Origin of the sequence: Pseudomonas sp., assembly GCF_049653025.1 — a bacterium.
Classification (GTDB): Bacteria; Pseudomonadota; Gammaproteobacteria; order Pseudomonadales; family Pseudomonadaceae; genus Aquipseudomonas.
In genome coordinates this window covers 1-55,947 of record NZ_JBASFM010000005.1, presented here as the reverse complement: position 1 = coordinate 55,947, position 55,947 = coordinate 1, and the positions used below count along the sequence as shown (strand labels likewise).

General features: G+C 63.3%; 48 protein-coding genes, 4 pseudogenes and 1 riboswitch (1 of these 53 only partly in view). Of the genes and pseudogenes, 29 read left to right on the top strand and 23 right to left on the bottom strand.

Features of this window, described 5'->3' with window-relative positions; genetic code table 11:
• The 7 genes from WBK23_RS02165 to gshB form a co-directional block, all read right to left on the bottom strand.
• A protein-coding gene (locus tag WBK23_RS02165; protein ID WP_424482344.1) for a dihydroorotase crosses the window boundary here: on the bottom strand, positions 1-1,233 show its 5' portion. 39 nt of this gene lie to the left of the window's left edge; 1,233 of the gene's 1,272 nt are visible here — the first part of the coding sequence; it begins with the start codon at positions 1,231-1,233; the stop codon falls past the left edge of the window.
• Positions 1,233-2,243 (bottom strand): aspartate carbamoyltransferase catalytic subunit, encoded by a 1,011-nt coding sequence (locus WBK23_RS02160; protein ID WP_424482343.1) that lies wholly within the window; start codon positions 2,241-2,243, stop codon positions 1,233-1,235. Before WBK23_RS02160 ends, WBK23_RS02165 begins: the two co-directional genes overlap by 1 nt.
• A 10-nt stretch (positions 2,244-2,253) precedes the next feature.
• Complete coding sequence (gene pyrR, locus WBK23_RS02155) at positions 2,254-2,760, bottom strand: bifunctional pyr operon transcriptional regulator/uracil phosphoribosyltransferase PyrR (RefSeq protein WP_424482342.1); 507 nt, start codon at positions 2,758-2,760, stop codon at positions 2,254-2,256.
• Between the two features lie 31 nt (positions 2,761-2,791).
• Positions 2,792-3,235 carry a Holliday junction resolvase RuvX gene (ruvX, locus tag WBK23_RS02150; RefSeq protein ID WP_170048555.1) on the bottom strand — a complete coding sequence of 148 codons (444 nt, stop codon included), beginning with the start codon at positions 3,233-3,235 and terminating at the stop codon, positions 2,792-2,794.
• Entirely contained in the window at positions 3,235-3,804 is a 570-nt protein-coding gene (locus WBK23_RS02145; RefSeq protein ID WP_424482341.1) for a YqgE/AlgH family protein, read from the bottom strand. The genes ruvX and WBK23_RS02145 overlap by 1 nt, the downstream gene beginning before the upstream one ends.
• A gap of 72 nt (positions 3,805-3,876) precedes the next feature.
• On the bottom strand, positions 3,877-4,773 hold the full coding sequence (locus WBK23_RS02140) for an energy transducer TonB (protein ID WP_424482340.1): 897 nt from the start codon (positions 4,771-4,773) through the stop codon (positions 3,877-3,879).
• 56 nt (positions 4,774-4,829) lie between these two features.
• Complete coding sequence (gene gshB / locus WBK23_RS02135; RefSeq protein WP_424482339.1) at positions 4,830-5,792, bottom strand: glutathione synthase; 963 nt, start codon at positions 5,790-5,792, stop codon at positions 4,830-4,832.
• 241 nt (positions 5,793-6,033) lie between these two features.
• On the opposite strand from gshB, the gene pilG reads away from it, so the two are divergent.
• The 8 genes from pilG to WBK23_RS02095 all read left to right on the top strand — a co-directional run bounded on the left by pilG (position 6,034) and on the right by WBK23_RS02095 (position 19,546).
• Positions 6,034-6,441: a twitching motility response regulator PilG gene (gene pilG, locus WBK23_RS02130; protein WP_108094981.1), complete on the top strand. Its 408-nt coding sequence runs from the start codon at positions 6,034-6,036 to the stop codon at positions 6,439-6,441.
• A 47-nt stretch (positions 6,442-6,488) separates the two neighbouring features.
• Positions 6,489-6,854, top strand: a complete 366-nt coding sequence (pilH, locus tag WBK23_RS02125; protein ID WP_108485952.1) for a twitching motility response regulator PilH — start codon at positions 6,489-6,491, stop codon at positions 6,852-6,854.
• A gap of 45 nt (positions 6,855-6,899) precedes the next feature.
• Positions 6,900-7,436, top strand: coding sequence for a chemotaxis protein CheW (locus WBK23_RS02120; protein ID WP_424482338.1), 537 nt, complete (start codon positions 6,900-6,902; stop codon positions 7,434-7,436).
• A gap of 84 nt (positions 7,437-7,520) precedes the next feature.
• Entirely contained in the window at positions 7,521-9,566 is a 2,046-nt protein-coding gene (locus WBK23_RS02115; RefSeq protein WP_424482337.1) for a methyl-accepting chemotaxis protein, read from the top strand.
• Positions 9,567-9,634: 68 nt separating this feature from the next.
• Positions 9,635-10,492, top strand: coding sequence for a protein-glutamate O-methyltransferase (locus WBK23_RS02110; RefSeq protein WP_424482497.1), 858 nt, complete (start codon positions 9,635-9,637; stop codon positions 10,490-10,492).
• Positions 10,493-10,669: 177 nt separating this feature from the next.
• On the top strand, positions 10,670-18,025 hold the full coding sequence (locus WBK23_RS02105; RefSeq protein ID WP_424482496.1) for an Hpt domain-containing protein: 7,356 nt from the start codon (positions 10,670-10,672) through the stop codon (positions 18,023-18,025).
• Positions 18,022-19,041 (top strand): chemotaxis protein CheB, encoded by a 1,020-nt coding sequence (locus WBK23_RS02100; RefSeq protein WP_424482336.1) that lies wholly within the window; start codon positions 18,022-18,024, stop codon positions 19,039-19,041. Before WBK23_RS02105 ends, WBK23_RS02100 begins: the two co-directional genes overlap by 4 nt.
• A gap of 31 nt (positions 19,042-19,072) precedes the next feature.
• Positions 19,073-19,546 (top strand): chemotaxis protein CheW, encoded by a 474-nt coding sequence (locus WBK23_RS02095; RefSeq protein WP_424482335.1) that lies wholly within the window; start codon positions 19,073-19,075, stop codon positions 19,544-19,546.
• A 57-nt stretch (positions 19,547-19,603) separates the two neighbouring features.
• Here the strand turns inward: WBK23_RS02095 and WBK23_RS02090 are convergent, their stop codons facing one another.
• Both WBK23_RS02090 and WBK23_RS02085 read right to left on the bottom strand, forming a co-directional pair.
• Positions 19,604-20,323 carry a 16S rRNA (uracil(1498)-N(3))-methyltransferase gene (locus tag WBK23_RS02090; protein ID WP_424482334.1) on the bottom strand — a complete coding sequence of 240 codons (720 nt, stop codon included), beginning with the start codon at positions 20,321-20,323 and terminating at the stop codon, positions 19,604-19,606.
• A gap of 83 nt (positions 20,324-20,406) precedes the next feature.
• Complete coding sequence (locus tag WBK23_RS02085) at positions 20,407-21,813, bottom strand: adenosylmethionine--8-amino-7-oxononanoate transaminase (RefSeq protein WP_424482333.1); 1,407 nt, start codon at positions 21,811-21,813, stop codon at positions 20,407-20,409.
• 305 nt (positions 21,814-22,118) lie between these two features.
• Here WBK23_RS02085 and WBK23_RS02080 point away from each other — a divergent pair, with 305 nt between their 5' ends.
• On the top strand, positions 22,119-22,664 hold the full coding sequence (locus tag WBK23_RS02080; protein WP_424482332.1) for a cytochrome b: 546 nt from the start codon (positions 22,119-22,121) through the stop codon (positions 22,662-22,664).
• 60 nt (positions 22,665-22,724) lie between these two features.
• The gene (locus WBK23_RS02075; RefSeq protein ID WP_424482331.1) at positions 22,725-23,303 is read left to right on the top strand and encodes a YceI family protein; all 579 of its coding nucleotides are present in this window, start codon (positions 22,725-22,727) and stop codon (positions 23,301-23,303) included.
• A gap of 102 nt (positions 23,304-23,405) precedes the next feature.
• Here the strand turns inward: WBK23_RS02075 and WBK23_RS02070 are convergent, their stop codons facing one another.
• The 4 genes from WBK23_RS02070 to ahcY form a co-directional block, all read right to left on the bottom strand.
• Positions 23,406-25,292, bottom strand: coding sequence for a DEAD/DEAH box helicase (locus WBK23_RS02070; protein ID WP_424482330.1), 1,887 nt, complete (start codon positions 25,290-25,292; stop codon positions 23,406-23,408).
• A 231-nt stretch (positions 25,293-25,523) separates the two neighbouring features.
• The gene (gene ppnN, locus WBK23_RS02065) at positions 25,524-26,897 is read right to left on the bottom strand and encodes a nucleotide 5'-monophosphate nucleosidase PpnN (protein WP_424482329.1); all 1,374 of its coding nucleotides are present in this window, start codon (positions 26,895-26,897) and stop codon (positions 25,524-25,526) included.
• A gap of 214 nt (positions 26,898-27,111) precedes the next feature.
• Positions 27,112-27,957 carry a methylenetetrahydrofolate reductase [NAD(P)H] gene (gene metF, locus WBK23_RS02060; protein WP_424482328.1) on the bottom strand — a complete coding sequence of 282 codons (846 nt, stop codon included), beginning with the start codon at positions 27,955-27,957 and terminating at the stop codon, positions 27,112-27,114.
• 86 nt (positions 27,958-28,043) lie between these two features.
• A complete protein-coding gene (ahcY, locus tag WBK23_RS02055) occupies positions 28,044-29,438 on the bottom strand; it encodes an adenosylhomocysteinase (protein WP_424482327.1) in 1,395 nt (464 codons plus the stop codon).
• Between the two features lie 22 nt (positions 29,439-29,460).
• A riboswitch (S-adenosyl-L-homocysteine riboswitch) is annotated at positions 29,461-29,611 on the bottom strand.
• Between the two features lie 191 nt (positions 29,612-29,802).
• Between ahcY and WBK23_RS02050 the strand changes: the two genes are divergently transcribed.
• Both WBK23_RS02050 and WBK23_RS02045 read left to right on the top strand, forming a co-directional pair.
• Entirely contained in the window at positions 29,803-30,189 is a 387-nt protein-coding gene (locus WBK23_RS02050; protein WP_424482326.1) for an MAPEG family protein, read from the top strand.
• Positions 30,190-30,280: 91 nt separating this feature from the next.
• Positions 30,281-30,730, top strand: a complete 450-nt coding sequence (locus WBK23_RS02045) for a c-type cytochrome (RefSeq protein WP_424482325.1) — start codon at positions 30,281-30,283, stop codon at positions 30,728-30,730.
• Positions 30,731-30,736: 6 nt separating this feature from the next.
• On the opposite strand, the gene ligB is transcribed toward WBK23_RS02045, so the two are convergent.
• A complete protein-coding gene (gene ligB, locus WBK23_RS02040; protein ID WP_424482324.1) occupies positions 30,737-32,410 on the bottom strand; it encodes an NAD-dependent DNA ligase LigB in 1,674 nt (557 codons plus the stop codon).
• A gap of 165 nt (positions 32,411-32,575) precedes the next feature.
• Here ligB and WBK23_RS02035 point away from each other — a divergent pair, with 165 nt between their 5' ends.
• Together WBK23_RS02035 and WBK23_RS02030 are read left to right on the top strand one after the other, a co-directional pair.
• Positions 32,576-33,409, top strand: a complete 834-nt coding sequence (locus WBK23_RS02035; protein ID WP_424482323.1) for a hypothetical protein — start codon at positions 32,576-32,578, stop codon at positions 33,407-33,409.
• A gap of 131 nt (positions 33,410-33,540) precedes the next feature.
• Positions 33,541-33,922, top strand: a pseudogene (locus tag WBK23_RS02030) (MAPEG family protein).
• 79 nt (positions 33,923-34,001) lie between these two features.
• Here WBK23_RS02030 and WBK23_RS02025 read toward each other — a convergent pair.
• Entirely contained in the window at positions 34,002-35,192 is a 1,191-nt protein-coding gene (locus WBK23_RS02025) for a murein transglycosylase A (RefSeq protein ID WP_424482322.1), read from the bottom strand.
• 128 nt (positions 35,193-35,320) lie between these two features.
• Between WBK23_RS02025 and WBK23_RS02020 the strand changes: the two are divergent.
• Positions 35,321-35,769 (top strand): annotated as a pseudogene (locus WBK23_RS02020) (c-type cytochrome).
• Positions 35,770-35,835: 66 nt separating this feature from the next.
• Here the strand turns inward: WBK23_RS02020 and WBK23_RS02015 are convergent.
• The 4 genes and pseudogenes from WBK23_RS02015 to WBK23_RS02000 all read right to left on the bottom strand — a co-directional run bounded on the left by WBK23_RS02015 (position 35,836) and on the right by WBK23_RS02000 (position 39,131).
• Positions 35,836-36,117, bottom strand: a pseudogene (locus WBK23_RS02015) (DUF1090 family protein).
• Between the two features lie 99 nt (positions 36,118-36,216).
• A pseudogene (locus WBK23_RS02010) lies at positions 36,217-36,765 on the bottom strand (NAD-dependent DNA ligase LigB); the annotation flags it as partial.
• Positions 36,766-36,912: 147 nt separating this feature from the next.
• On the bottom strand, positions 36,913-38,103 hold the full coding sequence (gene metK / locus WBK23_RS02005; protein WP_424482321.1) for a methionine adenosyltransferase: 1,191 nt from the start codon (positions 38,101-38,103) through the stop codon (positions 36,913-36,915).
• Positions 38,104-38,114: 11 nt separating this feature from the next.
• Entirely contained in the window at positions 38,115-39,131 is a 1,017-nt protein-coding gene (locus tag WBK23_RS02000; RefSeq protein WP_424482320.1) for an ArsR/SmtB family transcription factor, read from the bottom strand.
• A 198-nt stretch (positions 39,132-39,329) separates the two neighbouring features.
• Here WBK23_RS02000 and tkt point away from each other — a divergent pair, with 198 nt between their 5' ends.
• The 8 genes from tkt to WBK23_RS01960 all read left to right on the top strand — a co-directional run bounded on the left by tkt (position 39,330) and on the right by WBK23_RS01960 (position 46,790).
• Positions 39,330-41,327, top strand: coding sequence for a transketolase (tkt, locus tag WBK23_RS01995; RefSeq protein ID WP_424482319.1), 1,998 nt, complete (start codon positions 39,330-39,332; stop codon positions 41,325-41,327).
• Positions 41,328-41,393: 66 nt separating this feature from the next.
• A complete protein-coding gene (epd, locus tag WBK23_RS01990; RefSeq protein WP_424482318.1) occupies positions 41,394-42,449 on the top strand; it encodes an erythrose-4-phosphate dehydrogenase in 1,056 nt (351 codons plus the stop codon).
• 2 nt (positions 42,450-42,451) lie between these two features.
• Positions 42,452-43,615, top strand: coding sequence for a phosphoglycerate kinase (locus tag WBK23_RS01985; RefSeq protein ID WP_424482317.1), 1,164 nt, complete (start codon positions 42,452-42,454; stop codon positions 43,613-43,615).
• A 26-nt stretch (positions 43,616-43,641) separates the two neighbouring features.
• Positions 43,642-43,962, top strand: a complete 321-nt coding sequence (locus tag WBK23_RS01980) for an MliC family protein (protein WP_424482316.1) — start codon at positions 43,642-43,644, stop codon at positions 43,960-43,962.
• Between the two features lie 110 nt (positions 43,963-44,072).
• Positions 44,073-45,137 (top strand): class II fructose-bisphosphate aldolase, encoded by a 1,065-nt coding sequence (gene fba / locus WBK23_RS01975; RefSeq protein WP_424482315.1) that lies wholly within the window; start codon positions 44,073-44,075, stop codon positions 45,135-45,137.
• Positions 45,138-45,199: 62 nt separating this feature from the next.
• Positions 45,200-45,796: a hypothetical protein gene (locus WBK23_RS01970; protein ID WP_424482314.1), complete on the top strand. Its 597-nt coding sequence runs from the start codon at positions 45,200-45,202 to the stop codon at positions 45,794-45,796.
• Entirely contained in the window at positions 45,793-46,323 is a 531-nt protein-coding gene (locus WBK23_RS01965; protein ID WP_424482313.1) for a hypothetical protein, read from the top strand. Before WBK23_RS01970 ends, WBK23_RS01965 begins: the two co-directional genes overlap by 4 nt.
• A gap of 35 nt (positions 46,324-46,358) precedes the next feature.
• Positions 46,359-46,790 carry a hypothetical protein gene (locus WBK23_RS01960; RefSeq protein WP_424482312.1) on the top strand — a complete coding sequence of 144 codons (432 nt, stop codon included), beginning with the start codon at positions 46,359-46,361 and terminating at the stop codon, positions 46,788-46,790.
• Here the strand turns inward: WBK23_RS01960 and WBK23_RS01955 are convergent.
• On the bottom strand, positions 46,787-47,752 hold the full coding sequence (locus WBK23_RS01955; protein WP_424482311.1) for an alpha/beta hydrolase: 966 nt from the start codon (positions 47,750-47,752) through the stop codon (positions 46,787-46,789). The two genes, WBK23_RS01960 and WBK23_RS01955, sit on opposite strands and share 4 nt — an antisense overlap.
• Positions 47,753-47,929: 177 nt before the next feature.
• Between WBK23_RS01955 and WBK23_RS01950 the strand changes: the two genes are divergently transcribed.
• From WBK23_RS01950 to WBK23_RS01940, 3 genes are all read left to right on the top strand, one after another.
• The gene (locus WBK23_RS01950) at positions 47,930-48,385 is read left to right on the top strand and encodes a hypothetical protein (protein WP_424482310.1); all 456 of its coding nucleotides are present in this window, start codon (positions 47,930-47,932) and stop codon (positions 48,383-48,385) included.
• A gap of 31 nt (positions 48,386-48,416) precedes the next feature.
• A complete protein-coding gene (locus WBK23_RS01945) occupies positions 48,417-49,517 on the top strand; it encodes a PQQ-dependent sugar dehydrogenase (protein ID WP_424482309.1) in 1,101 nt (366 codons plus the stop codon).
• Positions 49,518-49,608: 91 nt separating this feature from the next.
• The gene (locus WBK23_RS01940) at positions 49,609-50,112 is read left to right on the top strand and encodes a YgjP-like metallopeptidase domain-containing protein (RefSeq protein WP_424482308.1); all 504 of its coding nucleotides are present in this window, start codon (positions 49,609-49,611) and stop codon (positions 50,110-50,112) included.
• Between the two features lie 7 nt (positions 50,113-50,119).
• Here WBK23_RS01940 and WBK23_RS01935 read toward each other — a convergent pair whose 3' ends face one another.
• Complete coding sequence (locus WBK23_RS01935) at positions 50,120-50,353, bottom strand: DUF2789 domain-containing protein (protein WP_424482307.1); 234 nt, start codon at positions 50,351-50,353, stop codon at positions 50,120-50,122.
• A 158-nt stretch (positions 50,354-50,511) separates the two neighbouring features.
• Here WBK23_RS01935 and WBK23_RS01930 point away from each other — a divergent pair, with 158 nt between their 5' ends.
• Entirely contained in the window at positions 50,512-51,267 is a 756-nt protein-coding gene (locus WBK23_RS01930; RefSeq protein ID WP_424482306.1) for a substrate-binding periplasmic protein, read from the top strand.
• On the opposite strand, the gene WBK23_RS01925 is transcribed toward WBK23_RS01930, so the two are convergent.
• Positions 51,264-51,746, bottom strand: a complete 483-nt coding sequence (locus WBK23_RS01925) for a GreA/GreB family elongation factor (RefSeq protein ID WP_424482305.1) — start codon at positions 51,744-51,746, stop codon at positions 51,264-51,266. The two genes, WBK23_RS01930 and WBK23_RS01925, sit on opposite strands and share 4 nt — an antisense overlap.
• A complete protein-coding gene (gene yccS, locus WBK23_RS01920; protein ID WP_424482304.1) occupies positions 51,743-53,914 on the bottom strand; it encodes a YccS family putative transporter in 2,172 nt (723 codons plus the stop codon). The genes WBK23_RS01925 and yccS overlap by 4 nt, the downstream gene beginning before the upstream one ends.
• 171 nt (positions 53,915-54,085) lie before the next feature.
• On the opposite strand from yccS, the gene WBK23_RS01915 reads away from it, so the two are divergent.
• Both WBK23_RS01915 and WBK23_RS01910 read left to right on the top strand, forming a co-directional pair.
• Complete coding sequence (locus tag WBK23_RS01915) at positions 54,086-54,865, top strand: substrate-binding periplasmic protein (RefSeq protein WP_424482303.1); 780 nt, start codon at positions 54,086-54,088, stop codon at positions 54,863-54,865.
• Between the two features lie 85 nt (positions 54,866-54,950).
• On the top strand, positions 54,951-55,811 hold the full coding sequence (locus WBK23_RS01910) for a type 1 glutamine amidotransferase domain-containing protein (protein ID WP_424482302.1): 861 nt from the start codon (positions 54,951-54,953) through the stop codon (positions 55,809-55,811).
• Positions 55,812-55,947: the final 136 nt, after the last annotated feature.

The window sequence follows — 55,947 nt, the reverse complement described above, 5'->3', positions numbered from 1 at the left end:
GCGCACGGCGCTGGGCAGGCAATGGCCGATAAACGGACAGTTGGCCCCCTTCGAGTACCAGCTTTCTCCGGCCAGGGTCGAGGTCTGTGGGTCGAACAGCAACAGGTCGGCGGGCGCACCTACGCTCAGGCGGCCGGCGGGTAGGCGCAGCGCTTGTGCCGGGCCACTACTCAGGCGGGCGAGCAGGGTGGGCAGGTCGAGCAGGCCGTCCTGCACCAGACTCATGGCCAGCGGCAGCAGCAGTTGCACGCTGCTGATGCCGGGCTCGGTAGCGCCGAAGGGGGCGAGCTTGGCGTCGCGTTCGTGCGGTTGGTGGTGGCTGGCGATCGCGGAGATCACCCCACTTTTTACCGCGGCGCGCAGGCCGTCGCGGTCGGCGGCGGTACGCAGTGGCGGCTGCACGTGGTACAGGCTGGAGAAATCGCTAAGCGCCTCATCGGTAAGGATCAGTTGGTATAAGGCCACATCGGCGGTCACCGGCAGGCCACGGGCCTGGGCGTCGGCGATCAGCTGGGCACCACGGGCGCTGGTCAGCTGACTGAAGTGCGCGCGCACGCCGGTCTGCTCGACCAGCAGCAGGTCACGGGCCAGCGCCACGGTTTCCGCGCTTTCCGGAATGCCCGGCAAACCAAGGAAGCTGGCGACAGCGCCCTCGTGTGCCAGGCCGCCTTCGGCTAGGTCGTGGTCCTGCGAGTGGAAGATCACCGTCAGGTCGAAGGTCGCTGCGTATTCCAGGGCGCGGCGCAGGGTGCGGTTATTGCGAAAGCTATCGAGGCCGTTGCCGAAGGCCACGCAGCCCGCGTCGCGCAGCGCCACCAGTTCGGCCAGCTGCTCTCCTTCCAGACCTTTGCTCAGTGCGCCAATCGGGAACACCTTGGTGTGCCCGGCTTCGCGGGCGCGGTCGAGGATCAGCTCGGCTACGGCCGGGGTGTCCAGCACCGGTTTGGTAAACGGTGGGCAGCACAGGCTGGTGACGCCGCCAGCGGCCGCCGCCAGGGTCTCCGTGGCGATGCTGCCTTTGCGGCTGTAGCCCGGCTCGCGCAGGGCGACGTTAAGGTCGACCAAGCCAGGTGCGGCTATCAGTCCCTGGGCGTCGATGCTCTGCTCGGCGACGAAGCCGGCTGGAGCCTGGCCGATGGCGCTGATTTTGCCGCTTTCGACAAAGATATCGGCCTGCTGATCGAAACCGCTGCTGGGGTCGATCACTCGGGCTCCGAGGATACGGATACGCATCAGTTCTGCTCCTCGGCATCTTGATTGAATTGGCGCTGGGCGTTTTGTCCGCTCATGGCCATGGACAGCACGGCCATGCGGATGGCGATGCCGTAGGTGACCTGGTTGAGAATCACCGACTGCGGGCCGTCGGCCACCGCCGATTCGATCTCCACGCCGCGATTGATCGGTCCCGGGTGCATGACCAGCGCATCCGGCTTGGCCAGCTTGAGGCGTTCTTCGGTCAGGCCGAACAGGCGATAGAACTCGCCTTCGCTGGGCAGCAGGCCGCCGGTCATGCGTTCACGCTGCAGACGCAGCATGATCACCACGTCGACGTCCTTGAGGCCCGCGGCGAGGTCGCTGTAGACGGTCACACCGTATTGCTCGATGCCAACCGGCAGCAGAGTTTTTGGCGCAATCACGCGAATATCCGGGCAACCCAGGGTCTTCAGCGCGAGCATGTTCGAGCGCGCCACCCGCGAATGCAGGATGTCGCCGACGATCGCCACCGAGAGATTCTCGAAGCTGCCCTTGTGCCGGCGGATGGTCAGCATGTCGAGCATGCCCTGGGTCGGGTGCGCGTGACGGCCGTCGCCGCCGTTGATGATCGCCAGGTTCGGGCAGACATGCTCGGCAATAAAGTGCGCGGCACCGGAGTCGGCGTGGCGCACGACGAAGATGTCGGCAGCCATGGCTTCGAGGTTGCGCAGGGTGTCGAACAGCGTTTCGCCCTTGCTGGTCGAGCTGGTCGACACGTTGAGGGTGATGACGTCGGCAGACAGGCGCTGGGCGGCCAGTTCGAAGGTGGTGCGGGTGCGTGTGGAGTTCTCGAAGAACACGTTGCACACGGTCTTGCCGCGGAGCAGCGGGACTTTCTTCACCGCGCGCGCGCCGACTTCGAGGAAGGAGTCGGCGGTGTCGAGGATTTCCGTCAGCAACTCGCGCGGCAGGCCGTCGAGGGACAGGAAGTGGCGCAGTTGGCCTTGGTCATTCAGCTGCAGCGGGCGCTTGGCGGCTATGGTCGTCATCTGGCGAGTCTCAGTTGGCAAGCGTCTGGAGTTCGAGGGTCAGCGGCGTGGGGCCGGACAATTTTACCCGCTGATCCGCCGCCAGCGACAGGGTCGCGCCGACCACGTCGGGGCGCACTGGCAGCTCGCGGGCATTCAGGTCGAGCAGGCTGACCAGAGTCACGCTGGCCGGGCGGCCGTAATCGAACAGTTCATTGAGGGCGGCGCGGATGGTGCGGCCGCTCATCAACACGTCGTCGATCAGCACCAGGTGCTGGCATTCGATCTCGAACGGCAGCTTGGACGGTTGCACCTGCGGGTGCAGGCCGTTCTGGGTGAAGTCGTCGCGGTAGAAGGACACATCGAGAATGCCCAGCGCGTCTTGGCGGCCGAGTGCGGCCAGCAGCGCTTGGGCGACCCAGACGCCGCCGGTGCGAATGCCGATAAAGCGCGGTTCGCTGATCTGCCGCTGGTTCAGGTGGCGGGTCAGCGCGGCGGCCATTTGCGGTAGCAGTTCGGCCGGGTTGGGTAAGCTCATGGCAACACTCCAGGTGCAAACTAGGTGGGCGTCAGCCCAGGCAATTTTCTTCGAGCCAGCCTTGCAGCAGCAGGGCGGCGGCCAGGGCATCGACTGGGCGCTCGCGGTAACCGCTGTTCTGTCCCTGCTGCAGGCGCTGGCCCTTGGCCTCGTAGGTGGTCAGGCGTTCGTCGTGGGTGTGCACGGGCAGATTGAAGCGGCCGTTAAGGCGGCGGGCGAATTTTTCCGCGCGGTCGCTCATCTCGCTTTTCGTGCCGTCCATATTCAGTGGCAGGCCGACGACGATGGCGTCCGGCTGCCATTCCTTGATCAGCGCTTCGACCTTCTGCCAGTCCGGCACGCCGTTCTGCGCCTTGAGGATGCATAGCTCGCGCGCCTGGCCGGTGATGACCTGGCCGACCGCGACGCCGATCTGTTTGCTGCCGTAGTCGAAGCCCAGCAGCAGGCGCAGCGGTTTTGCGTTCGCCTCGGCCATCAGGCGTGCCCGGCTTGTGAGGTGAGCAGGCTGAGGTTGACGCCCAGGCGCGCGGCTGCGGCATTCAGGCGCTGATCGAAGGGCAGGTCGAAGAGGATCGCATTGTCGGCGGGGCAGGTCAGCCAGGCGTTGTCGGCCAGCTCAGCTTCCAGCTGTCCAGCCTCCCAGCCGGCATAACCAAGGGTAATCAGGTATTTGTCCGGGCCAGTGCCGTCGGCGATGGCGAACAGCACGTCCTGCGAGGTCGACAGACCCAGTTCGCCGAGCTCCAGGGTGGCCTGAAACTGCGGGCCGCTGGGGTGCAGAACAAAGCCTCGATCGGTCTGCACCGGGCCGCCGGTAAAGATCGGCAGGCTCTGGCACAGCGCCGGCGGCTCCTCGTCCGGGCGCAGTTGCTCAAGCACGTCAGCCAGATTGAGGCCGTTGGGCTTGTTAATCACCAGGCCCATGGCCCCGTGTTCGTTGTGATCAATCAGGTAGGTGACGGTCTGCGCGAAATGCGGATCGGCCATGTGCGGCATGGCGATCAGGAAGTGGTGCTTGAGGTAGCTGGGGCTGGCGTCTTTCATGGGCGTTAGTTTCAGGCTTCAGGCCATTGGCTTCAAGCGCTGCGCGGCAGCGGCCGGTAAAAGTCTGCCTGATCAGTTGCTCGACAGACGGTCGCCGCGCTCGAAGCGCCAGGTGCGGATGATTTCCAGGCGATCGATATCGGCCAGATCGCCGGTAAAGGGTGCAAACGGTGCGGCCAGGCGCACGATGCGCAGCGCTGCCTGGTCGAGGGTGCGCTGGCCGGAAGACTCCAGTACCTGCACTTCATAGAGGGTGCCATCACGGTTGATCGACACCAGTAGCCGCAGGCTGCCGTAGATGCCCTGGCGGCGGGCTTCGTCGGGGTAGTTGAGATTGCCGACGCGCTCAACCTTCTTGCGCCATTCGTCTTTGTACCAGGCACCCTTGTCGCGCATGGTTGAGGCGGCGTTGAGGCGATGGATCTTCGGTCGCTTGGCGTATTGCTGCACTTCCAGGGCCAGTTCGGCTTCCAGACTGGCGATCTCCGAAGACAGCTGCGCGCTGTCGAAGACCGGTGCCGGGCGTGCGGCGGGCGTGGGTTTGGTTTCTTCGCGTTTGACCGGGGTTTTCTGCGGCTGCGGTGCGCGGGTGGCTACGGCGGCCTTGGGCGCTTCCTTGCGGACAGCGGGCTGTTGCGGCGTGGCGGGTGGGGTGACGCGCTTGACCTGGCTGTCCTGGAACAGTGCCTGTTCGGTGGTCTTGGGCGCGGCCTTGTGTTCCAGGGTGCCGCTGCCTTGCTGATTGTTCTGGGCGAGGAAGTCGGCCTCTTTGGGCTTTTCCTCGCTGTTGAAGGTCGACAGGGTGATTTCCAGCGTCTTACTCAGCTGGTTCGGTTCGGCCAGGGTAAAGCCGACACCGAGGATCAGCGCCGCATGCAGCACGGCGGCAAGGAACAGCGTAAAGCCCAGGCGGTCCGCCGGCTGTACGCCGGCGCTGGCAAGTTCGGGAAGTTGGGCGGCTGCGTTCATCGCATATCGGGTCTGCTCAGGTTGCCGCGCAGTCTGCCGAGGGCGCATGCAAAAGTCTATGAAGCACTGCGCGCATTGAGCTTCTCGGCAATCTTGTCCATCAGCCGCTCGCCGATTCGGGTGTCGTAGGCCGCATCGATCTCGCGGATGCAGGTCGGGCTGGTGACGTTGATCTCGGTCAGGTGTTCGCCGATCACGTCCAGGCCGACGAACAACAGGCCTTTTTCGCGCAGAGTCGGGCCAACGGCAGCGGCGATCTCGCGGTCGCGCTCGCTCAGTGGGCGTGCTTCGCCGCGCCCGCCAGCGGCCAGGTTGCCGCGGGTTTCGCCGGCCGCCGGGATGCGCGCCAGGCAATACGGCACCGGCTCGCCATCGATCATCAGAATGCGCTTGTCGCCATCCTTGATCGCCGGCAGGTAGCCCTGGGCCATGATCTGCTGCTGGCCGTGATTGGTCAGGGCCTCGAGGATCACCGAGAGGTTGGGATCGCCCTCGCGGTGGCGAAATATCATCGAACCGCCCATGCCATCGAGGGGTTTGAGAATGATGTCACGCTGCTCGTTGGCAAACTCGCGCAGAATGTCGGCCCGGCGACTGACGATGGTCGGCGGGGTGTATTGGCTGAATTGCGTGGCAAAGTACTTTTCATTGCAGTCACGCAGGCTCTGTGGTCGGTTGACCACCAGCACACCGGCTTGCTCGGCTTGTTCCAGCAAGTAGGTGGAGTAGATGAATTCGTTATCAAAGGGTGGATCCTTGCGCATCAGGATCACGTCGAGCTCGCTCAGGGCAACGTCTTGCTCGCTGCCCAATTCATACCAGCGCTGTGGGTCGTTGAATACGCTAAGCTCTGACAGGCGTGCGCGAGCTTCACCCTTGGACTGGTAAAGGTCTTTCTGTTCCATATAGAAGAGGGTCCAGCCGCGCGCTTGGGCGGCCAGCAGCATGGCCAGCGAGCTGTCCTTCTTGAAGGCGATCCGGGCAATCGGGTCCATGACAATGCCGAGGCGAACGCTCATGGCGGTGTTCTCCGTAAAATGGCAGCGACTAAAGCGCGGCGTGACTGTGATGTGGCGTCAGGGTGGCGCTGACGCGCTGGGTGGTCAAGGAAAAACCTTGGCCCGGCGCGGCTTATAGATTGCATCAGGAGAGTGTGCTAAAAAGGCCCGACGATTGGGTTGTAGCCCGTCGGTGACAGGGCCTCAGGCGCACTGATATAACGCAAAAATAACGACTCACCGAGGCGATGGTAGGGCAAACATGGAACAGCATTCCGAGGGTTTGAGGGTGATGGTGATCGACGATTCGAAAACGATTCGTCGTACCGCGGAAACCCTGCTGAAAAAGGTGGGCTGCGAGGTAATTACCGCAGTTGACGGCTTCGATGCTTTGGCAAAGATCGCCGATACCCATCCAAACATCATTTTTGTCGACATCATGATGCCGCGGCTCGATGGCTATCAGACCTGTGCCTTGATCAAGAACAACAGCGCTTTCAAATCCACCCCGGTGATCATGCTGTCCTCCAAGGACGGCCTGTTCGATAAAGCCAAGGGGCGCATTGTGGGTTCCGATCAGTACCTGACCAAGCCCTTCAGTAAAGAAGAGCTGCTCGGTGCGATCAAAGCCCATGTGCCTGACTTTACGCCGGTGGAGCAAGCGTCCTGACGCTCAGCTGAATGGCTGCGCGCCTTTTTAAAGTATTGGGAAACACCATGGCTCGAATTCTGATTGTTGATGACTCGCCGACTGAAATGTACAAGCTGACTGCCATGCTGGAAAAGCACGGTCACCAGGTACTCAAGGCGGAAAACGGTGCCGACGGCGTAGCCCTGGCGCGCCAGGAAAAGCCGGATGCGGTGTTGATGGATATCGTCATGCCTGGTCTGAATGGCTTCCAAGCGACCCGTCAATTGACCAAGGACGCCGATACCAGCCACATCCCGGTGATCATCGTCACCACCAAGGATCAGGAAACCGACAAGGTCTGGGGCAAGCGCCAAGGCGCGAAAGACTACCTGACCAAGCCGGTGGATGAAGAGACTCTGGTTAAAACCTTGAATGCGGTATTGGCCGGCTAACACCGAGTCAGTCCGCAATTAAAAAAGAATAAGGCCGCAACTGGCATGTCGGACGCGCAAACACCTTTTCAAACCCTTCTGGATATCGACAGGCTCTGTCGTTCGCTGGCGGCTGGCTTGCCTTCGCAGCAGGCGGTGGTACAGACCTGGAGCGGTATCGGCTTTCGCATGGGTGAGCGTTTCTTTGTCGCGCCCATGGGTGAAGTGGGCGAGGTGCTGCATGAGCCGCGCCATACCCTGCTACCCGGCGTGAAGAGCTGGGTCAAGGGTGTGGCCAACGTGCGCGGCCGCTTGTTGCCGGTGATGGACCTGTGCGGTTTCTTCGGCAACGAGCTGTCGCCGCTGCGCAAAAAACGTCGCGTGCTGGTGGTCGACCACCAGGAAGTCTTCGCTGGCCTGACGGTCGACGAAGTCTTCGGCATGCAGCATTTTCCTGTGGACACCTTCTCCGAGCAGCTACCGCCGCTCGAGGCGTCCATAGCACCCTTTATCCACGGAGTCTTTCAACGTGAACAGCCCTGGTTGGTGTTCAGCCCACACGCGCTGGCCCAGAACCAGGGTTTTCTCGACGTGGCGTATTAACAGTTTATCGGTGGGGTCGGCTTTGCTGGCCTTTTGGCGTTACATGGGAACCGTAGTGCGGTCGGTCCAGGCGGGGGCCAGTAAATGAAAAAACTAAATGCAGGTAATTTGTTAGCAGGTGCGCGCAGTAGCACATTGATCGCAGGGCTGTTTATTGTCCTGATTGTTTCGATCGTGCTGTTGTTCGCCAACTTCGCCTACATCAACACCCAATCCAACTACGACACGGAGTACATCGGCCACGCCGGTGAGCTGCGCGTGCTGTCCCAGCGTATTGCGAAAAACTCCACCGAAGCGGCGGCCGGTACGGCCGAGGCCTTCGGTCTGTTGCGTGATGCCCGTAACGACTTCCAGGCGCGTTGGGGCTACCTGACCGACGGTAACGAGACTACTGGCTTGCCGGCGGCACCTGAGTCCCTGCAACCACAGATTGCTGTGGTGCAGCAAGACTGGGATACGCTGCGGCAGAACACCGACGCCATCCTGGCCAACGAACAGACCGTACTGTCGCTGCACCAGGTAGCTGCCACATTGGCGGAAACCATCCCGCAGCTGCAGGTCGAGTACGAAGAAGTGGTCGACATCCTGCTGGAAAGCGGTGCGCCGGCGGCCCAGGTCTCGGTTGCCCAGCGTCAATCCTTGCTGGCAGAACGTATCCTCGGTTCGGTAAACAAGGTACTCGCCGGTGACCAGGACTCGGTACAAGCCGCCGACATGTTCGGTCGCGACGCCAGCCTGTTCGGCCGCGTACTGGCGGCGATGCTGGAAGGCAACGCCGCCATGGAAATCACCCAGGTAAGCGACGAGGAAGCCCTCGAGCGCCTGGCGGAAATTTCCGAGCTGTTCGAATTCGTATCCGGTTCGGTGGACGAGATTCTCGAAACCTCGCCTGAACTGTTCCAGGTGCGCGAATCGGCCAACGTGATCTTCAGCGTTTCGCAGACCCTGTTGGACAAGGCTTCGCAGCTGGCCGTCGGTTTTGATGACCAGGCCAAAGGCCGCGCCATCAATACCCTGATTGGTTACGTGCTTGGCGCTCTGGCGCTCGGCTCGATCATCCTGATCGGCCTGGTGATGGTGCGGGAAACCAACCGTCGTCTGGCGTCTACCGCCGAGAAAAACGAACGTAACCAGGCGGCGATTCTGCGACTGCTCGACGAAATCGCCGACCTCGCTGACGGTGACTTGACCGTAGCCGCGACGGTAACCGAGGACTTCACCGGTGCCATCGCTGACTCCATCAACTACTCCATCGACCAGCTGCGTGACCTGGTAGCAACGATCAACCTGACCGCCGTTCAGGTAGCCGGTGCAGCCCAGGAAACCCAGGCCACGGCGATGCACCTGGCTGAGGCTTCCGAGCACCAGGCCCAGGAAATTGCAGGTGCTTCTGCGGCAATCAACGAAATGGCCGTGTCGATTGACCAGGTATCGGCGAACGCCTCGGAGTCCTCCGCGGTAGCGGAACGTTCCGTAGCCATCGCCAACAAAGGCAACGAAGTGGTGCACAACACCATCACCGGCATGGATAACATCCGTGAGCAGATCCAGGACACCTCGAAGCGGATCAAACGCCTCGGTGAATCGTCCCAGGAGATCGGTGACATCGTTAGCCTGATTAACGACATTGCTGACCAGACCAACATCCTCGCACTGAACGCCGCGATCCAGGCCTCCATGGCCGGTGACGCAGGCCGAGGCTTCGCCGTGGTAGCGGACGAAGTACAACGCCTCGCAGAGCGCTCCTCGGCTGCTACCAAGCAGATCGAGGCGCTGGTTAAGACGATTCAGACCGACACCAACGAAGCCGTTATCTCGATGGAGCAAACGACTTCCGAAGTGGTGCGCGGTGCCCGTCTGGCGCAGGACGCCGGGGTGGCACTGGAAGAGATTGAAAAGGTATCCAAGACCCTTGCGGCCTTGATCCAGAACATCTCCAACGCCGCACGCCAGCAGGCCTCGTCGGCGGGTCATATCTCCAACACGATGAACGTGATTCAGGAGATCACCTCGCAAACCTCGTCCGGTACCACCGCTACTGCCAAGAGCATTGGTAACCTGGCCAAGATGGCCAGTGAGATGCGTAAGTCGGTATCCGGCTTTACCTTGCCGGGTGGGGAACAGGCTTAAAGCGTCGCTGTGCGGCGGGCTGAAAGGTCCGCTGCGCAAGGACTATGGCCGTGAGCGAGGGGCACGACATGCAGTCAGGCGTCTGGGCCTTGCAACCTCTGGCAGACATGTCAGCCACGGAGTTTCGTGACTGGCAGGTGCTGCTCGAAGAGCGTACCGGGGTTGTGCTCAATGAGCGCCGCCGGGCGTTTTTGCAGACCAATCTGAGTGCGCGAATGCGCGAACTGGGTGTGATGGATTACGCCACGTATTACCGTCAGGTGACTGACGGCCCGCGTGGTGCGGTGGAGTGGTCGACCCTGTTGGATCGGCTGACCGTGCAGGAAACCCGTTTCTTTCGTCATCGTCCGTCCTTTGAAGTGCTTGAAAGCTACTTGCGTGAGCGCCTGCAACAAGGCCTGACGCAGCCCTGGGAACTGTGGAGCGTCGGGTGTGCCAGCGGCGAAGAGCCGTACTCAATGGCCATCAGCGCGGCCGAAGTCCTGCGTGAAAGTGAACATCCGGATCATTTCGGGGTTACAGGCACCGATATCAGCCTGAATGCCCTGAGCAAGGCGCGCGATGGCCAGTATGGCGCGCGGCGTCTGGAACAGTTGGATGCAGACCTGGGGCAGCGCTACTTCCTGGCCCAGGATGATGGACGTTTCAAAGTGGTGCCGAGTTTGGCTGCGCGGGTGTGTTGCGCCCGGCTCAATGTGCTGGAGCTGGCCAAGGCACCGATGTCCGATATGGACGTTATTTTTTGTCAGAACTTGTTGATCTATTTTCGTCGCTGGCGTCGCCGCGAGATCCTCAACCGCCTGGCCGAGCGCCTGGTGCCGGGGGGGCTGCTGGTGGTGGGAGTGGGCGAAGTAGCAGGTTGGCAGCATCCGGATTTGATCCCGGTGGCCGACGAGCGAGTGCTGGCGTTTACCCGCAAGGGATAACAGGCTGTTGAAAAACGTAAGCGAGGCAGCCAGTGCAAGGCAAAAGCAGGCGAGAACGCGGAGTTTACGAGCTGTAAATGAGCAGTTCGAGCCTGCTTTTAACGCAGCAATGGCAACGCAGGTAGTTTTTCAGCAGCTTGATAAGGCAGAAGAGCCAAGTATATGAGTGGAGTGGCTATGGGTGATCGGCACGATTATGTCGCCCTGGAATGGGTTAAAGGCGAGATCGCGGAAACCCTGAAACAGGCGCGTCAGGCGCTGGAGGCGTTCGTCGAGAACCCCCAGGATGCTACGCGCATGCGTTTCTGCCAGACCTATGTGCACCAGGTGCTGGGCACCCTGCAGATGGTCGAGTTTTTCGGCGCGGCGTTGCTGGCCGAGGAAATGGAGCAGCTGGCCGGTGCCCTGATCGATGGCCGCGTGACCAACCAGGGCGAAGCCCTGGAAGTGCTGATGCAGTCGATTCTGCAGCTGCCGGTTTACCTCGACCGCATCCAGACTGCTCGCCGCGACCTGCCGATGGTCGTGCTGCCTCTGCTCAATGACCTACGTGCCGCACGCGGCGAGAAACTGCTGTCGGAAACCAGCCTGTTCGCCCCGGATATGTCCGGCCGCACGCCTGCGCTGTCCCATGAAACCATCGACCAACTGCGCACCGCGGAACTGCCGGTGCTGCTGCGCAAATTGCGACAAATGCTGCAAATGGCCTTGGTCGGGGTGATCCGCAATCAGGACCTGCCAACTAACCTGGGCTATATGGCGCGGGTGTTCGCGCGCCTGGAAAACCTCTGCAAGGATTCACCGCTCGGCCCGCTGTGGCAGATCGCCTCCGGTGTGGTCGAAGGTCTGGCCAATGGCAGCGTGGCCAATGGCTCGTCGGTGCGTACCCTGTTGCGTCAGGTCGATAAAGAGCTCAAACGCTTGCTCGAGCAGGGTGCTGACGGCTTGAACCAGCCAGCTCCCGACGAGCTGAGCAAGAACCTGCTGTTCTATGTGGCCAAGTCGTCGGCCCAGTCGCCGCGCGTGCGCAGTCTGAAGGATCAATACCGCCTCGACGACGCCCTGCCGGACAACGATGTCGTTGACGAAGAGCGCGCCCGCCTGGCTGGCCCAGACCGCGACGCCATGCGTTCGGTAGTCGCCGCACTCTGTGAAGAGCTCGTGCGGGTCAAGGACAGCCTCGATCTGTTCGTACGTAGCGACCGTACTCAGGTCGCCGATCTGGACGCCCTCGCCGCGCCGCTCAAGCAGATTGCTGACACCCTCGCCGTGTTGGGCTTTAGCCAGCCGCGCAAAGTTATTGTTGACCAGCTTGAGGTGGTCAACGGCCTGGCCAAGGGGCAGGGCGAACCGAGCGATGCGGTGCTGATGGATGTCGCCGGTGCCCTGCTGTACGTCGAGGCCACCCTGGCCGGTATGGTCGGCCCCGCGCAGGATGGCGGCCGCGAAGAAAGCCATCTGCCGACCACCGATGTGGCGCAGATTCACCAGCTGGTGATCAAGGAAGCGCGCAATGGCCTGGAGCAGGCCAAAGACGCGATCATCGAATTTATCGCCTCGCAGTGGAACCACGAACACCTGGCTCGCGTACCCGAATTGCTGACGCAGGTGCGTGGCGGCCTGGCAATGATTCCGCTGCAACGCGCCGCCGATCTGCTGAATGCCTGCAACCGCTATATCCAGGAACAACTGCTGGCGCGCAAGGCCGTGCCCAACTGGCAGAACCTCGACACCCTGGCGGATGCCATCACCAGCGTCGAGTACTACCTCGAGCGTCTGGCCGAAGACCATGCGACTCAGGGCGACCTGATTCTCGACGTCGCCGAGGAAAGCCTGGAAAGCCTGGGTTACCCGCTAAAAGAAAAGCCGTCGATTCTGGACCGCGTTGAGCCGCCAGTAGAGTCCTTCGCGCCGTTGGCCGATCCGCTGGACGATATGGAAGTGCTCGGCGCCGAACCGGAGCAGCCAGCCGAAATCGAGCTGAGCCTGGAGCCGGTTGCTGAGGAGCCGCTTAGCCTGGAGCTGGCTGACGATTTCAGCAGCGAATTTGCCGATCTGGATTCGACCGCAATTGAAGCCACGACCAGCGATGCTGAGTGGGCTAGCGAAGCGCCATCGGCTGATCTCGATCTGATCGATTTCAGCATCGACCTGGCCGGCGCCGAGCCACTGCCGTTGGTGGTGAGCGAGGAACAGCCGTTTAGCGGCGAAGAACTGCAGCTCGACACGCTTGAACTGGATGAAGCTGCCAGCCCGGCCGATTGGGATGTAGCCGAGTTTGCCGCTCTGGAACTGCCTGAAGTCGATCTGCCAAGCGCCCCGGCCGATATCGAAGTGGTTGAGCCCGCAGCAGAAAAAGCCCTGTCGATGGCCGACGTGATGGCCGCTCCGGTGCAGGCGATCAACCCGCCGGCTCACGACGTGCCGCCGAGCCTGCTGCCGCCGCCAGCTGATGAAGAACCGATCGACGAAGAACTGCTGGAAGTCTTTATCGAGGAAGTTGGCGAAGTTCTGGAAACCATTGGCGAGTACTTCCCGCAATGGTGCGCCGACAGCGAAAACAAGGACGCCCTGACGGAGATCCGCCGGGCCTTCCACACCCTCAAAGGCAGCGGCCGTATGGTCCGCGCCCTGGTGATTGGCGAGCTGGGCTGGGCGATCGAGAACCTGCTCAACCGCGTTCTGGACCGCAGCATTCAACCGACTGCCGAGGTGCATCAAGTGATCGCCGATGTGGTCGCGCTGATGCCGGCGCTGGTCGATGAATTTGCCAACAAGGCGCAACGTCAGCGTGACGATGTCGATCTGCTGGCCGCGACGGCCCATGCCTTGGCTAAAGGCCGAAGCCTCCCAAAACCTGATGCCCCGGCTGAGCTGGTAGCGGAGCCCGAGGGCCTGCCAACCGCTACCGCCGAGAGCAGCGAAGACGACGAAGGTCTGGACCCGCAGTTACTGGAGATTTTCCGCAACGAAGCCGAGATGCACCTCGATACCCTGGTCGGCTTCCTGGCTGACTGTGCCCAGGAATTGCCGCAGCCGGTTACCGATGACCTGCAGCGTGCCTTGCACACCCTCAAGGGCAGCGCGTCGATGGCCGGTATTTTGCCGGTGGCAGAAATCGCCTCGCCGCTGGAGAAGCTGGTCAAGGAATTCAAAACCAACCTGATCCCCATGGACCTGGCCGAAGCGGAGCTGCTGAGCAGCGCCGAGAAGCTGTTCCGCCTGGGCCTTGAACAGCTGGAAAGCCAGCCGTTGGCCGTGTTGCCGGGCGCTGCAGAGTTCCTCGACCGCGTGCAGAAACTGCACAACGACCGCCTCGAACACGCGGAGAACAGCCGCCAGAGTGAGCAGGGCGAGAAGCGCGATCCGCAGATGATCAGCATCTTCCTTGCCGAAGGCATGGATATCCTGCTGGATGCCGAAGACCTGCTGCGCAAGTGGCGCGAGCACCCGTCCGAGCGTCAGGAGCTGAGTTCCCTGCTGGATGAGCTGACCACCCTCGGCCGCGGTGCCGAGATGGCCGAACTGCCGCAGATTGACGAGCTGTGTGAAGCCCTGCTCGACCTCTATGGTGCGGTGGAAGAAGGCCGCCTGGCCGTCAGCGAGCGCTTCTTCAGCGAAGCCGAGCAGGCTCATGAGGCCCTGATCGGCATGATGGATCAGGTCGCGGCCGGCCTGCAGGTCAGCGGCGCGCCTGAACGCGTGATCGCGCTGCGCAATCTGCTGGCCGAGGCGTTGGACCCCAATACCCTGGCGCTGCTGACTACCGACGGCACCTCCGGTATCGACATCGTCGAGTTGGATGCCGCGACCGCTGCGCTCGAGCAGAGCCTGGTTGAGCAGGACGCCGTACTGGAGTTGCCTGAGCTCGCGCTAGACGCCGAGCCGGAAGATTCTTTTGCGCCGTTTGCCGAGGTCATCGAGGTGGCCGAAGTGGCCGAGCCGGCAACCGAGTTGCCCGCCACCCCGGCGCTCTATGAATCGCTGGACGAGGAAATGGTGTCGATCTTCCTCGAAGAGGCGGTCGATATTCTCGAAAGTGCCGGCCAGGCACTGGAGCGCTGGCTCGCCGAGCCGGACAACAAAGCCGCGCTGTCGTCGCTGCAGCGTGACCTGCACACCCTCAAGGGTGGCGCACGGATGGCCGAAATTCGCCCGATTGGCGATCTCGCCCACGAGCTTGAGTCCTTGTACGAAGGTCTGGTCGATCGCCGTTATAGCCTGTCGCAGCCGCTGGCGAGTCTGTTGCAGCAAAGCCACGACTGCCTGGCGCAACTGCTGGAGCAGTTGCAGGCGCGTGCCGAAATGCAGCAGCCACTTGAATTGATCGAGGCGATCCGCAGTTTCCGCCAGAGCGGTGGACAAAGCGTGCCGGTGCTAGCGAGCGCCGCCGAGCCTGTTGCCGAAGCCGAAGCCGAAGCCTTGCCGGTTGTCGAGTCGTTCGAGCTGCCTGAGCCTGAGCTAGAGCTGCCGCAAGTCGAGGAAGAAATCGATTTTGGCGTGCTCACGGAGGTGTCGCCGGAGCTGCTCGATATCGAGTTGCTGCCTGAAGCCGAGCCGAGCGAGATTGAGCTGGCCGAGGTGCAGGACGACGCAGTTGTTGAGCCCGCTGTGCTTGAGCCAGAAGCTGAGATAGCCGCCGAAGTAGGGCCCGAGATTGAGCCTGCCGCGGCCCCTGTCGCCGAACCTGAGCCGGCCTTCGTGCCTGCCGCCGCGCCTACGGTGTTCGATGACGAGCGTGATCCGGAACTGGTGGAAATCTTCCTCGAGGAGGGTTTCGACATCATCGACAGCGCCGGTGCGGCGCTGCAACGCTGGATGGGCGACGTCAACAACAGCCTGGAGCTGGAATCGCTGCAGCGTGACCTGCACACCCTCAAGGGTGGTGCACGCATGGCCGAGATCCGCGAAATCGGTGATCTGGCCCATGAACTGGAGTTCCTCTACGAGGGCCTGGGTGAGGGTCGCCTGCGCGCCAGTCAGGATTTGTTCACCCTGCTCCAGGCGTGCCACGACAGCCTGGCCGAGATGCTCGAAGCAGTGCGCGGCAAGCGCGGCGTGCCGAGTGGCGAGGCGCTGATCGAAACCATCAAACGTTTCCGCGCCAACCCGGATGAGCAACTGAGCATGCCGTCCTCGGTCGCCCTCAAGGCCGCCGAAGCCAGTCAGGATGACGACGCCGAGTCGGACATTCTCGATATTTTCCTGGAAGAGGGCGACGACCTGCTGGAGGCGATGGAAGTCGCCATCGGCCGCCTGGAAGCCGATCGTGAAGACCCGAGCGCCATTGATGACATGCTGCGCATCCTGCACACCCTCAAGGGTGGCGCGCGGCTGGCCGGGCAGAAACGCCTGGGCGACCTGACCCATAACCTCGAACAGCACCTGACCGAAGCACAGAATCAGGGTGCGCCTTGGCCGCAAAGCCTGTTTATCGATGTGCAGTCGGGCTTCGAAGGCCTGCAGCAGGAGCTCGACGGCCTGCGTCAGCGCCTGAATGACAGCCTGGTCGCCGATGAGTCACCGGCTAGCTGCATCAGCGTGCAAGAGCCGGCGGCGCGTCTGCCGGAACTGAGCTCGCCAATTGTCGCGGCCAGCGCCATGCCCGCGCAGGAGCTGGTGGCCAAGGTGCTGCCGTTCGTTCGCCGCGCCGAGGAGGCTGCCCAGGAGGCCGCGTCCCGCCGTGCGCCGCAGGAGCTGGTGAAGGTGCCGGCCGAACTGCTCGAAGGCCTGGTAAACCTGGCTGGTGAGACCTCGATTTTCCGCGGCCGGGTCGAGCAGCAGGTGAGTGACTTCGGCTTCACCCTGAGTGAAATGGAAGCCACCATCGACCGTGTGCGCGACCAGTTGCGCCGTCTCGATACCGAAACCCAGGCGCAGATCCTCAGCCGTATCGAGGCCGAAGCCGAGCGTATGGGTTATGAAGATTTCGACCCGCTGGAAATGGACCGTCACTCGCAGTTGCAGCAGCTGTCGCGCGCACTGTTCGAGTCGGCTTCCGACTTGCTCGACCTGAAAGAAACCCTGGCCGCGCGTAACCGCGATGCGGAAACCCTGTTGCTGCAACAGGCGCGGGTCAACTCCGAACTGCAGGAAGGCCTGATGCGTACGCGCATGGTGCCTTTCGACCGCCTGGTGCCGCGCCTGCGCCGCATCGTGCGGCAGATTTCCGGTGAACTGAACAAACAGGTCGAGTTCGTCGTCGGCAACGCCGATGGCGAGATGGACCGTACCGTACTCGAACGTATCGTCGCGCCGCTGGAGCACATGCTGCGCAACGCCGTCGACCACGGCATCGAGGCCGCCGAGGTGCGTCGTGCCGCCGGTAAGCCTGCACAGGGCACCATTCGCCTGGCGCTGGGCCGCGAGGGTGGCGATATCGTCCTGACCCTCTCCGATGACGGCGGTGGTATTCGCCTGGAAGCGGTCAAGCGCAAGGCCATCGAGCGCGGTTTGATGGACGCCGACTCGGACCTGACCGACTACGAGGTGCTGCAGTTTATTCTCGAGGCCGGTTTCTCTACCGCCGAGAAGGTCACGCAGATCTCCGGCCGTGGCGTCGGCATGGACGTGGTGCACTCGGAAGTGAAGCAGCTCGGTGGCTCGATGAGCATCGAGTCGCTACCCGGCACCGGCACCACCTTCACCATTCGCCTGCCGTTCACCGTGTCGGTCAACCGCGCGCTGATGGTGCTGTCGGGTGAAGACCTGTACGCCATCCCGCTGAACACCATTGAAGGTATCGTGCGGGTCTCCCCGTACGAGCTGGAAGCCTACTACGCGCCGGATGCGCCGCGCTTCGAGTACGCTGGACAGAGCTATGAGCTGCGTTACCTGGGCGACCTGTTGAACAACGGCCAGCAGCCTAAATTGGTTGGTCAGAGCCTGCCGCTGCCGGTGATTCTGGTGCGCTCCAAGGAGCACGCCGTGGCGGTGCAGGTCGACTCCCTGGCGGGTTCGCGCGAGATCGTGGTGAAGAGCCTCGGGCCGCAGTTCGCCGGCGTGCACGGGATTTCCGGTGCGACCATCCTCGGTGACGGCCGCGTGGTGGTGATTCTCGACCTGCTGGCGACCATTCGTGTGCTGCACGCGCATTTGCTCACCCAGCTGCAGCCGCGCCTGCTCAAGCAGTCGGCGACGGCGGCGGAGATCGAAGCAGATCGGCCGACCCTGGTCATGGTGGTCGACGACTCGGTCACCGTGCGCAAGGTCACCAGCCGCCTGCTCGAACGTAACGGCATGAACGTGCTGACCGCCAAAGACGGCGTCGATGCGATCTCGCAACTGCAGGAACGCAAGCCCGACATCATGCTGCTGGACATCGAAATGCCACGCATGGACGGCTTTGAAGTGGCGACTCTGGTCCGTCACGACGAAGGCCTTAAAGATCTGCCGATCATCATGATCACCTCGCGTACCGGTGAGAAACACCGCGAGCGAGCCATGAGCATTGGCGTCAACGAGTATCTGGGTAAGCCTTATCAGGAGTCCTTGTTGCTCGAAACCATTCAGCAACTGGTCAAGCGCACATGACGGATAAAACTGCAGCCCGCATCGCGGTGATTGCCGATACCTCGCTGCAGCGCCATGTGCTGCAGCAGGCGTTGACCGGCAGCGGCTATCAGGTGGTGATGAACAGCGACCCGGCGCGCCTTGATCAGGAAACCCTGAACGCCTGCGAAACCGACCTGTGGCTGGTGGACCTCGCGCAGTCGGAAGATTCGCCACTGGTCGATAGCCTGATGGAAAGCGCCTCGGCTCCGGTGCTGTTTGGTGAGGGCCATGCCCCCGAGCGCCATTCGGAAAACTATCCACGCTGGGAACGGCGGCTGTTCGGCAAGCTGAAGAAGCTGGTCGGCGACCCTTCACAGGCGGTCGGCCCGAGCCTGGAAGCCCTGCTAGCCGAAGCGCAGCGGCCATCGCGCCTGGATCTGCCGGCAGCCTTGGCCGGTACGCCACTGGTGGCGGGTGAGCCGGCACGGCAGGTCTGGTTGCTGGCGGCCTCGTTGGGCGGCCCTGCTGCGGTGAAAGCCTTCCTCGATGCCCTGCCAGGCGGTCTGCCGGTGGGCTTCGTGTATGCCCAGCATATCGATGCCAGTTTCGAGAGTGCACTGCCGCAAGCGGTGGGCCGCCACAGCCAGTGGCATGTGAACCCGGCGCGGCACGGCGACGCGGTGCGTTGTGGTGAAGTGGTGGTGGTGCCGATCAGCCATGAACTGGGCTTCAGCGATGACGGCCAGATGCAGATATCCGAGCGCGGCTGGCCGGAACCCTACAGCCCGTCGATCGACCAGATGATGCTCAACCTGGCCCAGCATTTTGGCGCGCTGAGTGGCGTGATTGCGTTCAGTGGCATGGGCAGCGACGGCAGTGCCGCCGCCGCCTATGTACGCCGTCAGGGTGGCCTGATCTGGACCCAGCGTGCCGACAGCTGCGCCTGCCCGAGCATGCCGGACAGCCTGCGTGAGGCCGGTTACAGCAGCCTCAGCGGCGATCCGCGCGAGTTGGCCGAAGCCTTGGTCAATCACCTGGCGGCGCAGTGCAGTTAATTCGGGGCAGCGCCCTGTACAGGACCTTTTCATGAGCCAAGCCGTAACCACCTCCACCACCAGCGGTAACAGCCTGACGGGTCTGCTGATGCCATTGGCTGATCGCACCCTGCTGCTGCCCAACGTGGCGGTAGCCGAGCTGATTCCCTACCGTGCGCCGCAAACCAGTGAAGGCATGCCCAGCTGGTTTCTCGGCCAGGTGGCCTGGCGTGACCTGCGTCTGCCGCTGCTGTCGTTCGAGGCTGCATCCGATGGCCAGGCCAGCCTCAGCCCCGGTTCGCGGGTGGCGGTGATCAACGCCCTGGGCGGCCGGCCGACGGTGAAGTTTATTGCCGTGCTGGTGCAAGGCATTCCGCGCTCGATCAAGGTCGGCCCCGAGCTGGTACGCGCCGATGTGGCCCTGTCGCCGCTGGAGCTGGAAGCGGTGATGCTGGGCGATGCGGTGCTGAAGATTCCGGACCTGATCGGCCTGGAGCAGAAGCTGGCGGATGCCGGATTGATCTGACCGCGCACAAATCAAAAAGCCCGCGTTAGCGGGCTTTTTTATAGCGCCGGCGCAGGTTTAGAAATCGCCCCACAACTGTTGCGCCACGCTCAGCGCCACCACCGGCGCGGTTTCCGTGCGCAGTACGCGCGGGCCGAGGCGGGCGGCATGGAAGCCTTGGGTCTTGGCCAGAGTTACTTCGCCGTCGCTCAGCCCGCCTTCTGGGCCGATCAGAAAGGCCAGTGACTTGGGCTGCGGATGACTGGCCCAGGGCTCCGCGACCGGGTGCAGCACCAGCTTCAGCTCGGCGGTGACCTGCCCCAGCCAGTCGTTCAGGCTGATGGGCGGGTTAATGATGGGTAGCACCGAGCGGCCGCATTGCTCGCAGGCACTGATCGCCACTTGCCGCCAGTGCGCCATGCGCTTGTCGGCGCGTTCATCCTTGAGACGCACCTCACAACGTTCGCTGACGATCAGGCTGATTTCGTTGGCACCCAGCTCGGTGGCTTTCTGAATCGCCCAGTCCATCCGCTCGCCGCGCGACAGGCCCTGGCCCAGGTGAATATGCAGCGGCGATTCGGCCTGGCCTTTGAGTGTTTCGCGCAGTTCCACGCGCACGTTCTTCTTGCCCACCTCGATCAGTTCGCCAAGAAACTCCTGGCCACTGCCGTCGAACAGTTGCACCGCATCGCCCACGGCATGCCGCAGCACGCGGCCGATATAGTGGGCCTGGGCTTCTGGCAGCTCGTGCTGGCCGAGGGACAGGGGGGCATCGATAAAGAAACGAGAAAGGCGCATGGGTTGATCGCTGCAGCGGCACAGTTGAGGCGGCAAGCTTAACGCCTCAGCCGTGCTGCATACAGCCGGCTGAGGGTGAACGCTTAGCCGGGATCACGAAAACCCGGGTAGTTGGCATTGCCTTGCGTCACGCTGATCGAGGTGCGGGTGGCGATATCGATGCCTTCGCTGGCGACTTCGGCGAGGAAATCAATCTGCTCCTCGGTGATCACATAGGGCGGCAGCAAATACACCACGCTGCCCAGTGGGCGCAGCAGCGCTCCCCGCTCCAGGGCGTGCTGGTATACCTTGAGGCCGCGGCGTTCCTGCCAGGGGTAGGCGGTTTTGCTGGCCTTGTCCTGCACCATTTCGATGGCCAGGGCCATGCCGGTCTGGCGCACTTCGGCAACGTGCGGATGATCGGCCAGGTGCGCGGTGGCGCTGGCCATCCGCGCGGCCAGGGCCTTGTTGGCCTCGATCACATTGTCCTGCTCGAAGATATCCAGGGTCGCAAGGGCGGCCGCGCAGGCCAGTGGGTTACCGGTATAGCTGTGCGAATGCAGGAAGGCGCGCAGGGTCGAGTAGTCGTCGTAGAACGCCTCATACACCTCGTTGGTGGTCAGGCAGGCGGCCAGCGGCAGATAGCCGCCGGTCAGGGCTTTCGACAGGCAGAGGAAGTCCGGGCGGATGCCGGCCTGCTCACAGGCGAACATCGTCCCGGTACGGCCGAAGCCGACGGCAATCTCATCAAGGATCAGGTGCACGCCATAACGGTCGCAGGCCTCGCGCAGCAGCGTCAGGTAGATCGGGTGGTACATGCGCATACCACCCGCGCCCTGGATCAGCGGTTCAACGATGACCGCCGCCACCTCATGGCCGTGCTCGGCCAGGGTTTGCTCCATATGAACGAACATCAGGCGCGAGTGTTCTTCCCAGCTCACCCCCTCGGGGCGGAAGTAGCAGTCCGGGCTCGGCACTTTGATCGTGTCGAGCAGCAGCGCCTTGTAGGTGTCGGTGAACAGTCCCACGTCGCCGACTGACATCGCCGCGATGGTTTCACCGTGGTAGCTGTTGCTCAGGGTGACAAAGCGCTTCTTCGTCGGTTTGCCGACGTTGAGCCAGTAGTGAAAGCTCATCTTCAACGCGACTTCGATGCAGGAGGAACCGTTGTCGGCGTAGAACACCCGGTCCAGGCCGGCCGGGGTCAGTTTGACCAGGCGCTCGGACAATTCGATCACCGGCTGATGGCTGAAGCCGGCGAGGATCACATGCTCCAGCTGGTCGACCTGATCCTTGATGCGCTGATTGATCCGTGGGTTGGCGTGGCCGAACACGTTGACCCACCAGGAGCTGACGGCATCGAGGTAGCGTTTGCCGTCGAAGTCTTCGAGCCATACGCCTTCACCGCGCTTGATCGGCACCAGCGGCAGCTGCTCGTGGTCCTTCATCTGCGTGCAGGGGTGCCACAGCACCTTCAGGTCACGCTGCATCCACTGGTCATTCAGGCTCATCGCTCTACTCATCCCTCGGCTCGCAATCATCTGCGCCAAGCCTATCAGAAGCACTGTGGTGGATGGACGGCACAACCGCGTGCGATTACCCGGGTCGCCCGCTGATCCGCTCTATCGTGCCGCCTGTAGCCTGGCCGCTGAACTTTGCCGAGTGCCGCTAGACTAATCCGCCTGTGCAAAAGGATTGGGCGACGCATCGTATTTCCCGATATTTCAAAGCGAAAATTTCCGCTTTTTATCGATAGGTTTGTTGCTAGTCTTGCCCCATCCCGTGGTTCAGTCCTTATTTTTACGGAACGCTCGCAATGCAATGGCGCAACTCATCCTCCCGTTACGGCCTGGTCAGCATCCTCTTGCATTGGCTGGTGGCAGTGGTGGTTTTCGGCCTGTTTGGCCTGGGTTACTGGATGGTCGGGCTGGACTACTACAGCAGCTGGAACAAGACCGCGCCGGACCTGCACAAGAGCATCGGCCTGCTGCTGTTTGCCGTGATGCTTGGGCGAGTGCTGTGGCGCTGGCTTAGCCCGCCGCCGGCGAGTTTGCCCAACCACGGGCGCATGACCCGGCTGGCCAGCAAGCTGGGCCATGGCTTTCTGTACCTGGGCCTGTTTGTGCTGATGATTTCCGGCTACCTGATTTCCACCGCCGATGGCCGTGGCATCGAAGTGTTTGGCCTGTTTGCAGTGCCGGCGAGCCTGACCAGTATTCCCGATCAGGAAGACCTCGCCGGGCTGGTGCATGAATACCTGGCGTGGGCGCTGGTGATCTTCGCCGGTATCCATGCCCTGGCTGCGTTGAAACACCACTTTATTGATCGTGACCGTACGCTGACGCGGATGTTCGGTCGCTAGTTCTGCTTGTTGTTTCCGGGGCTGGAATGGCCCCATCCCACACTCACAAGGAGCATACCCATGTTGAAGAAAACCCTCGTAGCCCTGGCACTGGGTGGCGCATTGATTGGCGCTGGTCAGGCCATGGCTGCCGATTACGCCATCGACAAGCAAGGCCAGCACGCCTTCGTCAATTTCAAGATCAGCCACCTGGGTTACAGCTGGCTGTACGGCACATTCAAGGATTTTGACGGCAGCTTCAGCTTCGACGCTGCTAAGCCGCAGGACAGCAAGGTCAACGTGACGCTGAACACCACCAGCGTCGACACCAACCATGCCGAGCGCGACAAGCACATCCGCAGCGATGACTTCCTCAATGTCGGCGAGCACCCGACCGCGACCTTCGCCTCGACCTCGGTGAAATCCACTGGCGCAGGCACTGCCGATATCACCGGCAACCTGACCCTCAATGGCGTGACCAAGCCGGTGGTGATTGCGGCCAAGTTTATCGGCGAAGGCAAGGATCCATGGGGCGGCTACCGCGCCGGTTTCGAAGGCAGCACCACGCTGAAGCTGAAAGACTTCGACATCAGCAAAGACCTGGGTCCAGCCTCGGAAAGCGTCGAGCTGATCATCTCGGTTGAAGGCGTACGCCAGTAGGATGGGTTGAGCGCAGCGATACCCATGCCGATGGCCTGAGTCGCGCTCTGCACCAACAAAAACGCCGCCCATTGGGCGGCGTTTTTGTATACGGCTAGCGGACTATGACTCTTCGCGGTTGCGCGTCAGCAGGGCCGGCTTTTCGCCGCGCGGACGTGCACTCGCCAGTTCGTCGAGCTGCTCCGGCGTTGGGAAGCGATCCAGGCGCGAGCCCTTGTGCACGATCACCGGTTGCTTGTCGCGCGGGCTTTTCACGGCCGCTTCCTGGCGTGGCAGCTCGTCGCGGTTCAGCGAGGTGGTGCGGGTGTCGCGCGGCGGACGTGCACGGCCGGAGCCATTACGGCCCTGGCCGCCTTGGCCGCCAGAACCTGCGCCCTGACGACGACCTTGTGCACCCGCGCCGCCAGTGCTTGCGCCACCGCCATTGCTGCGTGGTGGTTTAGCTGGGCGAGCACCCTGGCCAACGCCATTGCTGGCGCTCGGGCCGCTTGCTGCTGCAGGCGCACCGGGCCGACGGCCACGGTTCTGCTGCTTGTTCTGGTTCGGGCTTACATAGTCGGCACGGTTGCCGAAATTATCGATTTCATCGTCGCGGAACTCGTCCGGCGCGCGATCCGGAGGCAAGGCAGGCACTGCCGGCGCGGCGGCGCGCCCCGAAGACGAGCTGCGCGGCTGTTGGCTGCGACCGCCCTGCGGCTTGGCAGCGCGGCTGTGTTCTTTACCGCTGTCCTTGCCCTTGTCCTTGCGGCCACCGCCGTGGCGTTCGCCTTCTGGCTTGGCACCGCGCGGTTGACGTGGCTTCTGCGGCTCACGCACTTCCGGGCGCTCGGCCTCGACGGTGCTGGCATCGAAGCCGAGCAGATCGCCGTCCGGGATCTTCTGCTTGGTCATGCGCTCGATGCCCTTGAGCAGCTTCTCTTCATCCGGCGCGACCAGCGAGATCGCTTCGCCGCTACGGCCAGCACGGCCGGTACGGCCGATACGGTGAACGTAGTCTTCTTCGACGTTGGGCAGCTCGAAGTTGACCACGTGCGGCAGTTGGTCGATATCCAGGCCGCGGGCGGCGATATCGGTGGCGACCAGGATGCGAACCTGGCCCGCTTTAAAGTCAGCCAGGGCCTTGGTGCGAGCGTTCTGGCTCTTGTTGCCGTGAATCGCTACAGCTGGCAGGCCGTGCTTGTCGAGGTACTCAGCCAGGCGGTTGGCGCCGTGCTTGGTGCGGGTGAACACCAGCACCTGTTCCCAGGCGCCGGCGGTGATCAGGTGAGCGAGCAGGGCGCGCTTGTGGCTGGCCTGCAGGCGGAACACACGCTGTTCGATGCGCTCGACCGTGGTGTTCGGCGGCGTGACTTCGATGCGTTCCGGGTTGTGCAGCAGCTTGCCGGCCAGGTCGGTGATGTCCTTCGAGAAGGTCGCCGAGAACAGCAGGTTCTGACGCTTCGCCGGGAGCTTGGCGAGGACCTTTTTCACGTCATGGATAAAGCCCATGTCGAGCATGCGGTCGGCTTCGTCGAGAACGAGGATTTCCACGTGCGACAGGTCGATGGCGCGCTGGTTGGCCAGGTCGAGTAGGCGGCCGGGGCAGGCCACCAGTACGTCGACGCCTTTGGCCAAGGCTTGGATCTGCGGGTTGATACCCACGCCGCCGAAGATGCAGGCGCTGACGAATTTCAAATCACGGGCATACAGCTTGAAGCTGTCGTGCACCTGGGCGGCCAGTTCGCGGGTGGGGGTCAACACCAGCACGCGCGGTTGTTTCGGGCCATGGCGTTGTTCACGGTCCGGGTGACCGTTGGGGAACAACCGCTCAAGGATTGGCAGGGCAAAGCCGCCTGTCTTACCTGTACCCGTCTGGGCCGCCACCATCAGGTCGCGACCTTGCAACGCGGCGGGGATGGCCCGCTGTTGCACCGGAGTGGGTTGGGTGTAGCCGGCGGATTCGACCGCACGGACTAGAGCCTCGGAGAGACCGAGGGAGGCAAAGGACATGTGTAATCCTGTCTAGTGAGGGCGTCGCCCTATGGGGTGTATTGCCTGGCTTGAATCGCGGCACTGGGGCGCGCAATCCCGTCCGGTACTACTGGCCTCTGGGGGCTAGCATCCGGGCGCAAGCCTGGCGGGAAGGCCCGAGTATAACAGAGCCGCTAGTCTGTGCGAGCGTCCGCCTGCTCGGTGGTCGCCGCGCCGTTGCCAGGTGGCTAACGGCGCGGGTTGCACGGGTCAGGTGACCAGCTTGTAGCAGGGTACGTAGGCGCTGTTGCCCGGCAGTTTCATCCGGTGCTGGTCGACGAATGCCTGCAGCAGCTGATCCAGCGGCTGCATGATGTCCTGGTCGCCGGTGATCTCGTAGGGGCCGTGCTCCTCGATCAGACGGATGCCCTTGTCCTTGACGTTACCGGCGACAATCCCGGAGAACGCCCGGCGCAGGTTGGCTGCCAGCTCGTGCACCGGTTGCTGGCGGGTCAGCTTGAGGCTGGCCATGTTGGCGTGGGTCGGCTCGAAGGGGTGCTGGAAGCTCTCGTCGATCTTCAGCAGCCAGTTGAAGTGGAAGGCATCGTTGTGTTCGCGGCGGAACTGTTTGACCGCCTTGATCCCTTCCGCCATCTCCCGCGCGACCTGGCTCGGGTCATTGATGATGACCTTGCAGCGCTGCTGCGCGGCCTCGCCCAGAGTGGTGCCGATAAACTCGCAGAGCTGCTGAAAGTAGTGGGTCGAGCTTTTCGGCCCGGTCATGATCAGCGGGAACGGCACGTGCTGGTTGTCCGGGTGCAGGAGGATGCCGAGCAGGTACAGCAGTTCTTCGGCGGTGCCGGCACCGCCGGGGAAGATGATGATGCCGTGGCCGACGCGAACGAAGGCTTCCAGGCGCTTTTCGATATCCGGCAGGATCACCAGCTCATTGACGATCGGGTTCGGCGCTTCGGCGGCGATGATCCCTGGCTCGGTCAGCCCCAGGTAACGGCCGCTGTGATTGCGCTGTTTGGCATGGGAGATGGTCGCGCCTTTCATCGGCCCTTTCATCACGCCGGGGCCGCAGCCGGTGCAGATGTCCAGGCCGCGCAGGCCCAGTTCATGGCCGACGGTCTTGGTGTATTTGTATTCTTCGGTGCTGATCGAATGGCCGCCCCAGCACACCACGATCTTCGGTTCCACGCCGGCGCGCAAGGTGCGGGCGTTGCGCAGCAGGTGGAAGACGTAATCGGTGATGCCCTGCGAGCTGCCGAAATCGATGCGCTGGTTTTCCAGCTCGCTCTGCGTGTAGACGATGTCGCGCAGGGCGCTGAACAGCATCTCGCGGGTGCTGGCGATCATTTCGCCGTCGACAAAGGCATCGGCGGGGGCGTTAAACAGCTCCAGGCGAATGCCGCGATCCTGCTGCAGGATGCGAATTTCGAAGTCCGGGTAGGCTTCCAGAATGGTCTTGGCGTTATCGCTGTGCGAGCCGGTGTTGAGGATCGCCAGGGCGCACTGGCGGAACAGTGCATAGACGCTGCCGGAGCCGGTTTCACGCAGCTGCTGAACTTCGCGCTGGGACAGGGTTTCCAGGCTGCCTTTGGGGGTGACGGAGGCATTGGTCTTTTTTCGTGCGGCCATTACGACGCTCCATGGGGGGTAAGACTGCGCAAGCCGTACATGGCCATGCGCTGGCTGAAGTATGCGCGAAGCGGGCAGGCTTGGCCTGTGCGTTGGCGCGGCAGTCCGTTGCAGAAGTTTAGGTCGCTGCGTCGGCAGTGGTGGGTTGGAGCAGGGTGGGAAACCTGCGTCGCGGCCCCTGGTGCGGGGCGCGACGGCGGCTGCGTGGCTGGATTCAGCGCGGCAGCTTGAGGTTGTTCCAGATCGCCAGGCTCGGTTCGGCCTGGTTCATGCTGTAGAAGTGCAAACCCGGGGCACCGCCTTGCAGCAGGCGTTCGCACATTTCAGTGATGACCTGCTCGCCATACGCCTGGATGCTGTCGGTATCGTCACCGTAAGCTTCCAGTTGCTTGCGCACCCAGCGTGGAATCTCCGCGCCGCAGGCATCGGAGAAACGCGCCAGCTTGCTGTAGTTGGTGATCGGCATGATGCCCGGCACCACCGGAATATCCACGCCCAGCTTGCGCACGCGCTCGACGAAGTAGAAGTAGCAGTCGGCGTTGAAGAAGTACTGGGTGATCGCGCTGTCGGCGCCGGCCTTGGCCTTGCGTACGAAGTTGGCGATATCGTCTTCGAAGTTGCGCGCCTGCGGGTGCATCTCCGGGTAGGCAGCGACTTCGATATGGAAGTGGTCGCCGGTTTCTTCGCGGATGAACTCGACCAGTTCATTGGCGTAACGCAGTTCGCCGCTGGCCATGCCCATGCCGGACGGCAGGTCACCGCGCAGGGCGACGATGCGCTTAATCCCGGCGTTCTGGTACAGGTTGAGCAACTCGCGCAGTTCGGCCTTGGAATCTCCGACGCAGGACAGGTGCGGCGCAGTGCTCACACCAACATCGTTATTCAGCTGCAGCACGGTGTTCAGCGTGCGGTCGCGGGTGGAGCCACCGGCACCGTAGGTGCAGGAGAAGAAATCGGGGTTGTAGCCGGCCAGTTGGCGCGCCACATTCATCAGTTTTTCGTGCCCGGCTTCGGTCTTGGTGGGGAAGAACTCGAAGCTGTAACGGCGTTCTTGAGACATAAGGACATTCCGTAGGGTGGGTCAGCCGCAGGCTAACCCACCAGGGTTCTTGATGGGTCGGCCGCGCGGCCAACCCACCCTACGCATCAGTAGCGATAAGCGTGTGGCTTGAACGGGCCTTCCTGCGGCACACCGATGTACTCGGCTTGCTTCGGGGTCAGCTGAGTCACCACGCCGCCGAAGCCACGGACCATTTCCAGGGCCACTTCTTCGTCGAGCTTCTTCGGCAGCACTTCCACGGTCAGGCGCTCGGCCTTCTGCGCTGGGCTCAGGTCGGCGTACTTCTGGCCGAACAGGAATATCTGCGCCAGCACCTGGTTGGCGAACGAACCGTCCATGATCCGGCTTGGGTGGCCCGTGGCGTTGCCCAGGTTCACCAGGCGGCCTTCGGCCAGCAGGATCAGGTAGTCGTCGTTCTGCGCGTCGAACGCGCCAGCGCCGGTGCGGTGGATCTTGTGCACCTGCGGCTTCACTTCTTCCCACGCCCAGTTCTTGCGCATGAAAGCGGTGTCGATTTCGTTGTCGAAGTGACCGATGTTGCAGACCACGGCGCGCTTTTTCAGAGCCTTGAGCATGTTGGCGTCGCAGACGTTGACGTTACCGGTGGTGGTGACGATCAGGTCGATCTTGCCCAGCAGCAGGGTGTCGATGCTGGCGGCAGTGCCATCGTTGATGCCATCGATAAACGGCGAGACAACCTCAAAACCGTCCATGCAGGCCTGCATGGCGCAGATCGGGTCGACTTCGGTGACCTTGACGATCATGCCTTCCTGACGCAGCGACTGTGCCGAGCCCTTGCCCACGTCGCCGTAGCCGATAACCAGCGCTTGCTTGCCGGACAGCAGGTGGTCGGTGCCGCGCTTGATCGCGTCGTTGAGGCTGTGACGGCAGCCGTATTTGTTGTCGTTCTTGCTCTTGGTTACCGAGTCATTGACGTTGATGGCCGGGATCTTCAGTTCGCCCTTGGCCAGCATGTCCAGCAGGCGGTGCACGCCGGTGGTGGTCTCTTCGGTCACGCCGTGGATGCGCGCGAGCATCTGCGGGTATTTCTTGTGCAGGATCTCGGTCAGGTCGCCGCCGTCGTCGAGGATCATGTTGGCGTCCCACGGCTGGCCATCTTTCAGAATGGTCTGCTCGATGCACCACTCGTACTCTTCTTCGGTCTCACCCTTCCAGGCGAATACCGGGATGCCGGCGGCGGCGATAGCGGCAGCGGCCTGATCCTGGGTGGAGAAGATGTTGCACGACGACCAGCGTACTTCGGCACCCAGGGCGGTCAGGGTTTCGATCAGCACGGCAGTCTGGATGGTCATGTGGATGCAGCCGATGATTTTTGCGCCCTTGAGCGGCTGCTCGCCGGCGTATTTGCGGCGCAGACCCATCAGGGCGGGCATTTCGGATTCGGCGATGATGGTTTCGCGGCGGCCCCAGGCAGCCAGGGACATGTCGGCGACTTTGTAATCGTTAAAAGCGGCGCTCATAAAAAGCTCTCCATTCGTTGTCTGCGAATGGGCGCCGTTGATGCGTATGGTTAACGCCCCATCCGAGCCTGACAGGCGGAAGTCTGGTTTGAATGCGCCCGATTGCATTGCTGGAATGCTGGGCTTTGGGATTCAAAACAGATTTACCGCTTGCTGCAGCGCCCCTCGGACAGGTGGCGGGAGCGACTGGAGCTGTGCCGGTCGCGTGAAGCTGGCGAAGTATAGCCAGCCTGGCGCATAAGCCCAAGGCTTTCTGTCGGGCGAATTGGCTGTTGCGCCGTGGGTTCTGGCCAGTTCAGTCATGGTCTTTGCACTGCGCCTGAGGCAGGCTGCAAGCCTCACTATCCCTGCCTCTGGAGCTGCTATGACGATTGCTTACTGGTGTGTGTTGATTGCCCTGTTTCTGCCTTACTTGTCGACCGCCACGGCCAAGGCCGTCAGCGGTGGTTTCAGCCCCAAGCATAACTATGACCCGCGCGCGTTTCTGAATGGCCTGAGCGGCGTCGGCCGGCGCGCCAACAATGCCCAGCTCAACAGCTTCGAAGTCACCCCGGCGTTTTCCGCCGCGGTGATCATCGCCCACCTGGCCGGCGGTGCCGAGCAGGCGCTGCTCGATCAACTGGCCATGGCCTTTGTCGCCAGCCGCATCCTCTACTTCATCTGCTACCTGGCCGACTGGGCTGCAGTGCGTTCGCTGGTGTGGGGTGTTGGTATGGGCCTGATTGTCAGCCTGTTTGTGGTTTCAGCCTGACGCTGCGGCAACACACCACGCTTGGCCGCTGGACAGCGGGTGGCGATACTGTCGCCCGTTGCATTCCCCTGTTGCTGGCGTTGAAGGTGTTATGAAGCTTAAAAGTCTGTCGCTGCTGGTTCTCGCTCTGGCCCTGAGCGCCTGTGGCGGGGTCGATCCCAATTCGCCGCAAGGCCAGCGGCAGACCATCTTCAAGCAGATGCTCAAGGTCAGCGAAGACCTCGGCGGCATGTTGCGCGGGCGGGTGGCTTTCAAGGAGCAGCGCTTTGTGCAAGGTGCAGCCGAGCTCGATCAGCTGACGCGCACGCCGTGGCAGCACTTTCCGCAGGTCAAGGAAGAGGGTGGTGAAAGCCGCGCCAAGGATGAGGTATGGCAGCGCCAGGCGCGTTTCCAGGAACTGGCACGCGCGATGGAGGCCAGTACTGCGGCACTGGTGACCGCCACCGTCGCGCGGCCGTTACAGGCCGAGGCGCTGAGCGCGCCGATGCAGCGTGTCGAGGACAGCTGCAAGGCCTGTCACGAGGAGTTCCGCGCGTTCTAACTGCTTTCAGAAACCGGCGATCTGTGCCGTGCGCAGTTGTTCGCGCAGGGCTTGTACCTCCGGGTGTTGAAAGAACGCCTGAAGTTGCGCGGCCCGCTGCGGGCCTACACCAGAGTTGCGTTGCCAGTCTGCCGCGCTGCGTTGCGCCAGTTGTTCCCAGTTGGCATCGCGTGGCAGCGCCTCGTCGGCGGGGATGCCGAGGGCGCGTAGCCAGTCATGCAGCGGCCGTTGGCGGGCCAGGGCGAAACTCTGTTGCAGGTTGCTGGCGCTGCGCGGGCCTAGGCCGGGAATGGCGCTGAGCTGTTCCGTCGACAGGTCCAGCCAGTCGAGCAGGCTGTCGAGTTGCCGTGCTTGCACCAGCTTCTCCCAAGTCCCCGGGCCCACGCCGGGCAAGGCCAGGCCCTGCTTGCCACTGAGCCAGGCCAGGCGCGCGCGGAACTGGCTGGCGCAGGGCGGGGTGGCGCGCCAGCAGCTCAGGGCATTGAAGGCACTGGCGTCGGGCACTTGCAGTTCGACGCGTTGCTGGGTGCGCCAGAGCACGCTGTCCAGGCTGGGGATGGTCAGCCCGGAGAGGCGGATCACTACCTGGTCGCCGGGGCGGATATCCAGGGCCTGCCAGCGTTGCAGCGAGCCGGCGCTGACATATTCGACGCGTCGATCATCCAGTTTTACCGGCTGCACGCGCAGCACTGGGGTGATGCGGCCGCTGCGGCCAATCCGGAAATCCACCGCCTGCACCACGGCCAGCGCCTGGCTGACCGGATATTTCCAGGCGACCGCCCAGTGCGGCGGTTCGGCTTGCCAGCGTGCGGCAGCCGGGCGCTGGCCCTGGCGCAGCACCACGCCATCGCTGGCAAACGGTAAGGCGCTGCGGTACCAGTGTTCGCGCCAATGCGTAGCGGCGCTCAGGTCGGTAATTGCTTGAGTGAAGCCCAGGCTGTCGCTGAAACCCAATTCATCCAGGCGTTGCAGGCGCTGTGGCATCTGCGCCGGGCCGTCGGGCCAGTCCCAGACAAACAGGCCGATGCCGGCTGCGCTGTCGGCGTCGAGCGCCTTGCGCGCCATCAGCCCGGCGACCTTGCTGCGTGCGCCCTGGCTGCCGGCCTGGCTCTGTATATGGGCGGGTCGCCGCCAGTACAGCTCGCCTTGCAGGGTCAGGTTCTCTGGGCTGGGCAGCTGTGCGGGAATGGCCGGCAGGCGACGGGCATTGGCCGTCCAGTCCTGACCGTTGCGACCATCGCCGCGGCTGATCACCTGCTGCAGCTGGCCGTCGCGGTAGACCAGGCTGACGGCTACGCCATCGACCTTGGGTTGAATCCACAGGTCTGTACGGTTGTCGATCCAGGCACGCACGGCGCTGCTGTCCGCCAGTTTGCGTAGCCCGGTGTGTGCGGTTGGGTGTGCCAGGTGGCCGGCGCTGCTGGCCAGCGGGTTGCTCGTTGGTGGTGCGGCGCTGGGGAAGCAGGCACGCCAGCGTTGCAGGTTGGCGCTGGCTTGGTCGTAGAGCTCATCGGCGACCAGCGCTTCGCCCTGGCGGTGATAGGCGTCGTCCCATTTGGCGAGCTGCTTGGCCAGGGCGGCCATTTCTGTGCTGGCGCGCTGCGTGGACCAGTCGGGGCAGGGGACCGCCCAGGCATCGATGGCCAGGGCGGTAAGCAAAAGAGCGGTCGCGGCGTGCATGCTGAGCGTCCTTGCTCGGGAGCGGTTTATCCAGCGTAGCAGCTATGCTTGATGGGTCAGTCCTGACCTTTGCTTGGGGGGGTAGCGGTTATGGCAATGGGTTTACCTCTGCTGCGGTGGTTTGGATGCTGTCTGCTTGTCGCCGGCCTTGCGCCGTTTGACGTGGTGGCCGCGGCTGATGATGAGGCGGCGCAGTGGCGGTTTGTCCACAACGCGCCGGAGACCGCCGACGACCAGCGCTACGACTATCACTGGCGCGTATTGCGTGCGGCCCTGGAGGTTACCCGGGGCAAGTACGGCGATTATCGGCTGGAGCCCGGCGAGCCCATGAGCGAGAAGCTGCAGGTGATCGAGATGCAGCGGCCGCAAGGCGGGCTCAATACCCTGGTGCTGGACGCCACGCTGGCCCTGGAGGAGGCCTTGCAGCCGGTAAAGATCCCCATCGACAAGGGCTTGCTCGGTTTTCGCGTGTTCCTCATCCAGGCCGAGGATCAGCCGCGCTTTGCCGATGTGCAGTCGCTTGAGCAGTTGCGCCAGTTCCGTTTTGGCCAGCAGCGTGAATGGTCCGATGTGGCGGTGTATCAAGCGGCCGGGCTGCCAGTGATCAGCGGTAGCAGCTATGAGGGGTTGTTTCATATGCTGATGCTGCGGCGCTTCGACGCCTTTGGTCGCGGGGTGACCGAGGTGGGTGGAGAGTTGGCGCATTGGCGCAAGAAATACCCGCAGATGGCCATCGAGGACGGATTGCTGCTGTATTACCCGTTGCCGGTGTACTTCTGGTTTCCGCGCACCGACGAAGGCAGCCGCCATGCGCAGCGGGTCGAGGCGGGCATGCTCGCGCTGATTGCCGACGGCACGCTCGATCGCTTGTTTACCGAGGAGTATGGCGAAGTGATCCAGCGGTTTAACCTGCATAAGCGCCGCATGCTGCGGATTGCCAATCCTGGCCTGCCGCCAGGGCAGCCCTTCGACAATAAGGCCTATTGGTTCGTGCCGTAGTGCAGTGAGCCCACCATTAAAACAGCCATAAAAAACCCGCCGTAGCGGGTTTTTTATGGCCTGCCATCCCTGGTGGCCACCCTTCGGGTCGTCGCTGTGCGACGTTAAAAATGGCTCCCGGCCATTTTTTATTGCAGCTGATTTGGGCTTACAGGCCGGCGGCGGCTCTTAGCCTGCGCACCGGTGTGGCCAAGTTCAGCGGTGGCAAGTTCGGCGCGCGGCAGAACCATGACCCCGCGGGCCTTTCTGGAAACCCTGGATGGTTTTGCCAAGCGCGCCCATTCGGCGCAGCTCAACAGTTTTGAAGTGCCCCCGGCGTTTGCCGCAGCGGTGCTCATTGCCCGTGTGGCAGGCAACGCCGAATTGGTGACCATCAACGTCCTGGCGGTGCTGTTTATCACCAGTCGCCTGCTTTACATCATTTGCTGCCTGGCGGACTGGGCGATCCTGCGCTCGTTGGTGTGGGCGGTCGGTATGGCGCTGATTGCCAGCTTCTTCTTCGTCTCGATTTAACGCCTGCCCTGGTTAGGGCCGGCTTCCAAGCGAAGGCGGTCTTGCGAGCGCTATCGCCGGCGAGCCGGTTCCTACGGGGTCAGGGTTTATCGGTGACTTCCGGGGCCTTGGGCAGCGCTGCACCCTTGGGCCAGAGCATCCAGATCTGGCCTTGCTGCTTCATGTCGCCGGCCAGCTGCCCGGCAGCGTCGCCGGTGCCCCAGAACAGGTCCGCGCGTACTTCCCCGGTGATCGCGCCGCCGGTGTCCTGGGCGGCAACCGGGCGTACCAGGCTGCTGCCGTCGGGCCGGGTGGTGGACAGCCACAGCAGGCTGCCCAGGGGGATGACCTTGCGATCCACTGCCACGCTGTAACCAGCGGTCAGCGGGACGTTGAGCGAGCCGCGGGGGCCTTCGTTGCTGTCGGGGTTGCGGTTGAAAAAGACGTAGCTCGGGTTGCTGCCCAGCAGCTCGGGAATCCGCTCCGGATGGGCCTTGGCCCAGGCGGCGATGGTGCCCATGGTCACTTCTTCCTTGGTCAGCTCTCCCTGCTCCACTAGCCAGCGGCCGATGGGCCGGTACGGATGGCCGTTCTGGTCGGCATAGCCAATGCGCAGTTGGCGGCCGTCGGCCAGTTGGATCCGCCCCGAGCCCTGGATCTGCAGGAATTGCAGGTCCATGGGGTCGGTCAGCCAGGCAATGATCGGGGCCTTGACCCCGTTGTTCTCGATGGTTGCGGCGTCGTCATAGGGTTTCAGTACGCGGCCTTCCAGGCGCCCGCGCAGGCGCTTGCCCTTGAGCTCCGGATAGAGCCTGTCGAGGGCGACGATGATCATGTCATCCGGCACGCCATAGACCGGCACATTGGCCACCTTGGTCTGCTTCAGGCTGCCCGGGTAGACCGGCTCGTAGTAGCCGGTGATCAAGCCGTTGCTGTTGCCGTCGGCCGAGCGCAGGCCATAGACCTGCAACTGATCCTTCAGGAACCCGCGTACCGCGTCCGCGGTTTGCGGCACGTTGGCCGCTGCGGCGCAGGTGGCGCCCCAGATCGGATCGGCTTTCAGCCGAGTGCAGGCGCTGCGCCAGGAACCGAAACCCGCCAGCAGGTCATTGTCGGCAACGCTGGGCAGGCTGTCCCAGGACGCGCTGGTGTAAGTGGCCATGGCGTGGGGCTTGGGAGGCTCGGGTGCTGGCTGGGGTTTGCTGTTGTCCCCGCCATCACAGCCGGCCAGCAGGGCGACGAAGGGCAAGCTCCAGCCGAGGCGGTGCCAGCTCATGAAACTCAGGTGCATCGAGTTGTTCCTTTGGAGGTGGCCCGTGTGCTTGGCGCGCGCAGACTACCCATATTATTGATAGGGCTATTGGTCTTTGCCGGGTAGGCGGGGATACTGGCCGCCGTTTTCCGTGAGCTGAAGCCACCATGGCTTTTAAACGATGTGCTGTGGTATTGCTGGCCTGCCTGACGCTGACCGCTTGTGGCAGCGTGGACCCGAACGCGCCCCTGGGGCAACGCAAGGCGATCTTCAAACAAATGCTCAAGACCGGTGAAGACCTGGGCGGCATGTTGCGTGGGCGTATCGCCTTCGATGGCCCGCTTTTCGCCGAAGGTGCGGTCAAGCTCGACAGCTTGTCCCATGAACCCTGGAAGCACGTTCTCGAGGTCAAGGAAGAAGATCACACCAGCGCCACGGACGATGTTTGGCGCAAGCAGGCGCGTTTCCAGGAATTGGCCCGTAACCTTGAGGCCGCCCCGGCGCGTTGGTTGTCGCCAGCCGAGTACATCCCCTGAAGGCCGCTGACCTGGAGCTTTCGGTGCAGAAGGTCGAAGACGCGTGCAGTGCTTGCCATAAAGAGTTTCGCGACCACTGATTCACTGTCTGTGGCGCCCATTTCTGGCCGGGGCACGGCCATCGACAGGGCTCCATTGCCAAGGGTTCACTTGTCCGGCTCGTCCAGCGCTTGCTGCAGCTCCTTGCGTGACTCGGCGAGCTTGTCCTTGCGCTTGTTGATCTTCTCGGAATCGCCTTTTTTCATGGCCTTTTCCAGTCCCGCCTGTTGTTCGCTGTTGCCATGGGTCTTGGCCTGTTCGGTCTGGGTGCTGATGGCCTAGCGCTTGGCGGCGCAGCCGGTCAGCCCGGGCGTTTCCTCGGCGGCCATCAAGGGGGTTGCCATCAGGCTGAAAAGGCTGAGAAGAGCGAGCGGTGCAAGACGTTTCATAAAGGCTCCGAAGGAAAACGGTCGCTGTCAGCTGTGCCTGCGAATGGGCTTTTTGAACCGATTCTCCGCCTGTGGTTCAACACAGCGTAGATAGAAAGATCACTCAAAACCGTCGATGCCGGCGGCACGTAATTCTGCACTCAAGGCCAGCACCTGCGGGTCACGAAAAAAGCACTCAATTGGGTGGCCCGTCCGTGGCCGATCCCTGCTTCGGCTTGTCACTGTTCGGTGTTTTTGCTCGCCAGCCTCTGCCAGGGGCCCGCCAGATTGGCGTTGCCGCTGGGCCCGTAACCAGCGTTCGAACGGTTGCCGTCTGGCGTTGTGCAGGCTGTTGAGCAGGCGCGCACTGCTGCGTTCACCGAAGCCGGCAATGTTAGCAAGCTCCGTGGCTTCAAGGGGCAGCCAATCGAGCAAACCTTTGATTCGTCCTGTTTCAACCAGGGGCTGCCAGGTCTGGCGACTGATATTGGGCATGTTCAGGGCCTTGGGGCCACTGAGCCAGGTCAGCCGAGCGAGAAATTGGCGCTGGCAACCGGGTACGGGTTGCCAGCAGCTCAATAGATGAAAGGCCGCAGGGCCGGGGGCGTTGATGGGCGGTCTAACCTTGGTCTTGAGCACCAGGCGTTCCAGGCGCGGAATGGTCAGACCGCCGCTTGTTTGCAGGGGGGCGGGCTGGTCGCTGACTCGTCTGTGTTGGCGTCGGGGCGTGGATTCGGGGTGCAGAGGGCTGGAGAGTGAAACCTTCGGCCACAAAAAAGCCCCGCCGGACCAGCCGAGCGGGGCTTTGGGTGTTGCTTAGAAACCGGCGGCGGCGCGCAGGTCGGCGACCTTGTCGGTCTTTTCCCAGGTGAAGGTAGTGAAGCTGTCGTCGCCGACCGTCTTCTGCTGCGGGGTGCGGCCGAAGTGGCCGTAGGCCGCGGTTTCCTGGTACATCGGGTGCAGCAGGTCGAGCATCTTGGTGATGGCGTACGGACGCAGGTCGAACACCTCGCGCACCAGCTTGATGATCTTGTCTTCGGCGATCTTGTGGGTGCCGAAGGTGTTGATCGAGATCGAGGTTGGCTGGGCCACGCCGATGGCGTAGGACACCTGGATCTCGCAGCGTTCGGCCAGGCCAGCGGCGACGATGTTCTTGGCCACGTAGCGGCCGGCGTAGGCAGCCGAACGGTCAACCTTGGATGGGTCCTTGCCGGAGAACGCGCCACCGCCGTGACGGGCCATGCCGCCGTAGGAGTCGACGATGATCTTGCGCCCGGTGAGGCCACAGTCGCCCACCGGGCCACCGATCACGAAGTTGCCGGTCGGGTTGATGTGGTACTGGGTGTCCTTGTGCAGCAGTTCGGCCGGCAGGGCGTGCTTGATGATCAGCTCCATCACCGCTTCGCGCAGGTCGGCCAGCGAGACTTCCGGGTTGTGCTGGGTCGACAGCACCACGGCGTCGATGCCGACCACCTTGCCGTTTTCGTACTGGCAGGTGACCTGGCTCTTGGCGTCTGGGCGCAGCCATGGCAGCAGGCCGGACTTGCGTACTTCGGCCTGACGCTGCACCAGCTGGTGGGAGAAGGTGATCGGTGCCGGCATCAGTACGTCGGTTTCGTTGCTGGCGTAGCCGAACATCAGGCCCTGGTCGCCGGCACCCTGGTCTTCCGGCTTGGCGCGGTCGACGCCCTGGTTGATGTCCGGGGACTGCTTGCCAATGATGTTCATCACGCCGCAGGTGGCACCGTCGAAGCCGACGTCGGAGCTGGTGTAGCCGATGTCACAGATGACGTCGCGAACGATCTGCTCCAGGTCGACCCAGGCGCTGGTGGTGACTTCGCCGGCAACGATGGCCACGCCGGTCTTGACCAGGGTTTCCACGGCCACGCGGGCGTGTTTGTCCTGGGCGATGATGGCGTCGAGGACGGCATCGGAAATCTGGTCGGCGATCTTGTCCGGATGGCCTTCGGACACGGACTCAGAGGTAAACAGTGAATATTCGCTCATCGATAGCTTTCCTATTGTTGGCCGGTAACTGGGGCCCGCAGGCCGATAGTGGCTGAAGGCTTGGCAAAGTGCCGAACCTGAATCTGGAAGCCGTTGCGCAGGCCCACGTAGAGGCTTTCACACGGGGTGAGTTCGGCGGCGCTGGCCCAGCGGGCCAGGTCGTCTTGTTCGAAGCCGAGCCAGAGGTCACCGCAGGCTTCGCGCGCCCAGCTCTGGTTATGGCTGCACAGTTCGGTGATCAACAGGCTGCCGCCGGGCTTGAGGCGCTGGGCCAGCTGCTTGAGGGCCTCGGCCGGGGCGGCAAAATGGTGCAGCACCATATTCAGTACCACGCAGTCGGCGGCCGGGTAGTCGTCATGCAGGGCGTCGGCCAGCTGTAGGGCCACATTACCCAGGCCGTCCTGCGCGCAGCGCATGCGCGCCAGTTCGAGCATGGCCGAGCTGTTGTCCAGCGCTGTGACCTGAGCGAAGCGGCGCGCCAGTTCGGGCAAGAAGCCGCCGTCGCCAGGGCCGATTTCCAGGGCCGTGGCCGTGGCGGCAAAATCCAGGGAGTCGAGCAGGGCCAGCACGCTGTCGCGGTATTGCGGCAGGCCGGCGATCAGGTCCTGCTGGGCCTGAAAGCTCGCCGCCGTGCGGGCGAAGAACTCCTGGCTGGCGGCGGCGCGCTGGCTATGTACCTCGGCAATCCGCCCTTGCACCTCGGCGGGCAGTTGCAAGCCGTCGACTTCCTCAAGCAGCGCATTGTGCAGGCGGCTGCCCAGTTGCTCACTCTGCGCCAGGGCGCGGCGGTAGAAAATCGCATTGCCTTCGCGGCGTGTCGCCACCAGTCCGGCTTGCGCTAAGACCTTGAGGTGATGGCTGATGCCCGACTGGCCGGTGGCGAAGATCTGCGCCAGTTCCAGTACGCCGAACGAGTCGTTGGCCAGCGCGCGCAGGATATTCAGGCGCAGTGAATCGCCGCTGGCCTTGCACAGGGCAGCAAGGGCATCGACCGGCTCGAACGCTAGGTGGGCGGCGCGCATATTCATAGGCTGGGCAGTCTAGTCGGTCATTTTTCATCCAGCAATACCAATATCAAAAAGTTTTGATATTGGTATTGCTGGGCGCTAAAGCCAGAAAAGCGCGGGCTTACGACTATCTGTCATTGCCCCGACCGGCCCGCTGGGCGAAAATAGCCGCCTTTTTCGACCCCCAGTTGCCAATAGCAGCCCGTAGGAGATTCAGTGATGCCCAGCCGTCGTGAGCGAGCCAATGCCATTCGTGCCCTGAGCATGGATGCCGTGCAGAAAGCCAACAGCGGCCACCCGGGTGCCCCAATGGGTATGGCGGATATCGCCGAAGTGCTGTGGCGTGACTTCCTCAAGCACAACCCAAGCAACCCGAAATTCGCTGACCGTGACCGCTTTGTGCTGTCCAACGGCCACGGTTCGATGCTGATCTACTCGCTGCTGCACCTGACTGGTTACGACCTGGGCATCGAAGACCTGAAAAACTTCCGCCAGCTGCACAGCCGCACCCCAGGCCACCCGGAATATGGTTATACCCCTGGCGTGGAAACCACCACCGGCCCGCTCGGTCAGGGCATCGCCAACGCCGTGGGTTTTGCCCTGGCGGAGAAAGTGCTGGGCGCGCAGTTCAACCGCGACGGCCACCCGATCGTCGACCACTTCACCTACGCCTTCCTTGGCGATGGTTGCATGATGGAAGGCATCAGCCATGAAGTCTGCTCGCTGGCCGGCACCCTCGGTCTGGGCAAACTGATCGCGTTCTACGATGACAACGGCATCTCCATCGACGGCGAAGTTGAAGGCTGGTTCACCGACGACACGCCGAAGCGCTTCGAAGCCTACGGCTGGCAGGTGATCCGCAATGTCGACGGTCACGATGCCGACGAGATCAAGACCGCTATCGAGACCGCCCGCAAGAGCGCGCAGCCGACCCTGATCTGCTGCAAGACCACCATCGGCTTCGGTTCGCCGAACAAGCAGGGCAAGGAAGAGTGCCACGGCGCGCCGCTGGGTAATGACGAAATCGCCCTGACCCGCGCCACCCTGGGCTGGAACCATGGCCCGTTCGAAATCCCGGCCGACATCTATGCCGAGTGGGACGCCAAGCAAGCCGGTGCCGCCGCCGAAGCCGAGTGGGATCAGCGTTTCGCCGCCTACGCCGCCGCTTACCCGGAGCTGGCCAGCGAGTTCAAGCGTCGCATCAGCGGTGAGCTGCCGGCCGATTTCGCTGCCAAAGCTGCTGCCTATATCCAGGAAGTCGCCGAGAAGGGCGAAACCATCGCCAGCCGCAAGGCCAGCCAGAACGCACTGAACGCCTTCGGCCCATTGCTGCCGGAATTCCTCGGTGGCTCGGCGGATCTCGCCGGATCCAACCTGACCCTGTGGAAAGGCTGCAAGGGCGTGTCCGCTGAGGATGCTTCCGGCAACTATATGTTCTACGGCGTGCGCGAGTTCGGCATGAGCGCGATCATGAACGGCGTGGCCCTGCATGGCGGCTTCGTGCCGTACGGCGCGACCTTCCTGATCTTTATGGAATACGCGCGCAACGCCGTGCGCATGGCCTCGCTGATGAAACAGCGCGTGCTGTTCGTGTTTACCCACGACTCCATCGGCCTCGGTGAAGACGGCCCGACCCACCAGCCAATCGAGCAACTGGCCAGCCTGCGTGGCACGCCGAACCTCGACACCTGGCGCCCATGTGACGCCGTGGAATCGGCGGTGGCTTGGAAATACGCGATCGAGCGTAACGACGGCCCGTCAGCGCTGATCTTCAGCCGGCAGAACCTGCCGCACCAGTCGCGCAGCGCTCAGCAGCTGGCTGATGTCGCCCGCGGCGGTTATGTATTGAAGGACTGCGCCGGCGAGCCGGAGCTGATCCTGATCGCCACCGGTTCGGAAATCGGCCTGGCTGTCGCCGCGTTTGAGAAACTCAGCGAGCAAGGCCGCAAGGTGCGTGTGGTCTCGATGCCGTCCACCAGCGTGTTCGACCAGCAGGATGCCGGCTACAAGCAGGCCGTGCTGCCGGTGCAAGTGGGCGCGCGTATTGCCATCGAGGCCTCGCATGCCGACTACTGGTACAAGTACGTCGGTCTGGAAGGCCGCATCATCGGCATGACCACCTTCGGTGAGTCCGCCCCGGCCCCGGCGCTGTTCGAGGAGTTCGGCTTCACCGTCGAAAACATCCTGGAAACCGCCGCCGAGTTGCTGGACGCCTGATCCGGCCAGTGATGGGTGATGCCGCTTTGCGGCTAGCCCATCCTACGGTTCCCCATCGAGATCGCCATGTCCAAGCGCCCCTATCGAATCGCCCTCAACGGCTACGGCCGGATCGGCCGCTGCGTGCTGCGCGCGTTGCATGAGCGCGGTGCGGGTGCGCAGCTGGAAATCGTCGCGCTGAATGACCTGGCCGACCAGGCCAGCATCGAATACCTGACCCGCTTCGACTCCACCCACGGGCGTTTCCCCGGTGAGGTGCGGGTCGACGGCGACTGCCTGCATATCAATGGTGGCTGCGTGAAGGTGCTGCGTGAGTCGAGCCCCGAGGCCATCGACTGGGCGGCGCTGGATATCGACCTGCTGCTGGAATGCTCTGGCCAATACACCAGTCGCGCCGATGCGCAGCGCTTTATCGATGCCGGCGCGCCACGGCTGCTGCTGTCGCAGCCGATGGCCAGTGAGGCGGATATCGATGCCACGGTGGTCTACGGGGTCAATCAGGATTGCCTGACCGGCCGCGAGCAGCTGGTGTCTAACGCCTCCTGCACCACCAACTGCGGCGTGCCGCTGCTCAAGTTGCTCAACGAGACGGTGGGCATCGAGTACGTGTCGATCACCACCATCCACTCGGCGATGAACGATCAGCCGGTGATCGACGCCTACCACCATGAAGACCTGCGCCGTACGCGTTCGGCCTTTCAGTCGGTGATTCCGGTGTCCACGGGTCTGGCCCGCGGTATTGAGCGCCTGCTGCCGGAACTGAGCGGGCGCATCCAGGCCAAGGCTATCCGGGTGCCGACAGTCAATGTCTCGTGCCTGGATATCACCCTGCAGACTGCCCGCGATACTTCGGCGGCCGAGATCAACGCGGTGTTGCGTCAGGCGGCCGAGAGCGGCCCGTTGAAGGGCTTGTTGGCCTACACCGAACTGCCGCATGCCAGCTGTGATTTCAACCACGACCCGCATTCGGCGATTGTCGATGGCAGCCAGACCCGCGTGTCCGGCCCGCGGCTGGTGAACTTGCTGGCCTGGTTCGACAACGAGTGGGGCTTTGCCAACCGTATGCTTGATGTCGCCGAACATTTCCTTTCCCTGACTACTCCAGCCCCCGTGAAGGACTGACCATGACTGTTTTGAAGATGACCGACCTCGACCTCCAGGGTAAGCGCGTGCTGATCCGCGAAGACCTCAACGTGCCGGTAAAAGACGGCGTGGTGAAGAGCGACGCGCGCATCCTCGCCTCCCTGCCGACCATCAAGCTGGCTTTGGAGAAGGGCGCGGCGGTGATGGTCTGCTCGCACCTGGGTCGCCCGACCGAAGGTGAGTTCAGCGAAGAAAACAGCCTCAAGCCAGTCGCCGACTACCTGAGCAAGGCCCTGGGGCGCGACGTACCGCTGGTGGCGGATTACCTGGGTGGCGTTGAACTCAAGGCCGGCGAGATCGTGCTGTTCGAGAACGTGCGCTTTAACAAGGGCGAGAAGAAAAACGCTGATGAGCTGGCTCAGCAATATGCCGCGCTGTGCGATGTATTCGTCATGGACGCCTTCGGCACCGCCCACCGCGCCGAGGGTTCGACCCATGGCGTGGCCAAGTTTGCCAAGGTTGCTTGTGCAGGCCCGCTGCTGGCGGCCGAACTGGACGCCCTGGGCAAGGCCCTGGGTAACCCAGCCAAGCCAATGGCGGCAATCGTCGCCGGCTCCAAGGTCTCGACCAAGCTCGACGTGCTCAACAGCCTGAGCCAGATTTGCGACCAGTTGATCGTCGGCGGCGGCATCGCCAACACCTTCCTCGCTGCTGCCGGTTTTCCGGTGGGAAAATCGCTGTACGAAGCCGATCTGGTCGACACCGCCAAGGCCATCGCGGCCAAGGTCAGCGTGCCGTTGCCGGTCGATGTGGTCGTCGCCAAAGCCTTCGCCGAAGACGCCGAAGCCACCGTCAAGCTGGTTAGCGAAGTCGCGGACGACGATATGATCCTCGACATCGGCCCGCAGACTGCCGCACTGTTTGCTGATTTGCTGAAATCCTCGAAGACCATTCTGTGGAACGGCCCGGTCGGCGTGTTCGAGTTCGACCAGTTCGGCAACGGCACCAAGGTGCTGGCCCAGGCCATCGCCGAGAGCCCGGCGTTCTCCATCGCTGGCGGTGGTGACACCCTGGCGGCCATCGACAAATACGGTGTTGGGGCGCAGATCAGCTATATCTCCACCGGCGGTGGCGCGTTCCTCGAGTTCGTCGAGGGCAAAGTGCTGCCAGCGGTTGAAGTATTGGAACAGCGCGCTAAAGCGTGAACAGCCTGATCAGGGAGCGAGCCTCAATGCTGAAACGGACTACTCTGCTGGCGCTGCTGAGTCTGCTTGGCGCCTGTGCCAGTCAGCCGGCGCCGTCGGATAACTGGACGCGTTGGGTCTGCGACAGCCAGACCGAAGTGCTGTGGCGCTTCGCCGACAGCAGTCGCGAGTCCGTTGATGTGCGCCTGGGCGGCGGCGATATCGCCTATCGCCTGGCTCAGGAGCCGTCTGGCTCGGGCGTGCTGTACAGCGATGGCGTGCTGTCCTTGCACAGCAAAGGCGAAGAAGGGCTGGTCTACTGGACGGCCAACGATGACCTGATCGGCCGAGGCTGCAAGGCTCCCTGACAACGACTTGAATACAGGCCGGGGTCACCCTCGGTCTGAATGACTTGAATAGCGCCTGCCCCTGCGGCAGGCTTGCACGATTAACGAGCCCCACCGGGAGAAAGAACACCATGGCACTTATCAGCATGCGCCAGATGCTCGACCACGCCGCCGAATTCGGCTACGGCGTGCCGGCCTTCAACGTCAACAACCTCGAGCAGATGCGCGCGATCATGGAAGCGGCGGACAAGACCGATTCCCCGGTGATCGTCCAGGCTTCCGCCGGTGCCCGTAAATACGCCGGTGCGCCGTTCCTGCGCCACCTGATCCTGGCCGCCATCGAAGAATTCCCGCATATTCCGGTGTGCATGCACCAGGACCACGGCACCAGCCCGGACGTCTGCCAGCGCTCGATCCAGCTGGGCTTCAGCTCGGTGATGATGGATGGCTCGCTGAAAGAAGACGGCAAAACCCCGGCCGACTACGACTACAACGTCGCCGTAACTCAGCAGACCGTGGCGTTCGCCCACGCCTGCGGCGTGTCGGTTGAAGGTGAGCTGGGTTGCCTGGGCAGCCTGGAAACTGGCATGGCCGGTGAAGAAGATGGCGTTGGCGCCGAAGGCATTCTCGATCACAGCCAGATGCTGACCGACCCGGAAGAAGCCGCCGACTTCGTCAAGCGCACCCAGGTCGATGCCCTGGCCATCGCCATCGGCACCAGCCACGGCGCTTACAAGTTCACCAAGCCGCCGACCGGTGACATCCTCGCGATTGACCGCATCAAGGCGATCCACGCACGCATCCCCAACACCCACCTGGTGATGCACGGCTCGTCCTCGGTACCGCAGGAGTGGCTGGCGATCATCAACCAGTACGGCGGCGACATCAAAGAAACCTACGGCGTACCGGTTGAAGAAATCGTCGAAGGCATCAAGTACGGCGTGCGCAAGGTCAACATCGACACCGACCTGCGCCTGGCGTCCACCGGTGCCATGCGCCGCCTGATGGCCACCAACCCGAGCGAGTTCGACCCGCGCAAGTTCTTCGGCGCCACCGTTACCGCCATGCGCGATATCTGTATCGCCCGTTACGAAGCCTTCGGCACCGCCGGCAATGCCTCGAAGATCAAACCGATCTCCCTGGAAGGCATGTTCCAGCGTTATGCCAAGGGTGAGCTGGCCGCCAAGGTCAACTAAGCCACTTGCTGTAACGAACGCCCCGCTCTGCGGGGCTTTCTCTATTATAGGGACAGGATTTGATGCAGCTGATCGAATGGATTCGACGTCGCAGGCGCGAACGCACGCGCGTGCTGTTCATCGCGCAGGTCGTTGGCGAGTCGCCGGAAACGGCCGCACTGACCTGGATGACGCGCCATGCCCTGTTTGGCTTCATGGCGACGCTATTCCAGATGGTGGGCGTGGTCCCGTTGATCCTCACCTTGCTGAAGCTTTGCCTAGAGTTCCCCAGTCTTGGTTACTGGCCGCAAATGGTCGTGATCATGGGGGGGGTTGTCGTGATCTTCTGGTTTCTGGCGCGCTATCGGGAAGTCTGGGTTCTGATCCTGGCCGCCCTCTATCTGGCTTTTGCCGTCGTTCTGCTGGACTTTGCAGTGGCTAACCTGCGAACGCCGCAGACGCTGCCTGCGCCAGTGGTGGATCGTGATTGCCATACACCGCCGCGCGGCCGGACTCTGGATACACCCAAGCAGGTGTGTGAACAGGAGATTCAGCTGGGCCGCTACAGCCACTGGATAAATGTCACCGGCACGGGGCTGTGGATGAGCGATGAGCTTGCAGTCGAGCTGCGTCGTGGCTTTCTGGGGCTGACCTACCCGCGCCTGGGGGCAGCACCATGATCACCTTCATGCTGCTCTGGGGCTTTCTGGCTGCGGTGCTGATTTGCTGGGCCAACCAGCGCGGCCACTATCTGCTGGACAGGGACAGCCGCGGCCTGAAGGCCCGGCTGGGCGATCCGGCTCGCCGTCTGCTCGCGGCCGAGCGGCAGGCGCTCACGCAGCGTTTTCATCTGGCCTTTCCCGCGGAGATGGCGGTCTACCGGCTGACCTGTAAAGTGGGCGTGGCGGGCTGGCGCGAGCCGCTCTTTCTGCTGCAGCCCTATCATCTGGAGGGCCGTTTGCTGGTTGGTTTGCCTGAAAGCCTGTATGGCTGCACGGAGACTCTGCTGGAAAACCAGGTGGAGCTGGTGCTCAATCCCCACCAGGGGGCCCCACATGCCTTCGTGGTCAGCCTCAACGGTGTATCGCTACTGTGCGACTGCGAGGCGCGTGCGGCGGGAATATCCTTGCCGCCGGCGTCTACACGTCAAAGGGCCGAGTTGCGGCCCGGTTGCCAGTTCTACGCGGGGGGCGCAGAGACCAAGTAATGCGCTGCTTTCTCCTCTTGCCTGGGTGTTTGTCGATGCTGTTACGTTCCTTCGGGATGTTCTCTGTGCTGCTGCTGACCGGTTGCGCCAGCCAGACACCGCAGCCGGTACAACCACCCGCGGCGGGCGGCGCGCCTCAGTCCGATCCACAGCGCTGCGTCGTGCGCGCCGAATGCACCACCAAGACGTCGCGCACCCTGCTGTTTGTCTTCGACTATGCGGCGGCCGGTGCGCCGCTGGTGCAGCGCGAAGGGCGGCTGTTGTTTACCCCGGCCGATGCGCCGCTCACGGACTGGCCGGCGCTGTATATCCGCCTGGCCGAGGCCGAGCAGAGCCGTTTTGCTTTCAATGGCCAGTGTCGGGGGCAGGCCTGCCGTATCGAGGTTGAGCAGTTGCTGCAGATCTACCGCAGCTACCTGGCGAACAAACCCTGTGCCTTCAGTACGGCGTTGTGTCGTTTCGACTAGCGCGACGGCAAGTTGGCCAGAAACGCCAGAATCGCGGCCTGCACCCGGGGTGTGTCGTTGGGCGAAAGAATGTCGCCGGCCAGCACATGGTGCGATAGGTCCTGGGTGTCCTTGAGGGCCAGCAGCTGCTTGTGCGCTGAGCCGATGCGGGCAAATGCCGCTTCGATGGCCGGGGCGCTGACCACCTGATCATCCGGCGAGTAGATCGCCAGTAGCGGCGCACTGATCTGCTCCAGCGGCTGCTCGCGCACATAGTTGACCAGCGCCATCATCGGCAGCAACGCCTGCACCGGGTAGCGGTGGCTCCAGTAGCGCGCCTGCTGGGCGTTGCGGGGCTGCCATTGGTATTCGTCGCCGAGCAGCAGCGGCACAAATTGCGCGGCCCAGGGCCAGGCCAGCACGCGGGAGGCGGGGTCCTTGGGGGCGAAATTGGGCGACACCAGCACATAGGCCAGCACCTGTCGCGTGTCAGCCTGCAAGGCCAGCCAGGTGGCGAGGGTGGCACCGGTCGAGGTGCCAATCACCAGCACCTGTTTGCCCAACCGTTGGCCAATCTGCAGGGCTTCCTGGCTGTCCTGCAACCAGTCGTTGGCGCTGGCGCTGCTCATCGCCGCGCCACCACGGCCGTGGCCGCTCAAGCGGGTGTAGAACAGGTTGGCCCCCAACTGCTGAGCGAGCTGGTCGCTCAGCGGCGCGGTCTCCTGGCGGGTGGCCGAGTAGCCGTGCAGGTAGATGATTGCCAGGTCGGTCTGGCGCTTGTCCGGGTGGGCCCAGACGATGGTCTTTTCCGCACTGGGGGTGATGTCGGGATAACGCGCTTCACTGTCCGCTAGGTAGCGCTCGAGGTCCGCCGGCAGTTGTACGGCGTGGGTCTGTGGCTCGACCGTAACCTGCGGGCCGGCGAAGAACACGCCGGCACCAACGGCAATAAATACAAAGGCCAGGATCAGGATGCGTTTCATCGGGCTGCTCTGGTGATTATGTGTGGTCGGCAGTTGCTGTGGCGCATTCTGCTACAGGCGGGCAACTGCGCCTATCGCCTATCCGGGTGCTTGGAAAAACCATGTAAAACTCCGGCAACGTGCTGGCGGCTGTGCTGGTCCATACTCGGGCCACTGCCGCCTCTGGAAGCCCGCCGTATGCCGAGCAAATCCCGCACCTTGTTGTACTTCCTCCTCGCCGTGCTGCTGGCGAGCGTGCTGGGCACCGTGCTGCAGACCCAGTTCAATCTGGCCAACCTGCAAGCCCTCGGCGCGCCGATACCGCTGGCGGTGCGCCTGCAGACCACCGGCCTGGACCTGCTGGGCTTCAGCCCGCTGTTTGCGGTGTTGGTGATTCTTGGGTTTGTCTTTGCCTTGCCAGCGGCGAGCCTGCTGGCGCGCCACTGGCCTGCCGCCCGCTGGGCGCTTTTTGCCCTGGCCGGGGCGCTGGCGGTGCTGGCGGCGATGGCGCTGGCCAATGCGCTGTTGCCGATGCCGACCCTGATCGGGGCCAACCGCAGCCTGGCCGGCACGCTCGGGCTGATGGCGTGCGGCAGCCTCGGCGCATTGCTATTCGCCATGCTCGGCCGGCGCTCGGCCAGCGGTCACGCCTGATACCTCCCTCCCTAACGATAAGGCCTGCGCCATGTTCAATCTTTCCCGCGCCCTGTTGCTCTCCGGTCTGCTTAGCAGCGGCCTGGCGCAGGCCATGGATTACCGCGTCGAAACCGTCACCGCCGGCCTGGAGCACCCCTGGTCGCTGGCCTTTCTGCCGGATGGGCGGATGCTGGTGACCGAACGGGTCGGCCGCCTGCGCATTATCGAGCGGGACGGTAGCCTCAACCCGCAGCCGGTTGGCGGTGTGCCCGCAGGCTTTGTCGCCGCCCAGGCCGGGCTGATGGAGGTGCTGCTCGATCCGGAATTTGCCAGCAACCAGCAGCTGTACCTGAGCTACGCCTACGGCACTGCGCAGGCCAACAACACCCGGTTGGCCAAGGCGCGCCTGGTGGATGGTCAGCTGCAGGATGTGCAGGTGCTGTTCAGCGCGCAGCCCGCCAAGGCCGGGGCCGCGCATTACGGTGGGCGCATGGCCTGGCTGCCGGACAACAGCCTGGTGCTGACCCTGGGCGATGGCTTTGACTGGCGCGAGCAGGCGCAGAACACCAGCAACCACCTGGGCAAGATCGTGCGGCTGAATCGCGATGGCAGCATCCCCAAGGACAATCCACTGGTGGGCCAGGCGGGCGCGGCGGCGGAGATCTACAGCTTCGGCCATCGCAACGTACAGGGCATCGTCTACGACGCCGAGTTGCAGCGCCTGTACAGCCACGAGCACGGCCCGCGCGGTGGCGACGAACTGAACCTGATCGAACCGGGTAACAACTACGGCTGGCCGCTGATTACCTTTGGCGTCGATTACACTGGCGCGCAGATTTCCCCCTACACCGAGCTGCCCGGTCTGCAGCAACCGTTGCTGCACTGGACGCCGTCGGTGGCACCCTCGAGCCTGAGTCAGTACCGCGGCGCACTGTTCCCCGAGTGGCAGGGTGACCTGTTCGCCTCGACCCTGGCCGAGCGCAGCGTACGCCGTATCCGTCTGCAAGATGGCAAGCTGGCCGGCGAGGAGGTGCTGTTCGAGGAACTGGATGAGCGCATTCGCGATGTACGCGGCGGCCCGGATGGCGCGCTGTACCTGCTCACCGACAGTGCCGAGGGGCGCTTGCTGCGTGTGCTGCCGAGCCAGTAGCCGCGCCGCCGAATGGCGCTAAAAGCCGCACCCTGGCGCGTGCGGCTTGCGGCATAATCCACGGCCTTATCGTGCCCGCGCCACTTCGCCCATGACCCCGCTTAAATACCTGCAAGGCTACCCGGCCCAGCTGCAAGACAAGATCCGCCAGCTGATTGCCGAGCAGCGCCTGGGCGATTATCTGGCGCGCTCCTACAACGGCAAGCACGCGATTCAAAGCGACAAGGCGCTGTATGCCTATATCCAGGGCCTCAAGCAGGAGCACCTGCGCAATGCCCCGGCCATCGACAAGGTGCTCTACGACAATCGCCTCGACCTGACCCATCGCGCCCTCGGCCTGCATACGGCGATCTCGCGGGTGCAGGGCGGCAAGCTCAAGGCAAAGAAGGAAATCCGCGTCGCCTCGTTGTTTCGCGAGGCCGCGCCGGAGTTTCTGCAGATGATCGTGGTGCACGAGCTGGCGCACCTGAAGGAGGCCGAGCACAACAAGGCCTTCTACAAACTCTGCGAATACATGCTGCCGGGCTACCACCAGCTGGAGTTCGACCTGCGCGTGTACCTGACCTGGCGCGAGCTGCCGGGCACCAACCACTAAGCAGGTTCTAGCCCCGCAGCAGTAAATTGAGCTGGTCGACCACTTCGGCCCAGTCGGCATCCTCGAGAATTTCCTCTCGCAGAAAGGCCGCCTGGGCTGCGTTCCAGAATGGCGCGTTGGCCAGTCGGCAGTCTTGCGGCAAGGGCGAGTGCTGCTTGATAAAACGGTCGATGCTGGCCTGGTCATGATCCAGGCCGAGTTGCTTGAACAGTGCCGGCAGGCTGTGGGTGTGCGCTTGCATGTGGATCTCCGTAGGTCGGGTGGCGAAGGGGGTTCTGACTATCAAGTGATAGCAGCTTTTATCGACGGGCAGGCACTCGAACACCTTGCCCGGCGGCGTGCATGGAGGCCTGACCTGCTAGGCTGGCAGATACCGCCATCCCATGGCCGAGGCACCGCATGTATCCGAGCTTTCTGCGCAGGCTGTCGCTGGCCTGTTGCTGCGCGCTGCTGATCGCGCCACTGGCGGCGCGCGAGCTGGTGGCAATCGGCAGTAACTTCCCCGGGGTGTTTGAACAGCACAACAGCGACTATCGTGGCCTCGCCACCAGCGTGCTGCGCCAGGCGCTGGAGCCCCTGGGCTATCAGATTCGCTTCGAACTGCATCCCTGGGCCCGCGCGCAACACATGGTGGCGCAGGGGCAGGGCGATATTCTTATCGGCCCCTACAAGAACGCCGAGCGTGAGGCGCTTTTCGCCTTCTCCGCCCGGCCCTTCTACCGCGATCACATCGTCTTCTACCGGCAGCGTGGCCGCTTGTTGTACTGGCACGGTGACTACCAGCAGCTGTTCGGCCGGCGCATCGGCGTGGTGCGAGCCTGGGTCTATGGGGCGCGTTTCGACAGCCGGCGCGAGCAACTCGAGTTGGTCACCGTGGAAGGGGTCGAGAATGGCCTGAAGATGCTCAGCGCTGGGCGTCTGGACCTATTGGCGAGCAATCAGCGCAATACCCGGCCGGTGCTTGTGCAGTTGGGTTTGCACGATGAGCTTGAGCAGCTCGAACCGCCGATCGATCTGCAGGACGGCTACTTCGCCTTCCCCCGCGAGGAGCGCTACAGGCCCTTGCGTGAGGAGTTCGATCGGGCGTTGCAACAGATGATCGAGCAAGGCCGGCTGGCGCAGTTGGCCAAGCAATGGCAGGTGGAGATTCCTTAAGCGACCCGCACAATCTCCAGCAGTTGCACGCCACTGGCCACACGCAGGGTCACTTCGTCGCCAACGGTCTTGCCGAGCAGAATTTGCCCCAAGGGCGCTTGCGGGCCGATCACCTGCACGGTCTGGCCATCCTGTTGCAGTTTCATCGCTGCGCCGTCCGGGCCGAGGAACAGGCACTGGCGTCTGTCGTCATCGTCGCTCAGCTCGATCAGCGCGCCGAGCTGAATGCCCAGTTGTGGGTCAAACGCGCGTAACACCAGCTGCTTCCAGTTCGCCAGGGTCTGGCGTATTTCCGCGGCGCGGCGGGCCTGGCCGGTGGCCAGGTAGGACGCCTCGAGGCCAAGGGTGTCGTATTTGTTCTCGGCGATGTTTTCTTCGTCGGTGGCCGCTTCGTAGGCGGTCTGCGCCGCCTGCTGCGCCTGCAGCAAGTCGTCGCCGAGGCGCGCGATCACCTGTTGCAGCAATAAAGGTTTGTTCATGGTCGGTTCTTCAGTAGGTGCGCCGCGAGGGTGCGCAGCGGGCCGAGTTGACGGCAGATCAGCGCCAGCTGGGTTTGCAGCAGGCGCTGGGCATCGTCCAGGTCATCGCTGAGGTGCTCCAGGGTGGCGGCCAGCTGTTCCTCTGCATCGCTGTGAATCGCCACCGGGCGCTCTTCGCTTAGGCAGGCGGCAATCTCATCCAGGCTGGCGGCCAGGCTGCTGGCGCTGCTCAGCAAGGGGTTGTCCGTCGTGGCCAGTTGGGTTTCGCCGCGGTGCGCGCCGAGGCCCGAGAGGTAACTCAGGAGGGTGTGCGAGAGCACCAGAAAGCGAAAGCCGATATCCGCCTCCTTACGGAAATGCCCCGGCTCCATCAGCATATTGCCCAGGGTGGTCGACAGCGTGGCATCGGCGTTGTGCGCGTTGCGCCGCGCCAGGCGGTAGGCCAGGTCGTCGCGCTTGCCGTTGGCGTACTGCTGGATGATCTGTTGCAGGTAGCGGCTGTTGCAGCTCAGGGTGCTGGCCAGCAACTGGTTGAGCCGGCGGCCTTGCCAGTCCGGCAGGATCAGCAGCACCGCCAGCCCGGCGATCAGGCTGCCGAGCAGGGTGTCGACCAGGCGCGGGATAAACAGCCCGTAGCCGTCGCCGACCTGGTTGAAGCAGAACAGCACCAACAGGGTGATGGCGGCGGTGGCCAGGGTATAGCGCGTGCTGCGCAGGGCGAAGAACGCCACCCCGGCGACCACGGCGAACAGCGCCTGTATCAGCGGATTGGGGAACAGGTCGAACAGCGCCCAGCCGAGCAGCAGGCCGAGCACGGTGCCGCCGATACGTTGCACCAGCTTGAGCCGGGTCGCGCCGTAGTTTGGCTGGCAGACGAACAGCGTGGTCAGCAGAATCCAGTAGCCCTGGGCGGGGTGAATCCAGTGCAGCACGCCGTAGCCTGCGGCCAGCGCGATGGAAAGGCGCAGGGCGTGGCGAAACAGCAGCGAGGTCGGTGTCAGCTGCAGGCGCAGGCGTTCCCAGACGTCCTTTAGCGAATGCGGCTCACGGTCGAGCAGGCTGCTGTCCTGCTGCTCTGCCATGGCGTCGGGGGTGCTGGCGTTGCCCAGCAGCGCATCCAGGCTGCGCAGGTTGCCGGCCAGCGCGCCGAGCGAACGCAGCAGGTGCCGCCAGGCCGGATTGCTCTGCACGCGCAGGTGTTCCAGCGAATCATGCAGATCGGTTAGCGCCTGGCGGCACAGCTCGCGGTACTCGAACGGCTGGCGCAGCTCGATGGCCTGGGCCAGGCGCTGGCAGGCCTCGCCGTGCAGGCGCAGCAGGCGTTGGCAGCGGAACAGCACGTCGCTGTGGAAGAACGCCTCGGCCAGCTCGTTGTAGGGGTAATGCGAGGAGCTGGCGCGCTCGTGCAGGTCCTGGGCGAGGAAGTACAGCTTCAGATAGCGGCTGACCTTCGGCCCCGGCCGGCCGTTGCCGACCCGGTGCAGGATGATTTCCTTGGCTGCGTTGAGTGCCGCCACCACGCGGCCGTTCTGTTTGGCCAGGGCCAGGCGGCGTTCTTCCACATCCAGCTGACGCAACGGTTCGAACAGCGCGGCCTTGAGCTTGAGGTACTGGCCCAGCTCGCGAAACAGCCGCGCCAGGCTGTGCTGCACCGGCTGGTTGGCGAACAGCGCGTTCCACAGCACTGACAGCAGGCCGTACCAGGCCGCGCCGGCGACCAGCAGCAGCGGCTCCTGCCAGTGTCCCGCCGCGCCGCCGCGCTGTTCCACGCCGATCATGCTGTATACCGCGAGAATCAGGGTGGCCGCGCCGAGGGTGGCGTAACGCTCACCCAGCGCGCCGAGCATGGTCAGGGCAAAACTGGCCAGGGCCAGGGCGCTGACAAACAGCCAGGGGTAGGGAAACAGCAACTCCACCGCGTAGGCCGCCACGCTGAAGCAGCCGAGGGTGACCAGCAGTGCCATCAGGCGGCCCTGCCAGCTGTCGTCGGTCTCGGCCAGGGCGCTGGCGATCACCCCGAGAAACAGCGGGATCAGCGCGTGCATCCAGCCTTGCGACCAGCACAGCAGCAGGCCGCCACTGAGGGCAAAAAACACCCGCAGGCTGTAGCTGAATTTGTCCTGGGCCCAGAGGCGGCGCAGGGAGTGACGCAGTGACGCGGACGGCATCGACACAACCTTGAACGGCGATAACAGTTCGCAGCCTAACGGAGTCGCCGTCACTTGGCAGCAGCCAGTGGCCGTTGCGCTGGATTTATCCGTCAGGCGCGCTGGGCCATGGTGTGAAGCGGGGCCGGCAGCTACGCTGAAGCTATTCGCCCATTGCGCGAGGCATCTGCCGTGTTGTTCACCTGTGTGCGTAGGCTGCTCTCGCTGCTGTTGGTTGGCCTGTTGTGTGTGGCCGCGCAGGCGCAACCCCTGCGTCTGTATACCGAGGAATACCCACCAATCAATTTCAGCCAGAACGGTGAGCCGGCGGGCCTGGCCACCGAGGTGGTGCAGGAGATCATGCGCCGCACCGGGCAGAACGCGCCGATTAGCGTGGTGCCTTGGGCGCGTGGTTATCAGCAGGCCCTGACACGGCCCAATACCGGCTTGTTCGTGACCATGCGCACCCGTGAGCGCGAGGGGCTGTTCAAGTGGGTCGGCCCACTGACGCGCAGCGTTGCCAGCTTCTACGCCCTGCGCAGCTCGCATCTTTCCATCAAGCGTCTGGAAGATGCGCGTGAGGCCGGGGATATTGCCGTGCCGCGTGACTGGTACAGCCATCAGCGCCTGCTGGCCCTGGGCTTCACTAACCTGACCCCGGTCACCGGGCCGGCGCAGGTGGTGAATATGCTCAAGCTCGGGCGGGTCAAGCTGATGGTGCTGGATAACCTCACCCTGAGAACGTTGCTGGCACAGGGTGATATTCAGGTGGACGAGGTGCAGTTGCTCTTGGAGTTCGTTCACAGCGACAGTTACATCGCCTTCTCGCACGATACCGATGACGCCCTGATCGCCCGCTGGCAGCGTGAGCTGGACAGCATGAAGGGCGATGGCAGCTTTGCCGCGATCCATGAGAAGTGGCTGCCGGGGGCAACGTTGCCGCCGCTGGAGGCGCGGCCGGCTCCGCCCTAGCCGGGTCACTGGCTTGGCCTGCAGGGCCACTCGTCGGCCCTGAGTGCGACAGCTAAGCTCCAGGCTCCTCTCTGGAGCCTGCCTTATGCGCGCCAAGACTGTGCTGATTGCCTTGCCTAATCGTGATTTCGACCCCAGTGAAGTGGCCATCAGCTGGCAGCTGTTGCGCGCTGCCGGCGTGCGCGTGCGTTTTGCTACTGCCGATGGCCAGGCGGCCGTGGGTGACCCGTTAATGCTCAGTGGCGAGGGGCTGGACCCCTGGGCACGTGTGCCTGGCCTGCGTCGGCTAAAGCTGCTCGGTTTGCTGTTACGCGCGCGCCGTGATGTCCGTGAGGCCTATGCGCGCCTGCTGCTGGACAGCGAGTTCCGCCAGCCGCTGCGTTACCAGCAGTTGCAGGTCGATGACTTCGCCGGCCTGCTGCTGCCCGGCGGGCATTGGGCGCGCGGCATGCGCGACTACCTGGAGAGCCAGACCTTGCAGGCCTTTGTCGGGGCCTTCTTCGCCAGCGCCAAGCCGGTCGCGGCGATCTGCCATGGCGTGCTACTGGCGGCGCGCAGCCCTGGGGCGGCCGGCCGCTCAGCCCTGTATGGACGCAAGACCACCGCGCTGACCTGGGCCATGGAAAAGAGCGCCTGGGACCTGACTCGTTTCTACGGGCGCTGCTGGGACCCCGATTACTACCGCACCTATCGGGAAGCCGCGGGCGAGCCGGCCGGCTATATGAGCGTGCAGGCCGAGGTCAGTCGCGCCCTGGCCAGCCCGGCGGATTTTCTCGATGTGCCGGCGGATGCGCCGCAGCGCCTGCGCAAGATCAGCGGCCTGCACCGCGATGGCCCAGACGACAGCCGCCCGGCCTGGGTGGTGGTCGACGGCAACTATGTGTCCGCACGCTGGCCGGGGGATGTGCATACATTTGCCCAGCGCTTTATCGAGCTGCTGGGCTAAGAAGCTGCCTCGGATCTGCTGCGCGTCGGCGATACGGCGTTAGAAATGGCCTCGGGCTGCTCATTTACAGCCAGTAAACTCCGCGCCCTCGGCCATTTCTGCCTTGTCTCGCTCTAGCTCGCGAGATCCGAAACAG

Bases quoted from the DNA above. Each gene is read 5' to 3' on its own strand.
- WBK23_RS02160 (WP_424482343.1), bottom strand. From the start codon at position 2,243: ATGACGACCATAGCCGCCAAGCGCCCGCTGCAGCTGAATGACCAAGGC.
- pyrR (WP_424482342.1), bottom strand. From the start codon at position 2,760: ATGAGCTTACCCAACCCGGCCGAACTGCTACCGCAAATGGCCGCCGCG.
- ruvX (WP_170048555.1), bottom strand. From the start codon at position 3,235: ATGGCCGAGGCGAACGCAAAACCGCTGCGCCTGCTGCTGGGCTTCGAC.
- WBK23_RS02145 (WP_424482341.1), bottom strand. From the start codon at position 3,804: ATGAAAGACGCCAGCCCCAGCTACCTCAAGCACCACTTCCTGATCGCC.
- WBK23_RS02140 (WP_424482340.1), bottom strand. From the start codon at position 4,773: ATGAACGCAGCCGCCCAACTTCCCGAACTTGCCAGCGCCGGCGTACAG.
- gshB (WP_424482339.1), bottom strand. From the start codon at position 5,792: ATGAGCGTTCGCCTCGGCATTGTCATGGACCCGATTGCCCGGATCGCC.
- pilG (WP_108094981.1), top strand. From the start codon at position 6,034: ATGGAACAGCATTCCGAGGGTTTGAGGGTGATGGTGATCGACGATTCG.
- pilH (WP_108485952.1), top strand. From the start codon at position 6,489: ATGGCTCGAATTCTGATTGTTGATGACTCGCCGACTGAAATGTACAAG.
- WBK23_RS02120 (WP_424482338.1), top strand. From the start codon at position 6,900: ATGTCGGACGCGCAAACACCTTTTCAAACCCTTCTGGATATCGACAGG.
- WBK23_RS02115 (WP_424482337.1), top strand. From the start codon at position 7,521: ATGAAAAAACTAAATGCAGGTAATTTGTTAGCAGGTGCGCGCAGTAGC.
- WBK23_RS02110 (WP_424482497.1), top strand. From the start codon at position 9,635: ATGCAGTCAGGCGTCTGGGCCTTGCAACCTCTGGCAGACATGTCAGCC.
- WBK23_RS02105 (WP_424482496.1), top strand. From the start codon at position 10,670: ATGGGTGATCGGCACGATTATGTCGCCCTGGAATGGGTTAAAGGCGAG.
- WBK23_RS02100 (WP_424482336.1), top strand. From the start codon at position 18,022: ATGACGGATAAAACTGCAGCCCGCATCGCGGTGATTGCCGATACCTCG.
- WBK23_RS02095 (WP_424482335.1), top strand. From the start codon at position 19,073: ATGAGCCAAGCCGTAACCACCTCCACCACCAGCGGTAACAGCCTGACG.
- WBK23_RS02090 (WP_424482334.1), bottom strand. From the start codon at position 20,323: ATGCGCCTTTCTCGTTTCTTTATCGATGCCCCCCTGTCCCTCGGCCAG.
- WBK23_RS02085 (WP_424482333.1), bottom strand. From the start codon at position 21,813: ATGAGCCTGAATGACCAGTGGATGCAGCGTGACCTGAAGGTGCTGTGG.
- WBK23_RS02080 (WP_424482332.1), top strand. From the start codon at position 22,119: ATGCAATGGCGCAACTCATCCTCCCGTTACGGCCTGGTCAGCATCCTC.
- WBK23_RS02075 (WP_424482331.1), top strand. From the start codon at position 22,725: ATGTTGAAGAAAACCCTCGTAGCCCTGGCACTGGGTGGCGCATTGATT.
- WBK23_RS02070 (WP_424482330.1), bottom strand. From the start codon at position 25,292: ATGTCCTTTGCCTCCCTCGGTCTCTCCGAGGCTCTAGTCCGTGCGGTC.
- ppnN (WP_424482329.1), bottom strand. From the start codon at position 26,897: ATGGCCGCACGAAAAAAGACCAATGCCTCCGTCACCCCCAAAGGCAGC.
- metF (WP_424482328.1), bottom strand. From the start codon at position 27,957: ATGTCTCAAGAACGCCGTTACAGCTTCGAGTTCTTCCCCACCAAGACC.
- ahcY (WP_424482327.1), bottom strand. From the start codon at position 29,438: ATGAGCGCCGCTTTTAACGATTACAAAGTCGCCGACATGTCCCTGGCT.
- WBK23_RS02050 (WP_424482326.1), top strand. From the start codon at position 29,803: ATGACGATTGCTTACTGGTGTGTGTTGATTGCCCTGTTTCTGCCTTAC.
- WBK23_RS02045 (WP_424482325.1), top strand. From the start codon at position 30,281: ATGAAGCTTAAAAGTCTGTCGCTGCTGGTTCTCGCTCTGGCCCTGAGC.
- ligB (WP_424482324.1), bottom strand. From the start codon at position 32,410: ATGCACGCCGCGACCGCTCTTTTGCTTACCGCCCTGGCCATCGATGCC.
- WBK23_RS02025 (WP_424482322.1), bottom strand. From the start codon at position 35,192: ATGCACCTGAGTTTCATGAGCTGGCACCGCCTCGGCTGGAGCTTGCCC.
- metK (WP_424482321.1), bottom strand. From the start codon at position 38,103: ATGAGCGAATATTCACTGTTTACCTCTGAGTCCGTGTCCGAAGGCCAT.
- WBK23_RS02000 (WP_424482320.1), bottom strand. From the start codon at position 39,131: ATGAATATGCGCGCCGCCCACCTAGCGTTCGAGCCGGTCGATGCCCTT.
- tkt (WP_424482319.1), top strand. From the start codon at position 39,330: ATGCCCAGCCGTCGTGAGCGAGCCAATGCCATTCGTGCCCTGAGCATG.
- epd (WP_424482318.1), top strand. From the start codon at position 41,394: ATGTCCAAGCGCCCCTATCGAATCGCCCTCAACGGCTACGGCCGGATC.
- WBK23_RS01985 (WP_424482317.1), top strand. From the start codon at position 42,452: ATGACTGTTTTGAAGATGACCGACCTCGACCTCCAGGGTAAGCGCGTG.
- WBK23_RS01980 (WP_424482316.1), top strand. From the start codon at position 43,642: ATGCTGAAACGGACTACTCTGCTGGCGCTGCTGAGTCTGCTTGGCGCC.
- fba (WP_424482315.1), top strand. From the start codon at position 44,073: ATGGCACTTATCAGCATGCGCCAGATGCTCGACCACGCCGCCGAATTC.
- WBK23_RS01970 (WP_424482314.1), top strand. From the start codon at position 45,200: ATGCAGCTGATCGAATGGATTCGACGTCGCAGGCGCGAACGCACGCGC.
- WBK23_RS01965 (WP_424482313.1), top strand. From the start codon at position 45,793: ATGATCACCTTCATGCTGCTCTGGGGCTTTCTGGCTGCGGTGCTGATT.
- WBK23_RS01960 (WP_424482312.1), top strand. From the start codon at position 46,359: ATGCTGTTACGTTCCTTCGGGATGTTCTCTGTGCTGCTGCTGACCGGT.
- WBK23_RS01955 (WP_424482311.1), bottom strand. From the start codon at position 47,752: ATGAAACGCATCCTGATCCTGGCCTTTGTATTTATTGCCGTTGGTGCC.
- WBK23_RS01950 (WP_424482310.1), top strand. From the start codon at position 47,930: ATGCCGAGCAAATCCCGCACCTTGTTGTACTTCCTCCTCGCCGTGCTG.
- WBK23_RS01945 (WP_424482309.1), top strand. From the start codon at position 48,417: ATGTTCAATCTTTCCCGCGCCCTGTTGCTCTCCGGTCTGCTTAGCAGC.
- WBK23_RS01940 (WP_424482308.1), top strand. From the start codon at position 49,609: ATGACCCCGCTTAAATACCTGCAAGGCTACCCGGCCCAGCTGCAAGAC.
- WBK23_RS01935 (WP_424482307.1), bottom strand. From the start codon at position 50,353: ATGCAAGCGCACACCCACAGCCTGCCGGCACTGTTCAAGCAACTCGGC.
- WBK23_RS01930 (WP_424482306.1), top strand. From the start codon at position 50,512: ATGTATCCGAGCTTTCTGCGCAGGCTGTCGCTGGCCTGTTGCTGCGCG.
- WBK23_RS01925 (WP_424482305.1), bottom strand. From the start codon at position 51,746: ATGAACAAACCTTTATTGCTGCAACAGGTGATCGCGCGCCTCGGCGAC.
- yccS (WP_424482304.1), bottom strand. From the start codon at position 53,914: ATGCCGTCCGCGTCACTGCGTCACTCCCTGCGCCGCCTCTGGGCCCAG.
- WBK23_RS01910 (WP_424482302.1), top strand. From the start codon at position 54,951: ATGCGCGCCAAGACTGTGCTGATTGCCTTGCCTAATCGTGATTTCGAC.